Source organism: Pectinatus brassicae (genome assembly GCF_014201835.1).
Lineage (GTDB): Bacteria > Bacillota > Negativicutes > Selenomonadales > Selenomonadaceae > Pectinatus > Pectinatus brassicae.
Genome location: NZ_JACHFH010000016.1, coordinates 1 through 57,671 on the forward strand (window position 1 = coordinate 1; position 57,671 = coordinate 57,671).

The window sequence follows — 57,671 nt, forward strand, 5'->3', positions numbered from 1 at the left end:
GACCGTACTTCCCTCAAGAGGAATAGTCGTTGGGGATTCTCCTGTTCGGAGCTTTCCTGCTGATTGTCCATTTTCTTAGTGTTTAGGGTTTAACCATGCACCATACAGTATATTTTTTCTACTTTCGTCGCCGTCACGTTTGAGCTTATTTCATCTTAGCGTTGTGGCTATACTGTCTTTAGGAGTTTCCAGCATTTCAAGCAGTATTGGATTGGTTTTTTGCCAATCTCTATATGCATATTTCTATACATACTGACTAGTTTGGTCGCCTAACTCACGACTAAAGTCACGAGTGTGCGGCTCCCATTTAATCAATTGCCTTCATTACTTTTTTCTTTGTTTCCTCTTTTACAGGATAATTTCCATTGACAACACGCGATACTGTTGCCACAGAAACACCGGCTTTTTTTGCTACATCTATTATTGTCGTAGTTTTCATCAGCTTCTCATCCTTAAATAAAATTATAGTGTAGATATAAATTTATCGAAGGCTGCCATACCGGTTTCATTACGTTTAAAAACACCTGCATGCGTTAATACCTGCATAAAAATATTACCTACCTCATCATTTAGGATAGCAGTAATATTATTTTTGTCAATATGTCCCTTGTATTTTTTATGCAATTTTTCATACCAATGAGCATGTTTAGCTATTGTTTCATTAGTACTTATATCACTTACGTTTGTTAATAAAGCCTGCTCAATCTGGGCCAATTCCGTCTTTAAACGAGCTGGCAATACGGCCAGTCCCATAACTTCAATCAAACCAATATTTTCTTTTTTAATATGATGAACCTCAGCATGCGGATGAAAAATTCCCAACGGATACTGCTCAGTAGTACGGTTATTGCGCAGTACCAGATCCAGCTCATAATTGCTGTCGCGTTTTCTGGCAATAGGCGTTATGGTATTATGTCGCACGTCACCGCTATAGGCGAAAATATCGACACTTTCATCTGAATAATCACGCCATTTATTTAAAATATATTCCGCTAAATCAATAAGTTTTTCTTTATCACTGCCGCTTAGTCGTAATGCTGACATTGGCCATTTCACCCGTCCTATTTTAACACTAGGATAAGCTTTTAGACTATATTCTTTTTCAATAGGCGCCTTGGCCATAGCAAAATCATAATGACCGCCTTGATAATGATCATGCGATAAAATAGAACCACCAACAATTGGTAAATCAGCATTAGATCCAATAAAATAATGCGGTAATTTTTCTACAAAAGACAATAAATTAATAAAAGTTGTTCGTGCTATTTTCATTGGAATATGGTCTGCATTGAGTACAATGCAGTGTTCATTATAATAAGTATACGGCGAATACTGCATATACCATTGATGCTTATTAAACGTTAATGGTATAAGGCGATGTGTCTGACGGGCCGGATGACTTATTGTGCCGGCAAAACCTTCATTTTCCCGGCATAATAAACATTTGGGATACGATGCTGATTTTACATTTCTCGCCTTGATTATATCGCGCGGATCCTTTTCCGGCTTGGATAGATTTATGGTAATATCCAAATCACCATATTCAGTAGCAGTCTGCCAAATTATATTTTTATCAACACGTGATTTTCTTATATAATTAGATACTGTACTCAATTTATAAAAAAATTCCGTTGCTTTTTGTGGTGATTCCGTATATAAAGCATCAAATTTAGCAATGACTTCCGATGGGCGCATCATGACACAATTCATTATACGCGTATCATATAAATCTCTTTGAGCGGCAGTATCGTCTATAATATTCTTTTCTACAGCATAGTCCAGCATATTAGCAAGAATTTGCGATGCCTCTGGCAGTACTTCTGTTATTGTTTCAGGTTCAAACGCCTCGGACTGCAGTACATCCAGCAATAAATTTGCTGAATATACTATATCACTTTCTTCAATCATGCCATTTTGCCAAGCAAAATTAAGCAGCCTATTTATTTCATAATTTATTTTCATCTGCTCAGCCTCGATTTTTTAATCTTTAAATCCTTCTGGGTGATTTTTATGCCATTTCCACGCTGTACTGATAATACTTTCCATATCAGTATAATGTGGCTGCCAGCCAAGTACGCGCTCTGCTTTTTCACTAGATGCCACTAATTGAGCTGGATCGCCGGGACGTCTTTTCCCTGTAATTACCTTTATGTCAAGACCTGTTGCTTTTTTAGCCGCATCAATCATTTCTTTTACAGAAAAGCCATTGCCACTGCCTAAATTAAATATATCGCTTTTATTACCAGCACGTAAATACTCTAAAGCTTTCATATGAGCATCTGCCAAATCCACAACATGAACATAGTCCCTGATGCAGGTCCCGTCTTTTGTCGGATAATCTTCCCCATATACAGTTATAGCATCACGTTGCTTTAATGGTACCTGTAAAATAATTGGAACAAGATGACTTTCCGGGCTATGAGCTTCACCAATATGACCATCTTCAGCCGCACCTGCCACGTTAAAATAACGCAGCGATGTATAACGTACATTATGTATCTGGCTTACCCATTTCATCATTTTTTCCATAGTAAGTTTCGATTCGCCATAAGGATTGGTTGGCTTAGTTTCATCATCTTCCATAATTGGCACTTTTTTCGGTTCACCGTAAGTAGCCGCTGACGATGAAAATACTATTTTATCAATATTATGCTTAACCATAGCTTCCAGTAAAACCTGCATACCATAAACATTATTATTTAAATAAAGCAGGGGTTTTTCCATGCTTTCCCCAACTAATGAGCACGCCGCAAAATGGATTACCGCTTCAATATCATTTTCTGTAAAAATTTTGTCGAGTGCTTTTTCATCACGGATATCGTCTTGATAAAATTTTACATTTTCCGGTACGGCCTGACGATGTCCGGTGCGTAAATTATCCACTACCACCGGAGCTTCCCCACGTTTTAAAAGTTCATCCACCATATGTGAACCAATGTAGCCGGCTCCTCCACATACTAATATTGCCATATAAATAACCTCACTTTATTAATTATCAGTGCCTATAATTTTTAAGCAAAAATTGCGCCCGGAAATATCATACCATATTACCGAGCGCAAATACATATTCCCTATAGGCAAAAGACTTTTATTTTATAATATGGGTTCCGCTGCCAATATCAGCAACATAAAAATCTGGTGCAAAACCTATTTTCTGTGTATACGCTTTACCAATATTATTTTTGAAACTATCAATATAATCGTTTTTAACAATACTTACAGTGCAGCCGCCAAAACCACCGCCGGTCATCCGCGAACCAATAACGCCGTCCTGCTGCCAGGCTAATTCAGCTAAAGTATCGAGTTCTTTACCGGTAACTTCGTAATCATCCCGCAAAGATACATGCGATTCATTCATTAATTTACCAAATAAATCTATATCCTTATTTTCAAGTGCAGCTACAGCCTTTATTGTACGCTGATTTTCCAAAACAGCATGACGAGCCCTTCTCTGACAGACAGTATCTTTTATACTGTTTTTTACCTCATTAAATTGCTCTTCATCAAGTTCGCCCCAGCTGTTTACTTTTTTTACGTTCTGAATATCGGATAAAGCTTGTTCGCACTGACTTCGGCGCATATTATATTCAGAATCGACCAAACTGTGTTTACTGTTGGTATTAGATATCACAATACTGTAACCATCCAGTACCAATGGTACGTAACGATATTTCAATGTATTGCAGTCAAGAAACATTGCATTATTTTCCTTGCCCATGCCTACGGCAAATTGATCCAATATACCACAATTCATGCCAACAAATTCATTTTCGGCTTTTTGTGATAATTTGACCATATCCAATCTTGCAATATCAAGCCCATAAAATTCTTTTAATATTTCAGCTGTCAACATTTCCAATGATGCTGATGAAGATAAACCAGCGCCATTAGGCAGATTACCATAAATTACCATATTAAAGCCATAAGGAAATTTATAACCCTGCTGCTGAAAAATTTTTATAACACCAAGCGGATAATTGGCCCAATCATGTTCCTTAGTATTAGTTATATCAGATAAATCTGCTGTAATTACTCCAGTCTCAGGTATATTTAATGAATAACAGCAAATTTTATTATCATCACGTTTAGCAGCGGCAGCATACGTCCCTAATGAAATAGCACAGGGGAATACATGTCCTCCATTATAATCAGTATGTTCGCCAATTAAATTGACACGTCCCGGTGAGAAAAACATATTAGTTGGTTCTGCATTAAACTGCTGAGAAAAAACGGTTTTAAGCTCATCTAATATTTGCATTATAGGACTCCTTTCTATTTTTATAATTTTCGTAAACGTTTTCTCTGTCTTATTATATATTATTTAATAAAAAAATCAAATTTTTTATTAAATTAATGGTTCTGCAGTTTATTCTTCAGGGAAAAATCTATTTCACTATCATCAGTATGCGATTGTTCAACAAATTTTTTCTTGGTAATAATCGCACCGATTATACAAATTACGGCAGCCACTGCGATATACATCAAGGTATGCATACCTGCTCCCTGTGCGCTGGCCAGACCTAATGGTGAGAAAATAATATACCAGAATATTACCAGGAAGGTTATAAACCAAGCAGCTTCATAGCGATGGCTCCATTCCTTTAATTCCACCATATTATATGTTTCCAATACAAATTCTTCCGAGCGTGGTTTTATTTTGCCAATTGCAAGCATCAATAAACAAGTTACGGCAAATAAAATGAGTAATTGATATAAGAATGACATCTGCGGCTGAATTACAAGCTGCAAAACACCGTAAACTACAATGAAGAATAGCAATCCAAGTTTTGCGGCAATTGCCGGCACTTTTTTCGTAACATAGCCCATAAAAATAATTGTAAAAATAGGCACATTGAAAAAGCCTGATAAAGTCTGGGTGAATTGGAATAACCCTGCTGGCGCATACATGATCATCGGTGAAATTATCATTGATATTATAGCTATTACAATACCAAATTTTTTCCCGGCAGAAATTATCTGTTTATCACTTTTACCTTTACCCCAGCGTGGTTTATAAACATTGATGGCAAATAATGTTGAAGCACTGTTTAATACACCGTTATATACACTTAAAATCGAACCAAACATCGCTGCACTGAATAATCCTAAGAGCCATTTAGGTAATACTGCCAAAACCAATTTAGCGTACATTGTATCAGCTGGTGAACCATCATTACCAATCATCTGAAAAGCCATGATGCCAGGCAAGATAACCAGAATTGGCGTAAACGTTTTCAATAAACCGCATAACATAACACCTTTTTGGCTGTGTTCAAGATTCTTTGCGGCTAAAGCCCTTTGGATAATTGACTGGTCTGTACCCCAATAATAAAAGTTAACCAGTAATAAACCAACTATGGCACCATTAAACGGCACGGCATCACCTAATGATCCAATTGCATTAAATTTTTCTGGAGTCGATGATACAAATTGCGCAAAACCAGCTGCAAAATTGCCATGTCCCATATGCACTAATGCAAAAATAGGAACAAGCAATCCACCGATAGCCAAAGCAACACCATTAAATGTATCAGAGATAGCAACAGCTCTTAGACCACCTAAAATTGCATAAAAGAAACCTATTATACCAACAATCCAAACAGTAAGCCAAATCCCTTGCGCAAATGTAAGACCGAAAAGTTCCTGAACATCAAAAATCTGACTTAATGCAACAGCACCGGCGTATAAAGTCGTTGGGATTATATTAATAATAAATAATATCATAAATAGTATTGAAACAATTGACTTAGTCTGTTTATCAAAGCGATATTCCAAAAATTGCGGGATTGTCGTAAGCCCTTGTTTTAAATAACGCGGCACTAATAACAACGCTACAATTGCCAAAACAAAACCTGAAGTTACTTCGTAAGCCATATTACTCATATTTTGGCTGAAAACCTGCCCACTCATACCAACAAATTGTGTTGGATTCATGTTTGTAAGCAATAAGGACATGCCGATTACGCCCCAGGTTAAACTGCGTCCACCTAAAAAGTAGCTGTCCTCTGAACCGGAAGCAGTTTCACCTTTTTTCATTTTTTTATACGTATATATCCCAGCTACTGCCAACGCCAGAATAAAGGTTACTATTGTCAAAAATTGCATAATATATCCTCCTAATATTACACTTAAATTAATTATTAGATTTTAGCAATAAATCCTGGTTCCTAAAATTATGTATATTATACTATCAACTCCAGTTAACAAAAACAATTATATTTTTGTGTTATTATAATTTTTCTAAAAATTTGTGTGAAGCTGTTTTTCGTAAACGTTTACTCATTTATTTATTATAAACGATAAAAATATAAATGTAAATAACTTTATATAAATAATCTTATAAATTGTTTGAATTATGTATACAAACGAGTAATTGCCGCATATTATCACTACACGGCAATTACCTGCATTATTTATTTTGCCCTAGATACCAATTAACAAACTGTTTAGCTACACGGCCATTTCGTCCCGAATGGGTAAGTTCCCAGCGCAGTCCTTCAACCCGCAATTGCTCCGCACTCAGGCTTATACCTTCCTTTTGCAGATATGAATCAATAATTGCCAAATATTCGTCCTGATTGGGCGCATCATAGTTAATAATGATGCCAAATCTATCTGATAAAGATATCGATTCATTAACACTATCATTACGATATAATTCTTCCTGCGTATCCTCTCTGTCATTCCACGTTTCTTTAATCAGATGACGACGATTGGATGTCGCATATAATACAACATTTTCCGGCCGGGAAGCTACACCACCTTCAATAACTGACTTTAAATATTTATAATCACGTTCCTCCTGATCAAATGACAGATCATCGAGAAAAATTATAAATTTGTAGCCAGCCAAACTACGTAAATGTTCCATGATATCTGGTAGTAATTTTATTTGATCCTTTGTTATCTGCAATAAACGCAGTCCTTTTTTATAATATTCATTAGCTAAAGCTTTTACTCCAGATGACTTGCCTGTGCCGCGGCTGCCCACCAATAAGATATTATTATATGGTTTTCCCTCAATAAAAGTTAAGGTGTTATCAACAAGTTGTTTTTTTTGTTTAGCATAACCGATTAAATCTGTCATGCGGATTTTTTCAAAATGATTAATTCCTTTAAGTTTATTATCATTACTCCAGCAAAAAGCACGATAGTGAACCATCTGACCCGAGCCATATTTTTTATAATGAGCAATTAACGTCTGTGCAGCCTCCTGCGCCGAATTGACTGCTGCTAATTTGGCTGTCAGTTCATTATACCCTTCCATAGAACATTTTTGTCCCGGTATGTAGTCATTAAGCACCGTGTTTATTTTCTTATCTGCTGGCAGCATGCTTTCTATATAAGGCATAATCCGCTGCATCTCATCTTCCAATAATATACTTAAGCTGTTTCCTACTACTGCATTATGCTGAATGTTATCGGCTACTATATTATTGCCCTTTGCTAATAAATATACTATATAAGAAGAAAACGCATTGCCTGATAAGCCAATTTTTTCTGCCTTTTTTATCATTTCATAATGAAATTCCTGCCAGCATTCCTCTGATTTTTTAATAATTGCTTCATTGTATTTTCTTATTACATTATCTTCCATGATGTCGTGGAAAATTAGCAAATTACTCATTTTGTCCATTACTCTACATACTCCCTATCCCTTAAAAAAATTACCATTAATACAATATCTATTAATAATAACAAAAATATTTTCTTTTTCCAATAGATTTATATACTATTTTTTCTTTTTTTATTATAATCATTGACTTCTTGACTTTTATGAGTATAATATGAATTATAAAGATAAATCAATATTTTAAGGGGGTTTTTACATGTTTGGTTTAGTTCCTTTTAGTAAAAATAATATCACTAAAAAGGGAGAAGGTTTTGATCGCTTATTTGATATTTTTAACGAACCTTTTTTCAGTTCAGCATTGGCACCAATGCATTCGGCAATATCAGGATTTGCATCGTTTAAAGTAGATGTAAAAGATCTTGGCACTGCTTATGAACTGGCTGCTGAATTACCTGGCATGAAAAAAGAAGATATTTCCTTAAGCTATGATAATGGTTATCTTACCATCCAAACATCAGCAACTTCATCGAATGAAGAAGAAAATGACGATGGTAAATATCTGCGGCGTGAACGCCGTTATGGCAGTATGAGCCGTTCATTTTATATTGATAACATTGATGAAAGTAAAGTAACGGCACAATTTGAAAATGGCATTTTAATAATTAATCTGCCAAAAACCGAGCCACAAAGCACCGCTAAACAAATAGATATCGATTAATTATAAAACCGCACTGTCCAGTCTTAAAACTTCACTGATGGTGCGGTTTTTAAATGCAATACTCAATAATAATTATTAGTTGATACATGTTTTTCTTTACTTAATTATAAAAAAGTTATATAATAGACAAAAATATTATATACAAGGAGAGTACATATGTATGAAAGGGACAATCGTTGGTACTTGGGTCCGCACCTGTAAAAAATTATGGGGAGAGGATTTGGTAAGGGAAGTTATGCAGGAAATTGGTCTTGCTCCCAACCATGTTTTTCTACCCAGTGAAGATATAGATGATAATATAGCGCAGGCACTCGGTGATAATATTGGCAAACGAATTGGCCAAACCCCCGCACAAATTTGGCATGCTATCGGTAAAGACAATGCCAATACATTTTTTGAATTTTATCCCGGCTTTTTTCAAAAAGAAAATTTATATTCCTTTTTAAATTCACTTTTTGATATTCATGTTGAAATAACAAAATTAATTCCTGGTGCCAAACCGCCTTCCATCGAAATGAAAAATATTACTACTACTGAGGCATTATTTACATATCGTTCCAAACGCAAAAAGTTTAATTACTTTCGCGGCTTACTTGATGGAGCAGCATTGCACTACAAGGAAAAAATTAACATTGAAACAGTAGAACAAGGCACTGATTTTTTGACTCTAAAATTAGAATTTTCCTATCCGATAACTAATACTAAAACTTATTTGCTTAATTCACTATTGCGCTTTATTCCTTCGTTGTCTGCTAAAATTGGTCTGATAAATATAATTGCACTATTTATTATTTCACTCATCGGCAATTTTGCCGGACTAAATATTCCCCTATGGCTGCCAATATTATCAGGTATTATCAGTACGTTAGCGGCTAAAATTATTCTTAAACCCGCCGATGCCATACAAGATATTTTACAGCAATTACAAGAACATAAATACTCTACAACTATTACTGTAAAGTCCGGTGACATTTTTGAAGACATTGCTGCTCAGTTTGAAAATTATAAAGTAAGTATGCGCAAACGCTTTACTGGTATTAAGGGCCATAATGATGAATTATCCCGTTATGGTAATACTTTTAACGATTTAGCAGAAGATATGAGCAAGACGTCTGATACTATTGCTGAAGTAGTAAATATCAGGGCTGAATCATCGGTCAAAGCCTCCGAAGAAGTTTCACAAGCTGTAAATATCCTCAATGATAATGTCAGTACCCTACAAACAGTAGTAAAATCACAAGTTGATAATAATGGTCATTTAAAAACCGCTGTTAGTGAAATTGAAAATTGTTTTGATAACGTGCGCCTGTCCACAGATAAAATCAACGCCAGCATGACCAATTTTGCCAAAGTCAACCAATCGGTAGAGGGCTTACGCAACCAAGCCAAGCGTATTACTGAAATCACCAATACAGTTGCTGCTATTGCTGGTCAAACAAATCTTTTAGCCTTGAATGCAGCTATTGAGGCAGCCCGTGCTGGTGAAAATGGTAAGGGTTTTGCCGTTGTTGCTGAAGAAGTACGCAAATTAGCTGAACAATCGCAGGAGCAATCTAAAATCATCTCTGATGATGTGCTTACTATTACCAATACAATCGAAGAAGTTGTCGGTCATGTCGACAACGAATATGACTTATTATCAAAAGAAAACAGCAGCTTGGTATCTGCTGTCAAAGAGAATGCTGTTTATTTAGAAAAAGTCCATAATGTATCGGCTAACACTATGGATATTATTCGCCAGCTCGAAAAAGAAATGGATGATATGAACGCTGTTTATAGTAAAATAGAATCTATTGTCGACATAGCCCAGGAAAACTCGGCTGCTACGGAAGAAATAAATGCTTCTATTCATACTTATAATGAACGTATTCAAAGTCTGCTTGATAAAATTGGGGAATTCAAAAAACTGGCCCAATATTTTACCGATGATATTAATATTTTTAAAGTTTAATTCAGCCATTCACTATAAGAGGCGGCTGCACGTATTTATCAACGTGCAGCCGCCTCTTATATATATTTTTTTTTAACTTATCGGCATCAGACATTATATTATTAATTTTAACAGCTGTTAATTATGGCTTCTGCATAAATTGAGGCAAATCTATCTTACTGCCTTCATTTTTATGTACTTCGGCTTCAACTGTTGGTATTGCTGTTTCCTTATCATCAATGAAATCAGTAGCAATAATTGTAGCCCGTACTTTTTTATCTAATTTTTGATCAATCACTGTGCCTAAGATTATATTTACTTCTTCATCAGTTTGTTCATAAATAAATTTAGTGGCTTCATTTACTTCATATAGACTTAAAGATGCGCTGCCGCTGATATTTAAAATTATACCTCGCGCTCCGGCAATTTTTCTATCGATTAGTGGACTTTCAATAGCTGCTTTAACAGCTTTTACCGCTCCATCGGCTTCGCCAATTCCTAAAAAGGCATCCGCATTGCTGTTTTGTTTAAAAATAGATTTAACATCTGCAAAATCCACATTTATTATGCCTACGGTTAAAATCAATTCTGATATGCAGTAAATTGCCTGCCGTAATACACTATCGGCCATATGAAAGGCATTTATAAGCGACATTTTCTTATCCGCCTGTAGCTCCAACAGTTTATCATTTTGGATTACAATAATTGCATCCATAAATGGACGCATATGCTCCACTCCAGCCAAAGCTGTTTTTTTCTTACGCGATCCCTCAAACGAAAAGGGAATTGTCACAATACCTACAGTTAAAATCCCCATAGAACGTGCAATCTCTGCTATTACAGGCATTGCACCTGTACCGGTGCCCCCACCCATGCCAGCTGTCATAAAAATCATATCAGCTCCGACAATGGCGTCTTTTATTTTATCTTCATCATCTCTTACAGCTGCTTCCCCAGCATTTACTTTGCCGCCGCAGCCTAAGCAATGAGTAACATTTCCACCAATCTGCAATAAAGTTATATCATCTTGTGCCAATGTTTCCAATTGTTTTTTATCAGTATTTACAGCAATAAGCTCCATACCTGAGTTTTTTTCTTTGGCAATACGCTGCAAAACGCTGTTGCCACCGCCGCCAACACCGATAACCTTTATATTTACAATGGCATTTTTTATATTATTTTCCTGCAAAACGTCCCCCCCTTTCAGCATATTAATTCACTCTTGTCTTTTTTATAATATAACTATTCGTTATTAATATATTCAATCCTGCCAGCTTAGTTTAACATTGTTCATACTTTATCGTTTTAAATATAATTATACCGATTAATCCCGATAGGCATGATGCCAAAATTATACCAATTTTAGCGGCAACAAGATATTCCGGGATTGCGGTAAAAGCCAACGATGCGATAAATAATGACATGGTAAAACCAATACCACCTAATGTTCCCGCACCCCAAAATTGCTTATACGAAGTATATTCAGGAATTTTTAATATTTTCATTTTAAATAAAAACCAAGCTGTGCCAAAAATCCCTAAGGGCTTACCTAGTACTAGTCCCAATACAATGCCAATAGATACTGGCGTAAATACCTGCGTCAAACCAGAAAATTCTATAGGTACTCCGGCATTAGCCAATGCAAATATCGGCATGATAAACCATGAAGAATACGGCGCTAAAACATGCTCAATTTTATGCAATAAAGATTTATCACTGCATTGGCTATTGTCCGCTGGAATTGTCATTCCCAAAATAACTCCGGCTATTGTCGGATGAATACCTGCCTCATAAAATGCTCTCCAGGCAATTATCCCCATAATAATATAAAGAATTACATTTTTATTACCGTAGTGATTAAGAACAATCGCTGCTAATAAAGCCAGTAAACCATATATTAAATAAATAAGCGAAACATCATTACTATAAAATAGAGCAATTACGATTATCGCCCCTAAATCATCAACAATTGCCAGCGCTGTTAAAAATACTGCAATACTGCGTGGTGCCTGACTAGCCGCAATTGATAAAATGCCTAGGGAAAAAGCAATATCAGTAGCCATTGGTATGCCCCAACCTTTTATTGTTGGTTCGCCCCAGTTAATAACCATATAAATTACTGCTGGTACAAGCATACCACCAATTGCTGCTGTTACTGGCAAAATTGTTGCTGACAATGATTTTAATTCACCAAATAAAAATTCCCGTTTTATTTCCAGGCCTACAACAAAGAAAAAAATTGCCATCAGGCCATCATTTATCCAATGTAATATCGATAGTTTAAATGTTCCTATTGCCAAATATGTATGCAGAAACTTATTATAGCTGTCTGCCACCGCTGTATTAGCTAAAATCATCGCTATTATCGCAAATATCAATAAAATAATACCACTGCCTGATTCATTTTTAAAGAACCAATTAAATGGTGCTAACAATATCTCTGTTCTCGTTTTTATATCACGTATTATTTTTTTCATTTTAACCTCCCATTATATATTATCGATTTTATTATATACATTAAACACCATTGATGACAAGTGGTATAATTTTTTTTTGTAATTTTTATTGCTTTGTTGTACAATATTAGAAAGTCTAATTATATAAAAAAATAATATATTATAATTATATTGCTATATATGGAGTAAAACGACAGGAGGGATTTTTTTGCCCAAATTATACCATTTTTTTATTACAATACTAATGCTGACAGTCTTCGTTAAAATTTTCACACCTACTGCCTATGCCAGTGATTTCCAGCAAAAAGCTGCCTCTTTAGCTAGAATAGATGATTTGCGGGTCAGTTCTGCTAATGGCAAATTACGCTTAGTGGCTGACGCCACTAAAGAAGTAGATTATGAATCTTTCGGCTTAACGGCTCCTAATAGAATTGTCATCGATTTAAAAGGTTCATGGCTTAACCCCAAGCTAAAAACAAAATACACAATAGATGATATTAATGTTCATATCGCCCAATTTACGCCTAATACCGTACGCATTGTTGTAAATACAGCCGCTCAAAGAAATGCTTATGATGTTTTTGCCTTAAGCGGCGGAAAAATTCCTTATCGTGTGGTTATGGATTTTAATAAAGCTGCTTCAACCTCTACTACCCCACAAGCTAATGAAAAATCAGCTGTTTCTTCCAATGTTTCTGCAGTAAATTCAAATACCTCGCCAACTACTGCTACACCAACAGTAGAGTTAAATAATTTTGATATGAGTATTTTTAAAACACCGGGAATAAAGGGTAAAACTATTGCCATTGATCCTGGTCATGGCGGCAATGATTCTGGTGCCATTGGCCCATCTAAGGGCATGGAAAAAAATACCACACTTCAAATTGGTCTGGATTTAAAAAAATTATTGGAAAAAGCTGGTGCCAAAGTTATTATGACACGAACAACCGATACTTCTGTTGCCGCGCCTACAGCCACCGATATTGAAGAATTACAGGCCCGCTGTGATATTGCCAATAAAAATAAAGCCGATATATTTTTAAGTATTCATAATGATTCATTTACTGACAGCTATGCGACTGGTACTTCCAGTTATTATTATGAAAAGGGCAGCGGTGTCAGCAAACGTCTAGCTAACTGTTTGCGCCAAGGTGTCATTGAAGAAATACATACACCGGATCGCGGCACGCGCAGCTGTAATTTCTATGTTGTAAAACATACCGTAATGCCGGCTACCTTAATAGAAGTGGCTTTTATTTCCAATCCTAATGAAGAAAAATTATTGATGTCTGATGATGGTGACGAAAAAATTGCCGAAGGTATCTTTATGGGAATACAGAAATTTTTCGCTGCTGCCGCCTCAGATGAAGATGATAAATAAAAAAAACTGTTACAGCCCACAATGCTGTAACAGTTTTTTAGTTGTCAATTATATTTTACCTACGGCTGCACCATAAATCATAAACTGTTTTTCCTCTACAAAATTCATCAGGCTGTTAATTTTTTTATCAGCAAAAGCCCCTAACGGACAAACACCTGCTTCAATAGTCTGCGCTGCCAAATAAAGATTTTCACAGACATGTCCTGCATCAAGAAAAGCATAACGATAAGCTCTTGAACCAAATTTATAACTTAATCGCTCTATAACAGTGCTCCATAAAAAAGAAACAGCACTATTCTCCACAACTCTAAAAGTTGAAAAACATCCAATAATATCGTCCTTATTTATTTCTAGTGGAATAAGCGCATGCTCAATAGCTAAGAAACGATACATCCCTGCTTCTAAACCCTCAACATTATTCATGATAATATAGGTTTCCAGTGAATGACAGGCACCTGCTGAAGGAACCGTCCGCAAAGTCATATTTTCATTAGCGGCCTTAACGCCCTGACTGCACCATAATAAATAAGATAATTCCTTCAATGATAATGGTATATCACTGTATTGCCGCAAAGTTGAACGAAGCTCTATCAGTTCCAGAAAATTAACTTCATGATCCTGCAATAATTCTGGTTCCGGCAATATTATCATTTTTTTACTGCGGTCGAATGATAATTGTACATTAGGTTTATTTATTTTTTCTACAGTTTGCCCGGATTCCCAAGATGATTCCTGTAAAAATTCCTGTGCTGCTCTATTCATATAATTTTTCTCCCTTAAAACATAAAATACGAGGCTGTTGTACACTTTTTAACGTGCGACAGCCTCGTTTCATTATTCTTCTGGATCTAAATCATCAGGATCGATAAATTTATGGTATTCGCCGCCGCTTCTTCTGCCAACAAGTTCATTTAAAAGTTCATCCGGCGCTATATTGTGATAAGCCAATGCGACTAAACAATGATACCACAAATCTCCCATTTCATACAAAATTTCTTTTTTATCATTATTTTTAGATGCAATAATGGTTTCGACTGCTTCTTCGCCCAGTTTTTTCAAAATTTTATCCTGACCATGCCGCAATAAAAAGTTCGTGTAGGAACCCTCAACTGGATGAAGTTTTCTATCTTGGATAACATTATATAAATCATTGAGCACACGTGTTAAACTCTTCTCTGATTTCTCCTGTTCATTAACCAAGGCAATCGCTTTAGCTGACTTGCCAAGCCGTCGTCCGCTAAAGCAGGTATAAGTACCCGTATGACAAGCTACACCGCTTTGATGTACCCGCACCAGCAGTGTATCTCCATCGCAGTCATAAAATATTTCTTCTACCTTTTGCTTATTGCCGGAAGTCTCTCCCTTATTCCAGAGTTTTTGCCGGCTGCGGCTGAAAAACCATGTAAAGCCCGTCTGCAATGTCTGCTGGAGAGATTCTTCATTCATATAAGCCATCATTAAAACTTGATTATTATCCACCTCTTGAACAATGGCGGGAACAAGTCCATTAGCATCAAATTTCACTTTACTTATATCAATACTCATAATCTTACCTCCACTCCACGTGCCAATAGATATTCTTTGACCTGACGAATCTTAAAACGTCCATAATGAAATACGGATGCCGCCAATACTGCATCGGCTTTGCCTGCTGTCAGCACATCATAAAAATGTGACAATTCACCAGCACCGCCCGAAGCTATGACAGGCACGCCAACTGCTTCTGATACACTTCGTGTCAAGGCAATATCATAGCCGGTTTTGGTTCCATCACAATCCATACTAGTTAATAGAATTTCACCGGCGCCTAAATCAACTGCCTTTTTTACCCATTCGATACAATCCAGCCCCGTAGGCGTCCTGCCACCGTTTATATATATTTCCCACGAATTCTCACCGTTTTGTTTGGCATCTACTGCCAAAACTACACATTGGCGGCCAAATTTTTCAGCTCCTTCAGAAATCAAGCTGGGATTATTTACGGCAGCACTATTAAGCGATATTTTATCTGCTCCGGCTTTTAACATATTACGCATATCCTGTGTTGTCCTGATACCGCCGCCTACAGTAAATGGTATAAAAACCTGGGACGCACAATTTGATGCTACATCAATCATTGTATTACGTTTTTCATTCGATGCGGTTATATCAAGAAAAACCAATTCATCAGCTGCTTCCTTGTCATACAAACAGGCTAATTCTACTGGATCACCTGCATCACGCAAAGAAACAAAATTAGTCCCTTTTACTACCCGGCCTTCCTTGACATCAAGACATGGTATTATTCTTTTTGTGTACATTTACTTTTTCTCGGCAATTTTCAGTGCTGCCCGCAAATCAATTGCTCCGGTATAAATAGCTTTCCCGGCAATAACACCTGTAATGCCATCACTTTCATGTTTTTTCAGCTGCTCAATTTCCTCTAAATTGGAAAAACCACCTGATGCTATAATATTTACTCTACTGCTTTTGGCCAAGTCGGCCGTAGCCTTTATATTTAGGCCCAGTAGTGTTCCATCACGAGATATATCAGTATATATAATATTTTTCACGCCGACAGCTGCCATGCGTTTAGCTAGTTCCTGCGCCGCCATATTACCTGATACTTCCCATCCTTCTACAGCTACTATCCCCTCTTTAGCATCAATACCTACGACTATTTTCTCGCCAAATTTTTCACAAGCCGCTTTTACCAATTGCGGATCGTGCACAGCTACCGAGCCTAAGATAACCCTGTCCACTCCAATTGACAATATATTTTCAATATCTTCCAGTGTGCGTATTCCGCCCCCCAGTTCTACAGGAATGTCCACAGCAGCAATAATATCTTTTACTGTAGCAATATTTTGCGGTTTTCCGGCCAGTGCTCCATCTAAATCAACAAGATGCAAATATCTAGCTCCCATATCCATCCATTTTTTTGCCATTTGTGCCGGGCTATCCGAAAAAACCGTTTCTTTGGAAAAATCACCTCTAAATAAACGTACACATTTACCACCGCGAATATCTATAGCTGGTATAACTAACATAAATTAAACTTCACACTCCTTAACCGTAATAATATTTCTATTATAAGTCTTTCACCATAAATTCTGCTAATTCCTGCCGTGTTACCATAATACCGTTGTCAGAACCAATTGTATGACAGCCTCGAGCATAACTTGGCACTGCTGAAAAGGCTTTTTCCTGCCAGGCATATTTATTTCCGGCAATAACCAACTCTTTATATTTACCCGCTTGCAGTGCTTTCTTAAAAGCATTTTTATCTACATCACATTGCTCTGCTATTGCACTTAAAACATTTATATCGGCAATATTTTTTTGCTCAGCAAAATTAGCTGCAAAAACCAGCTGATGATATTTTACTAAATTACCATCATTTTCTTCAATAAAGTACATTCCGGCAATTGCCAAATCACTATGAGTTCCATGCTCTTCCGGCCATGGATGTGCCTCACAGGGCCGCCAAATAATCTCCATGCTATTATCTGCTAATAATTCTATTAAATTTTTATGTCCGCGATAACAATAAGGACAGGTATAATCGAAAAATACTTCCAATTTATTAATATCTGACTGTGTTTCTAATCCGTAAAGTTCTGCCATACAATTACTCCTCCTTTATTCATTTTCTTTATTATAACATAATGGCTGTTGATTATTTTATTCAGCTATCAATGAAATTTCTTAAAATCTGTAACCCAATATCCCCTGATTTCTCTGGATGAAACTGTGTAGCCTGAACATTGCCCTTACCAACTGCCGCTGTTACTTTTTCACCATATTCCGTCCATGCGGTTATTATATTTTTATCAACAGGCACGGCATGATAACTGTGCACAAAATAAACATAGGGACGCTGTGGTAATTTTTTAAATAAGGTCGCTGATTCTTCAGCAAATATATTATTCCAGCCCATATGGGGAATTTTTAGATCCTTGGCCTGTATTTTTTTTATCATACCGGAAAATATTCCCAAGCCTGCAACTCCCGGACTTTCCTCACTGCCTTCAAACATCAGCTGTAATCCCAGACAAATACCTAAAAACGGTTTTTCTGCAGCGGCCTTTTTTAATACTGGTACCAAACCGCTTTTAGTGAGTGTCTCCATGCAGTCACCGAAAGCTCCAACCCCTGGCAGTACCACTTTATCGGCATTATTTATTTCAGTAATATCATTAGTGATTTTCGCTTCTGCACCCAAAAATTCAAAAGCTTTTTCAACGCTGAATAAATTACCGCGGCCATAATCAATAATAGCAATCATTATAATACCCCCTTACTGCTGGGAACGCCCTGCACTTTAGGATCATTTTCTACTGCTTCACGCAGTGCATGCCCTAAAGCTTTAAATACAGCTTCAATTTTATGATGGGAATTTTTCCCATATAAAACTTTAATATGCAGCGTAAGTCCGGCATGAACAGCAAACGCACGGAAAAATTCTTCAGCCAGCTCGCTATCAAAGCTGCCAATCATCGGTGCTAAATCGCCCACTTCATATACAAGATAAGGCCTGTTGCTAATATCCAGTGAAACCATAGCCAAGCTCTCATCCATCGGTATATAAAAAGTCCCATAGCGTTTTATGCCTTGTCGATTACCAATAGCCTGCATAAAAGCATCTCCCAAAACAATACCGGTATCTTCTACACTATGATGGCCGTCTACTTCTATATCTCCAATACATTTTACATCAAGATCAATCAGGCTGTGCACTGATAATAAGGTCAGCATATGGTCAAAAAAACCTATATTTGTATCTATATTATGCTTGCCGCTGCCATCAAGATTCAACTTAATCGACAGCGTTGTTTCTGCTGTTTTACGCTTTATTGCCGACTGCCGCATATTTGCCACCTCGTATTATTTAATTATTAACTATAAAGTCCCTGACTGCTTTTATCCAGGCATCATTTTCTTCACGCAGACCAATCGTTATCCGAATGCAGTTATCAAGACGTGGTGCATTACCAAAGCTTCTGACACCAATACCGATATTATATAAATATTCATTAAGCTGCTGTGCTCTATCGTATTTTATCAGAATAAAATTGGTCTTAGATGGATATACTTTTACACCAGCTATTTTAACCAGTTCATCATTTACCCTTTGCCGCTCTGCTTTTATCATCGAAATACGTGATTCATATTCATGACGCATCTGATATACAATATCAGCAACGGCTGCTGATAAACTATTTACATGATAAGGCATAAATACTTTGCCAAGCATTGTAGTTACTTTACTATCTGCTATAGCATACCCAACACGGGCAGCAGCCAAACCATAAGCTTTAGAAAAAGTACGAGCCACTATCATATGGGGATATTTAGACAAAATCTGCATAGCTGATTCATCAGCAAATTCAACATAGGCTTCATCCACAATAAAGGCACAATTGATATTTTGGGCTATGTATTCAATATCACGCAATGGTACCGCTGTCCCTGTGGGATTATTAGGTGCGCAAATAACAGCTAAATGTGCTTTATTAATATTCACTGTATCAACAAATTTTTCAGCATCAAGTGTATAATCATCATTTAAATCGAATGGTACGCTTATTGAGCCACTTAAATCAGCATATATTTTATACATTGAAAAAGACGGCTGCGGATAAACAATTTTACGATTACGTCCGCCAAGACAAAAAAATACTTTTTCTAATATTTCACTGGAACCATTGGCAATAAGAATATTATCCATTTGTACATTATAGGCGGCTGCTAATTGTTCTTTTAACGATTCTACTTCTATCCCTGGATAACGATTAAATGCCAGACGAGAAAGACGTCCCATAACCCTGTCTTCCACTACTGCCGGTAGATTCATATTAAATTCATTGGCATTTAATTTTATCTTCCAGTCAGCCTCGCCTACATCATATGTCGGTAAATTTTTAAGTCCTGCACGATATTTAAGCATATATATCCTCCTGCTTTAAGTTAAAATTTTAGCTCCCCTAAAGGCTCCCCTTTAGGGGAGCTGGCAGCAGAGCTGCCTGAGGGGTTAACCCTTCCGACTTGACTTCGTCAAACCACCGTCCCTATGCTATAGCTCTTAATGCTGTAGCATTCTATGCTACAGTTCTTTGCACTTTAGTGCTTAGAAATGTAGTAGGCAAAGCAGAGCTATAGTACACACTGTGCAGGAACGGCTTTAAATGCTACACTATTTATTAATTAACACAAATATCAATTATTTTTTATATTATCTTGCGCAAATCCGCCAATAATTTATTTATGCGCTCAAATTTCATTTTAAAACTTACCCGGTTGGCAATAAGTCTGGCTGTAGCATCAACAATAAAAGCATACTCTTCTAAATTATTTTCCCGTAAGGTTGTTCCTGTTTCTACAATATCGACTATACTTTCCGATAAACCAACAATCGGCCCCAGCTCAATTGATCCATGCAGTTTTATATATTCCATCTGCATACCCTTACTGTTAAAAAAGGCTGCGGCAATGTGAGGAAATTTCGTTGCTACACGCGTATTGGCATAATCGAGTAAATTGGCTCGTTTTTTGTCTTTTGGCACAGCCATCATTAAATGACATTTGGCAATATTAAGATCCAGCAGTTCATAGACGTCTTTATCTGTTTCCATTAAAACATCTTTGCCAATAACACCAATATCTGCTGCTCCGTATTCTACATATACAGGTACATCAGCTGTTTTGGTAATTATAAATCGTATTTTCTGTTCTTCATTGGTGATAATCAATTTACGTGATTTATCACTAAGGCCTTCTGCTGTATAGCCTATTTTCTCAAATAATTGCACCGCTTTACCAAAAACCTTGCCTTTAGGCAGTGCAATTGTAAGATATTCCATATTTTCTGCTGACATGTAGCCACGCCTTTCCATTATGTTTTAATTAAGCTCATCAGCCTGACGCAGCAGCTTAAGTTCCAATGAATCATTTTTCTGTGCTGGCCAATGATGTCTGCGAACAATATCCGCTATTTCCTGTTCCTGCAGTTCTTCCAGCTTATTTGCTGCTATTTCGGCATGATGCTCACAAATATAAAGAGCTCTGCGCCTATTTGATAAAAAACCTCTGGCATTGTCTGCTGCAATATAATTTAATAAATTTTTAGATATTGCTCTAATCAGCACAAAAATTATTTTATCACTTAAGATAATTTCATCTGCTGTACGTGCAATATCATGCAAGAGTGCTGCTTTCAGCAATTTTTTTTGATTAATGTCAGCTTTTCCCGTCATTAATTTTTCTGCACTATAGGCAGTATTTAAGGCATGCTTTTTATCATGGGTATTCATCTGCATAAATAATTTCTTCTGTTCAGCTGTTAAATATTTATCAATAAACAGCTTATCTGCCGTTGTTATCTGTGCTCGTAATGCACGGCATACCTGCATTATCCGTCTTATCATTGCAGATAAACCAAATTTACATACCCCTTGTCATTGCAATATTCTTCCGCCTGCAATAAAGTCTGAGGTCTATCGGCGAGCTCAGTTATTTCGCCAGCACTTCGTAAAAGCATTGCTTTATCTATTGCTTCGGCTAATTTGCCATCAGCATAGGCCACATAATTATCTTTTGTATTGATCAATTCTTCTAAATCACCTTGTTTTTCCAACGCCAGCATCAATCGTTCCAAGCCCAAGGCAAATCCGGTAGCCGGGCAAGCCTTGCCAAAATTTGCCAAAAGATTATCATAACGACCACCGCCACACAAAGGACACCCCAGCCCTGGCGCATAAATTTCAAAAACCATTCCGGTATAATAACTAAAATCACGAATTACACCCAAATCAAATACTATATACTCTGCTAATCCGTATTCTGTAAGCATTTGATAAATATTTGTAAGATTTTCGATAGCCTTGCGGCTTTTATCATTATCGGCAATTTGTGCTGCCTGTTGTAAAATTTCCTCTTTACCATGCAGTAATGGTAATTTTTTCAATATTTTTTTGGCTTCAGCTGCTAAATCTATTACATCAGCTATCTGCTCTAATTTTACCAAATCATGTTTTTCCAAAGCCATGCGAATGTCTGTTTGAACTGTATTTGGCAATTGCCATTGCTGCATAAGTCCATTAATAAATTCTACCTGTCCTATACATACCTGAAAATTTTTCAAACCACTTTTCTGCATACTCTTAATGGCTAAAGCAATTATTTCAGCATCAGCTGATGGCTGTTCATTGCCCATAAATTCAACACCAGCTTGATAAAATTCACACTGACGCCCTGTTTGTGCCTGTTCATAGCGATATACTTTGCAGATATATGATAGTTTAAGCGGCAGATTCTCAGCCTGCATGCGGCTGGCAACTAATCTGGCTATGGAAGTAGTCATTTCATTACGCAAAGTCAACGTTCTATTATTCTTATCAAAAAACTTGAACATATGCTTATTAAGTTCATCTTTATTGCCCATAGTAAGCGTATCAAGATATTCCACTGCCGGTGTTATTACTTCATTGTAGCCCCACAATTGAAATAAATCCGCCAACACATTTTCCACATTGCGTTTTATAGCGGCATCATGCGGTAAAAAGTCCCGCATTCCATAAGGTATTTCCAATAAAAAATCGTTATTTTGCAGCAATTACTTTCTTCCTCCATTCTTTGCTTCACTGTCTTTTTGCACACCTAATCTATCAAGTACAATATTATAACCATCTGCACCATAATTTAAGCAGCGCTTAACCCGACTTATAGTTGCTGTACTAGCTCCGGTACGCTCCACTATTTCTTCATAAATATGTCCCTTACGCAGCATAGCCGCTACTTCCAAGCGCTGAGCCATCGATTTTATTTCACTTACTGTACATATATCTTCAAAAAACTGATAACACTCTTCTATATTTTCCAAGCTCAATACCGCTTCACACAAATGGTCATTTAAGTCATCTTTCAATTTTGGATTACTCATAATACTCTCCTATTACAATTATCTTTTTTTCGTTAAGTCTTTATCATGTAAAAGTATATATATAGTTATACACTAAAAAAGCGAAATAAGCAATGCCCGCCAATAAAAAAAACCATATTGAAATCATCCAATATGGTTACTGCTCAAAATTTTATTTTTTCCAAATCATCCGGAATATAAATACCGCCCCTAAAATACTGTTTAGCCTCAGCACTGTATTTTACCTTACGCTCAGGATATGTTTTATCCTCAGTATGATATAAAACTACAGCTTTGGCCTTAAGTCCTTGTACTGTTTCACAAGCCTCTTTAACTGTACTATGATGTTTTTCATACGGATTGAATTTATCCCTGTCAGCATATAAACAAAAAGCCTCTGACATTAAAAGATCACTGCCCACAACTATATCTTTACAATGTTCATTATAGGGTTCATCGCCTAAACAGCTAAGTTTATAACCATCGGCAAAAACAGCTGAAAAACCAAACTGCTGTTTTTTGGTGGAAAGTATATCAAAAAACGTAATATGCATATCCATACAGTCTTTTTCTTCTCCGTCAGAAACAACAGTAAGAACAATATTTTTATCGAGCTGCTGCAAATCCTTTTTCTTTAGGGTAAGCTCAGCAATACTCTTAATTATACTTATAACTTCTGCATGTCCATATATATATAATTTGCCAGTATATTTACTGGCTGCAAGTAAAGCTGCTATCTTTCTGATAATCCATACTACACCAAGCACATGATCAGTATGTCCATGAGTTACAAACATATGGTGGATATCGACATAATCAATACCGGCTTTTTCAATCTGCCCTAATATGCCATTGCCGCCGCCCGCATCAACTAAAAATGTTTCTTTAGGTAGTTTTATGGCAAAGCAGGTATTATAATATTTTGTTACCATGGCATTGCCCGTTCCCAGCATAACTATTTCCCGCATAATCTCCACTCCATTAAATCTAATATTATTTATAATTCAACTGTAGTAAAAGCAAATTTTTCAACGTCAAATAAGCCCATATCAGTAATCTTTAATTGTGGTATTACCGGCAGTGACATAAAACACAAGGTCATTATCGGGTCAAGCTCACGATTTACTTTGAGCTGTCCATACGCTGCTTTATGAATTTTCTCAAGCTGTTCACTTACCCAATATCCATCTTTATCACTCATTATTCCCGCTATTGGCATCGGCATATGTGCTATAACCTTACCATCTAAAGCTAGTACAATCCCGCCCTGTTGCTCAATTAAAGTCTGTGCAGCAAAATACATATCTTTATCATTTGTACCAACAACAATAATATTATGCGAATCATGGGCAATAGAAACAGCCACTGCACCCTGTTTTATGCCATAATTTTGCAATAATGCCACTGCTACATTACCTGTATATTTATGACGCTCAATAACTGCTATTTTAACAATATCGTCTTTAGGTGAATATATAAATTCCCCATCAGGAAACAATTTAACCTGAGCCTTACCATTACCTGTTACTACACCATCAGCTAAAATTTCTATTGTTTTTACTTTATCCGATTTTAATTTTAATGCCAGTTTATCAACAGTAAAATCTTTAACATGGCAGCTGCCCGTTACTGTATCGATAGGATATTTCTCAACCTGTGGCAGATATTTGCCATTACTGGCTGTTAATATCCCGCCAATATAAACATCGCTTACATTAAAATCCTCTAAATTATCCACTAAGACAAAATCAGCCCTTTTACCGGGAGCAATAGCACCTCTGTCCGTCAAATTATAACATTCAGCAGCATTAAGTGTTGCCATTTGTATCGCTGTAAAGGCATTAATACCAGCCTTAACGCAAATACGCAGATGATCTTCCAAATGTCCCTTATCAAAAATCGTTTTCGGCTGACGATCATCGGAGCATAATAGGCATCGTCTGGCATTAGCTGCTGTTACTCCAGGCAATAGATGCGGTAGATCACGACAAGCAGAACCATTACGCAATAATATATACATGCCGCAGGCAATTTTAGCTGTCATTTCCTCAACTGTTGAGCATTCATGATCATTACTGATGCCAGCAGCAACATAAGCGTTTAAATCCGTACCTGTTAAAGCCGGCCCATGTCCATCAATTATTTTTTTATTTTTCTTGGCCGTCAGCAGTTTTGCCATAACCTCATCATCAGCATTTATAACGCCGGGGAAATTCATAAATTCGCCTAATCCTAATATTTCATCCGATGCCATTGAATCTTTTATTGCCGCAGCACTAAGATTCGCTCCAGCGTTTTCAAACGGCGTTGCCGGCACACATGAGGGCATAACATATTGTATATCCAGCTTAGTGTTTTTCGCAGCATTTACCATATAATCTATGCCTGACAATCCACAAACATTAGCTATTTCATGCGGGTCAGCTATTATTGTTGATGTTCCATGCGGTACGAGCAGGGACCCAATTTCTTCGGGGCTTACGCAGGAAGATTCTATGTGGATATGACTGTCAATAAGTCCCGGCAGTATAAAAGCACGCTTGGCATCCACTTCTTGAATTCCTTCATATTGCCCGATACCAGCAATTAAATTATCACTGACAGCTATATCGCCTTCTATTATTTGGGAACTGTATACGTCAACTACCCGACAGTTTTTCAAGACAAAATCGGCCTTTTGGCGGCCTTTTGCTATATCAATCAGCTTCTTTAATTGTCTTTTTTCCATCATTTTCTCCCTTTATTCCTAGATTTTTCAAATATTTTTCGCCTATAATAACCGCTGCCCAGTCATCGACAGGCACCGGCGGAATGAGCATTCCTCTTGGTATAAGTCTTTTTATGCCCTTGGGCGGATTTTCCTGCCAGTAACGTTTTTTAGCCGCATCGGTTGTCCTGTATTCATCGATTACAGCTATACTTATTTGCTGGTATTTTTTCTGCAATAGCTGTAAAACATTTTTACTGGTAGTTCCACTGCCAATTACAACAGCAGCAATAGTATATTTTTTTTGCAGTTCATCCATGCAGGGAAACAAATCATTTTTAAGCACGGTCTTATGAAAAATAACTGTATTATCAATTGATAATACAGCTATTCCACATTTTTCCCGCCCTGGATCTATGGCTATTATATATTTTTTATTCATTGTTGTCTTGCCTTACCTTCAATATTAAGCGCAATGGTCCTAAAATATTGGTATTTCCCTGTGAATAGGCCGTCAATAATATTTTACCTTTATATTTAGTCAATTCATCAGTTACACTATACAGCTGATCCATACTTATAACGCCTATGGAACCACGCAGCGGATCGGGCAGCATACCATTGGCGGAAGCAATTTTATTTATATCATGCAAAAATTTAAATAATGTTTTTTGTGCTGTTGCCTGTGTACCATCGACTTCAAAATCGCCAGTTGCTACCAATTCTCTATTTTGATAAACAATTTTATTAGGATAAAGCTCAATATTAGTTCTTACCGGTTCATCTTTAACTAAATTAGCAGCGGCAATTAAGCGAACTACCATATCCTTATCAGAAGAACATATTTTATCTATAGCACTTTCATACTCACTGGGATAAAGCCACAAACCTTCTTTTACAGTTGTTTCGCCTGATTTAGCAGCAACCTTGGCGTTGGCAATAGTTATTAATTTAGCAAAATTTGACCGTACAGCATTCCGGTCTGTAGTGGCCGGCACTACACCGCCAAAAATAAGCTCACCAGCCTGATAAATAATTCTTTTACTGCTTAAATCACCATTGCGCTGAGCTAAATCATCATTTTGCTGCTGCAAATTGTCATTATTCTGCTGTAAATTACTATTTTCACCCTTGAGATTTTCATTGTAAATTTTAAGCTTATTATTATTTTCATCAAGGTAGACATTTTGTTGTTCTAAATTAGTATTAGCCGTCAGTAAAATTTCCTGCTGCGCTTTCATTTGCCGCGTTTTATCTTTCGCATCATCAAGTTCTATACGTGTTTTTTTTAGACTTGCTTCCATTTTTGTCTGCTGAGACTGTGCTAGCTGCAAATTTTTATTAGCCTTATTTAAATTAGTCTGTGACAAACTAATCTGCTGCTGTAATTTTTCCATACCAAAAAGTGCTGTCCGCACATCTTTAGAGGTAATTGCCAAAATGCCAAATGTTATTGTAGTAATAGCAAAACCTGTTACTATTGTCACTATTATTGACGTATGGCGCGGCCTTAAACCAAACAAAGTAAGCTTTTTTTTACCAACCTTACTGCCAAGTCTGTCACCAATAAAAGCTATTATTCCACCAACAATAATAAGTACTGCCATCAATAAAATTCCATGCATTATATACCCCTCCTTTTTACTAACAACACTTTTCTTTTATTATTATCGTGCCGCTTTACGAATGAGATACATACCAATAACAGCCCCTATAATATTAGGTATCCATACCGCCAATGCCGGCGGTATACCAATTCTGTCAATAACACTGGCAATGGTCATCAGGGTATAATAGATAAATATTATAATTATGCTAAGACCAAAACCAATTGACGAGCTGCTGCGATTAGGCTGTAAACCTAATGGTGCTCCTATCAATGTAAAAATAAGACTAGCCATCGGAATGGTAATGCGCTGATATAATTCTATCTGTAAATCGGTAGTATCAACATACTGGCTACGCATTATAGCAATTTGCTCAGTTAATTCTTTCATGGTCATTTCTTCTGGTTTTTTCTGGGCCCGAACGATATTATCAGGACTGTCCTGTATCGGCAGTTTTTGTGTGGCAAAATGCATTGTATGTGACATTTCGCCGTTAGCTATCGTATAAATTATGCCATTATGCATGAGCCAGCTATTACCGAGCCATTCACCATAATCGGCATTTTCTACCCGCACTAATTTACCATTTTCAAAATCCTGCATGGTAATCCATTCCATGCGGTTTTTCTTGGCATCAAAACGACGTGCATAAATAAGCCGCTGAATGCTGCCGTCTTTTATGTCCTTTAGGATAATATGCTCACGTGACTGTGGTGCCGAACTGTGTTTCACTTCATAATTTACCACATCAGAATAAGCCTGATTGGACCATGGCACAACATATTCATTAAAGGCAATCGCAAATAAACTTACACAAAAACCCATAATAACTACTGGGCGCATCAAACGATAGAAACTTATGCCGCAGGACTTCATTGCTGTTATTTCACTGCCGCCTGATAAACGTCCAAAAACCAGCAGGGCCGACAACAGCATGGACATAGGAAATGTCCATAACATAATTCCTGGCAGGCTGTAAACAAATAATCGGACTACTGCCGAAAACGACGCACCATATTTTGTCACATATTCAGCAATTCGGAACAATGTACCCGAGCCGATAAAAACAGCAGAAAAAGCAAATATGCCAAATAAAAATGCCAGTAATACTTCTTTTAATATATATCGGTCTAAAATTCGCATGTACAGTTGCTCCTATAAGGTAAAATTGTCGCCAAGATAAAATTTTCTTGCGACTTCACTATTGGCTATTGTTTCACTATCACCGGAAACAAGTATTTTGCCTGAATTCATTATATATGCTCTATCGACTATTTGCAGTGTTTCACGCACATTATGATCTGTTATCAATATTCCCATACCGCGTTTGCATAAATACGCAATTATATTTTGGATATCGGCAACAGCCAATGGATCGATACCGGCAAATGGTTCATCAAGCAATATGAATTGCGGTTCTAAAGCCAAACAGCGAGCGATTTCTGCACGACGTCGTTCACCACCAGACAACTGCATTCCCTGTCTTGTCTTTACATGCTCCAAACCAAATTCTTTTAATAAATCATCTTTTTTCTTTTCTTGCTCTGACTTAGAAATTCCTGTCGTTTCTAAAATTGCCATTAAATTTTCTTCCACAGTCAATTTACGAAAAATAGATGATTCCTGTGCCAAATAACTGATGCCCAGCTCTGCCCTTTTATGCATAGGCAGTTTGGTTACATCCATATCCGACAAATGTATATTTCCCTCTGTCGGTCGTTCCAGCCCGATTATCATATAAAATGTAGTCGTTTTACCAGCACCGTTTGGCCCTAGCAGTCCTACTATTTCCCCTTTATTTACTGTAAGCGAAATATCATTGACGACATTTCGTCCCTTATATGTTTTTATAAGATTTTTGGCTTCTATCTTCAAATTAGTACCCCCAAAACAGATTCGTACATAATAACCAACTAAAAAGTGCATATAAATATGCACTTTTTAGTATACAATAAAAGCCCGGCAACAACCAGTTTTTTATTTTTATTATATTTTATTAATTGTGTCATACCATGCCCGCATCTGCTGGAGGGTAAGACTCATTAGCAAGTATTAAATTTTATAAATTATTTTACTGCAGCTTGACCGGCGTCATTTAGATATAATGTCAATCTATCGCCGCGGATCGTATTATTGTCCTGCATGGCAACTGCATGTCCCTGCAAAATAGCTTTACCACTGCCATCGCTGTAATAATCAGCATTATCACTATAGGCATCAATATTACGCGTCTGACTAACTATATGAACATTGCCTGTTGCTATAAAATGATTTTCTTTCATATATGCTTCCAAATGGTTTCCCGTTATACTGCCATCGGCTGTAACTATTGTTCCACCATTAGGCATAACGGCATAATCCGTTTGCGAATTATACTCCAATCGGCTGCCTGTTATTGTTTTATCTTGTTTATGTGCTACTACATTGCCGCTGGCAACAAGATTATTTGCTCCCTGAGTAAATATTTCATTAGCAGTCATATGCAGATCATCTTTATCGGCTACAACATTGCCCGTAACACTGCCCTGCTGCGTTTTTGTATTATATACTGCCTTTTGTCCGGTAATTTTAGAACCTTCCTGCACCATGACAACATTTCCCGTAGCTGTAATGACTCCACTTTGTGTATTATATTCTATAGTATCAGCATTTACCTCTGTCGGTTTATTATTGCTGGCAGCAAAAACGTTACCCATACAAAGTGCCAGCGTTAAAAATGACATTATAAACACTATTTTAAATTTGGAATTTATCGCCATCATTGTACTCCTTTTATTATATGAGCATTACCTGATAATTTAAAAGCAGTAAAACCATTGTTGCTTTCAATTTTATCACCAGTAGCCTGCATATTGTCGCGCACGATCTTAACCTTGCCTTCACCTGTAAATAAAGCCTTAGCATTATCCCAAGTCACTTTTTCCGCATCAAATTTGAGTCCGGCATTATCTTCGGCATGCACTTTTTTATCGAGAATAATATTCTTCTTAGCATCATCATAAAAACCATGCGGTGAAGTTATTGTAAGTACTTTTCCATCATCACCATAGTACTTGCCATGAATATTTTTCAATTCAGCCATTTTAGTTGTAACATTCATATCGATATTATCGGCCTTTATTTCCCATATTTTCTTGCCATTTTTTTCTTCGACGATAGTATTAGCACCATATTTCATGGTGTTCTCTTTTTTTATCTGCTGCTGTGATTTATTTTCCGGTGTTGGCTTAGTTACTACTGCCCATACACAAATACCGATAGCAAATATAATAAAAACATATATAGCCAGCTTCTTTTTATCTTGTTTAAATTTTTTCATATTTACCGTCTTCCTGCTACATGATGTTTTATTTTCATTTCATCTTCTGATGTATTCCAGCGTTTTTGAAACCACAACCACTGCGTAGGGTTTTCTATTATTACCTTTTCCACAAAACGTGTCATCTCAGTAGTGAAATTAAATAAATCTTTATCCTCATCACCTGAATCATGATACCGCATAATATCACCTACAATAAGGCGATGCTTGCCATCAGGCCGTCGCACGATAAATAACGGCACTACCGGTGAAGAAAATTTACGGGCAAAAACAGCTGGTCCTAAAGGCGTGGAAGCCTTTTTCCCTAAAAAATCAATAAATGCACCACCAGGACCTGCATCCTGATCGGCTAAAAATCCTAGGATTTTACCTTTTTTTAATGCTCTTGCTGCTGCCAAAAGTTCGCTTGTACCTCGGGCAAAAACCTCTACCCCAACCATTTCACGATATTCATTTAAAATACGCGTATGCTGTAAATTGGGCTGCGGCTTCACAATTGTAGTTGTTGGCATACCATTAAAAGCCAGTGCTGCCGCCATCCATTCCCAATTTCCCACATGGCCTGTAAGAACTACTACGCCATGCTGTTCGTCTAATGCCGTCCGCAGTTTTTCCAGCCCTGCGGGATCAACATAATCATTTATATTATCTTTATTAAGACGCGGCATATAAAGTATTTCCATAAAGGTTCTTCCCATATTTATAAAGGATTCCTTTATTATTTTTGCCGCTTCCTCTTCCGTATTGCCAAGAGACGCTCGCATTTGTGCAATGGCCCTTTTACGCTCCTTTGCTATCAGATGAAAATATGCTATTCCCAATCCTTTTCCCATATACATTAAACATTTATGCGGCAGCAAACAAACGCAAAAGCTCAAAAACTTCAATATTTTGTATTGCAAAACGACTCTTCTCCTCTCCAGCTTATGTCATTTAGTACTTTATTGTGCCTTATTATCAAATAATTTAGCAGAATTAGCTTCATGCATATAATCATCAATTATCTGCTGCCATTTTCCTTGTGCCTTTAATATAAATTCTACTATCTGCCTCACGGCACCTGCTCCGCCAGCAAAATCACTGACAAGATGTGCTGTTTGCTGTACCTCAAGCACAGCATCTCCTACAGCTGCTGCAAAGCCAACTTTAGTCATTATTGGTAAATCAACTATATCATCACCAATATAAGCTATCTGTTCATCTGTTACCGAAAACTCCTGTTTTAATTTAGCGAAAGCATCCAGCTTATATAATTGCCCTTGATAAACAGCATCAAATTTTAATTCCTGACCGCGTGTAGCCACTATTTGTGATTTACGACCAGTTATTATGGCTATTTTTATGCCATTTTGTCGGGCGAGACTTATTCCCAGTCCATCACGCACAAAAAATGTTTTTAAACTTTCACCATTATCACCATAATAGAGTTTTCCATCACTTAAAACACCGTCAACATCAAAAATTATCAGCCGAATTTTATTGGCTTTTTGTTCAGCTTGCTGTTTTAACTGCATTATACCACACCCTGACGCAATAAATCTGTAAGATGTACTATACCTACAGGATTATTTGCTTCATCTATTACCGGTAATACAGTAATTGGACGAGGTTTATGCTTTTCCATAATGCTTAATGCTTGCGCTGCCATTTTATTTTTAGCGATTGTAAGCGGTGCTTTGGACATCATATGCTCAACCGGTTCATTTAAAAATTCGATTCCTTTAGCCAAACCACGTCTTATATCACCATCAGTGACAAGTCCAATAAATTTACCATTATCATCGACTACCGAGGTTGCACCTAATCCTTTATCAGTCATTAAAAATAAAGCTTCTTTAGCAGTTTTACCTTTAGCAATAATAGGATTATCCTCGCCGCTGTGCATAACATTTTCCACCGTTAATAACAACCGGCGACCCAATGCTCCGCCGGGATGAAATACGGCAAAATCATTAGCTGTGAAATTGCGTGCCGATAATAATGCAATAGCTATCGCGTCCCCCATAGCCAATGTTGCTGTTGTACTGGCAGTAGGTGCCAATCCTAATGGGCAAGCTTCTCTTTCAATACTGACATCAACATAGTACTCAGCATATTTGCCTAAAGAAGAATCTCTTTTACCGCACATAGCAACTATTGATGCACCAATTCTTTTAATTATTGGCAGTATGTTTACAACTTCAGTTGACTCACCGCTATGTGACAGAGCCATAACTATATCATCAGCTGTAACCATTCCTAAGTCACCATGAAAAGCTTCACCTGGATGCATAAAAAATGACGGCGTACCAGTACTTGCTAAGGTTGCTGCAATTTTTCTGCCAATATGTCCCGATTTTCCCATGCCAGTTAAAATAACCCGGCCTTTACAATCCAATATTGCTTTTACTACAGTTTCAAATTCATCATTTATATGTGGTATTAGAGCTTTTACCGCATCCGATTCAATCGTTAGTGTTTCTATTGCTTTTTCATTTATTGACCCCTGCATATCAAATCCCCCAACCATTTTATTTTAAAAATGTTTTTTTGTTATTTCATGAATAGCTATAGCATCTTTTAATATTGCTTCTAAATTATCAAGCTTAACCATATTAGGACCGTCGGACAAGCCTTCTTCTGGATTATCGTGTACTTCCATAAACAAGCCGTCTACACCAGCCCCCACTGCTGCCCGTGTCAGATATTCAACATATTCACGATTTCCTGCTGAACAAGTACCGCCACCGCCTGGCAATTGTACACTATGCGTAGCATCAAATATTACCGGATAACCAAATGAACGCATTATAGGAAAAGTACGCATATCGACAACTAAATTATTATAGCCAAATGAAGCTCCACGTTCAGTAAGCATAATATTATTATTGCCTGCACTTTCGAGTTTATCAACAACATTTTGCATATCTTTAGGTGCAAGGAACTGACCTTTTTTTACATTAACTGGTAAGCCGCTTTTAGCTGCTGTATATAATAAATCGGTCTGACGACATAAAAATGCTGGTATTTGCAAAGCATCAAGCACTTTAGCTGCTGGTGCTACCTGTTCTTCCGTATGTATATCACTTATAATCGGCACATTGAGTTCATCTTTGATTTTATGTAAAATTTCAAGACCTTCCTCAATTCCCGGTCCGCGAAACCCCTTATAAGATGAGCGGTTAGCTTTATCAAAAGATGCTTTAAATACATAAGAAAGGCCTAATTTATCAGCAATTTCCTTAGCCTGTTTACCAATTTTAAGACTTCTTTCATAACCTTCCAGTACACATGGTCCTGCTATCAATAATAAAGGATTGCCCGGTCCTACCTGTAAATTACCTATTTTTACATTTTTCATGTTAACAGCCTTCTTTCTGCTTATAATATTCATTGACTTTTATAAGATCCGCGGGTGTGTCCACCCCGATAAATCTCTTATCTGAAGTTATTACTTTTATTTTATAACCGTTTTCAATAGCTCGTAATTGCTCTAATGATTCCGTCTGTTCTAATGGTGTTGGTTCCATCTGGGCATATTTAAGGAGAAACTCTCTGCGGTAAGCATATATACCGATATGTTTATAAACCGGCACATTATTATCATTACGTGGATAGGGTATTAATGAGCGCGAAAAATATATGGCATAATCATTTTTATCAGTAATTACTTTTACATTGCCCGGCTCATTTTTTTCTTCTTCGAGCATTGGTGTTTTCACCGTTGCCATCATTAATGTATCATCTTCAATAAACAATTGGCCTAATCTATCAATGAGTTTAGGCTCAATAAGAGGTTCATCACCTTGGATATTTATAATAACATCGGCATCAGGATATTTCTGGGCAGCCTCAGCCAACCTATCCGTTCCTGTAAAGTGATCACTGCGGGTCATAATAGCTTTTCCGCCCGCTTTTTCTACCGCTTCATAAATACGTTTATCATCAACAGCAACAATAAAATCATCAGGCACAGCCGCTTTTATCGCCTGTTCATATACTCTTACTACCAACGGCTTACCTGCAACATCAGCTAACGGTTTTCCCGGCAGTCGTGTCGAAGAATAACGTGCTGGTATAATACAAATTATTTTCATTACGTATTGCTCTCCTTCACCAAATATTGCATTGACTAATTGTTATTTATTCTTTGGCGGCAGATGTTCCTGTAAATATGTTTGGAATTCATCAGCACCTTTTTGGAACTTAATTGCAATACTTATTATATATATAGGAATTCTATTTTCCTTATTAATGATTTCTTTAGGAAATTTAACAGCATCCTTATCAGTTATCACCAAAGCCTCTGCCCCACGTTTTTGCGCCTGCTCCATCACTGCTGCAATCTCACTTGTTGTATAATCATGATGATCAGGAAAACGAATACTTTCTACGATAACTGTACCAATACTTTGTAAGGTCTGCTCTAACGACGCAGGATTACCAATTGCCGAAACAGCCACTATTTTACAGCCCGCCATTTCGTTTATTTTTTTGCCGCTGCAGCCAATATTTGTTGACCAATCACCTATCTCAACAAATCCCTTAGGATTATGGATACTCTCAACTACTAAGGCATGATCATTGTTTTTCGCCAATGTTTCCCTAATATATTCACAAGAATGTGGTGCAGCTTGATCTACTTTTGTCAACAGACAGATATCAGCTCTGTCAAGATGTGCTAGTGATTCCCGCAATGTACCGCGCGGCAATACATGACCATTACCGAAAACATTTATCGAATCAACCAATAATATATCAAGATCGCGTTTTAGCTGCCAATGCTGGTAACCATCATCCAGTATCGCAATTTCCACGCCAAAATGTTCAATAGCATACTGTCCTGTAAGAGAACGGTCTGGACCAATTAATACCGGAACGTCCGGTAAATTCTTAGCCAATAAATAAGCTTCATCACCGGCCTGTGCAGCTGTCATTAACAGTTCCTTACCATCAGAAACCACTCCGACATCGCCCTTCCATTTAGCGCGATATCCACGATTCAGTATTGCCACCTTGTAGCCCATACTACTTATTTCTCTAGCTAAACGCTGTGATGTTGGTGTCTTTCCCGTTCCGCCAACTGTTATATTGCCAATACTTATAACATAACAGTCTATTTTTTCTTGTTGCAGTAAATTACGTTTATACAACCATAATTTTAAATTTACGAGTTTTTCATATATAAAAGAAAAAACATCTAATATACTTATTATTACATGGCCTGTAAGATTCTTTTTTCGCCGACCATGAACTAATTCAAATAAATACGTCTGGAAATTTTCCACGGCTTCAGTTGACGGTACCGATAATGTCTTAGGATTTTCTCCTAAACTCTCCAAGACTTCACGCAGTATTAATGCTGAACGGCGCGACGCACCTTTATTTTCATTTATTATTTTTAAGCTGGCCGCTTCCATATCATGACGAATCTGCGGATGCCTAAATAAATTTACAATTTCATTACCAAGTCCTGCACTGTTTTCCACTGTTATGCAGGCATTATTTTTTGTGAACAGCATATAGGTATCTTTAAAATTAAACATATTCTTGCCAACAATTATTGCTTTGCCATGTGCCGCTGGCTCCAGTATATTATGTCCGCCATGTGGGATAAGACTGCCACCAACATATATGACATCACCTGTACTGTATATTTTACCAAGTTCCCCAATAGTATCCAAAATAACAATATCATGATCATATGAGCATTTTTCCTTCAAATCAGTACGAAAAGCCACAGAAAATCCGGACTGCGTACATATCATTTTTACATCCTCTTTACGTGATATTTTACGCGGTGCTATTATCATTTTTATTTTTGGAAAAATCTGTCTGACCTGTTTAAAAGCATCAAGGATATATTTTTCTTCTCCCTTATGGGTGCTGCCGGCAATTATAATTCCCTCAGCCGTATCTAAACCCATTTCAGAAATCAGTTGCATTTTTTCTTTATCAGATACATCTGTATATGTTTGGTCAAATTTTGTATTGCCAGTTACTGCCACCATCTTGGGATCTGCCCCTAAACGCATTATATAGGAAGCATCAATTTCCGACTGCATGGCAAATTTATTAACAGTTCCTATCATATCTGTTAATAAACTGAACATATATTGATATCGCTTGACGCTTTTATCGCTTATTCGGCCATTGACCATCATTACTGCAACATTATAGCGACGTGCTGCTTTAAGCAAATTTGGCCATAATTCGGTCTCCACTGGCAAAAAAATGCGCGGCCGTATTTTCTTTACGGTGTTAGCTGCCAAGAATGGCAGATCCAACGGAAAATAAATTATGCTGTCAGCATCTTTTATTATTCGATTAGCCATCGTATAACCTGAACAAGTAACTACTGATATCAATATGGGAATATGGGGAAATTCTCTGCGAAATTCTTTTATAAGCGGGCTGGTAGCCACAATTTCGCCTACTGATGCTGCATGTACCCATATACAGTCTTTTTTAGCCACCTTATCTAACGCATGCTTGGGCAAAAAACCAAAACTCTGCTTCATACGCTCGCCAAACCCTTTTTCCTTTATCAGACGCACAAGAAAATACGGCAGCAGCATAATTATCAGCAATACAACTACAATATTATATAGTATTTGCATTAATCACACCTGCCTAGATTTTTTATCATTAAACTGGATATTATACAAATGGCTATATAACCCATTATTGGCCAATAGTTCCGCATGTGTTCCAGCTTCTTTCATTTCACCATTTTCCATAACAATAATTTTATCTGCCTGCAAAACAGTTGACAAACGGTGCGCAATTACAAAAGAGGTGCGCCCCACCATTAATTTATCAAGCGCGTCTTGAACTAGTTCTTCGCTTTCTGTATCAAGTGCCGAAGTTGCCTCATCCAATATTAAAATACGTGGGTTTTTTAATATTGCCCGGGCAATAGCCACTCTTTGGCGTTGTCCGCCCGATAACGAAATACCACGCTCACCAATTTTAGTATCATAGCCATCTTTTAAATCTAAAATAAAATTATGGGCATTAGCCGCCTTAGCAGCCGCAATGACCTCTTCATCTGTAGCTTCTAATCGACCATAACGAATATTATGCATTACAGTATCACTAAACAGCATTGTTTCCTGCGGTACTATGCCAATTTGTTCACGCAGGGAATCTATTGTTACATCACGAACATCATACCCATCAATCAGAACCTGACCTGATGTTATATCATAAAAACGCGGAATCAAATTTACAATGGTTGTCTTGCCGGCACCGCTTGGTCCAACAATAGCAATAACTTGTCCCTGTTTTGCCGTAAGATTAAGATTATTGATTACTGGGCGACCTTTATCATAAGCAAAAACAACATCCTTAAACTCAACGCGCCCTTCAACTTCTGGCAAAATAATGGCATTATCTCTATTATGAATAGATTCTTCGGTATCGAGTACTGAAAAAACCCTATCTGCTGCTGCCATTGCCTTTTGTATTGTTCCAAATACACGGCTGATTCTTTTTACCGGATTAGCTAAATTAACCGCATAAGTCAAAAAAGCAACTAATGAACCAGCTGTAAGATGTCCATGTACAACCTGATAGCCGCCAAACCATAAGATAAGCGTTACAATAATAGCTGCTAAAAATTCCACTGTCGGTGTAAGCATCGACATAAGCTGTACGCTTTTCATATTGGCGCGGAAATTTAAGTAATTTTGTTTTTGAAACCGTTCTATTTCATAATCTTCCCGCACAAAAGATTTTATAACCCTCACTGCCGAAATACTCTCCTGCAGTAAAGACGTAATATCAGCAGTACGTTCCTGCACTACTTTCCCGCTAACTTTAAGTTTTTTGCCAAATATCTTCATGGCCTGACCTATTAATGGAACAACTACAATTGTTAATAATGCCAACTTCCAGTCAAGATAAAACATCATACAAACCGAACCAATGAAGATAGACACTTCTGTTACTAAGTCAATAAGACTATTGACTAAAGCATTCTGTAAAGCTGCCACATCATTTGTTATATAACTCATAATTGTTCCAGTCTGTTTTTTTTCATAATAAGACAGCTGAAACTCCTGAAATTTCTTATATAACACTTCCCGTATATCAATTATGACTTTTTCCGCCACATAAGAAACGAGATATGTTTGTCCATAATAAAATAGACCACGAAAGAAAAATACAACAATAATACCAATCCCCAGCATATTAAGCGTTGTCATATCCTTCTGTGCCAAAACCTTATCAATAAGGTCTTTTATTATCCATGGCACGTAAAGATTGGCTGCCGCAGCAAATATAATACAAATAACAGCCATGCCCAAGCGTGGTATATACGGTTTTATAAACAATAAAAGTCTCTTATAATTCTCCATACTTCATCCCTATTCATAAGATTGATTCTGATTCAATCATTTTCATACTACTTATCGGCCAGTTGCAATATCAGCTTTGCTGTCCGCTCCGATACGCCTGACGTCCCCAGCATACTACGTATATTTTTCAATTGCGAAATTACTTTATCATTATCAGCACCAAGTAAATTTTCTAATGCTTGTACAATCTTATCTGGTACTACATCATTTTGCAGTAATTCTGGAATAATTTTTTTCTGTGCTAAAATGTTAGGCAGACTAAAAAATTTCACATCTACAAACATTTTAGCGATATAATACGTAATTTTTGACATTCGATATAAAACCACTACCGGCAGGCCTAACAGCCCCGCCTCTAAAACAACCGTGCCCGATGTTGCTATAGCCGCATCACAGATACTCATCACATCATATGTATTATCAGCATGATATTGTATATCTAAAGCAAAACCTCTGACTATATTTTGCAATTTCACTTTATCTATTCCCGGCGCTATTGCCAAATGCAGCTGCGTCTGCGGATATTTTCCAATGAATTCTTTTGCAGCCGCCAACATTATAGGAAATACTGCCTCAATTTCTTGCTTGCGGCTGCCTGGCAGCAACAATATGTTTTTTTTATTTTTATCAACAGCATATTTTTCACAGCATTGCTCCCTCGATAAGCTTGGCGTTACTGTTTCGATCAGCGGATTACCAACAAATTCAATATCAGCACCAGCATCCTTATATACCTGTGTTTCAAATGGAAAAATTGCCGCAATCTTATCAGCCTGCTTTGTTACACTTTTAGCTCTTCCTTTACGCCAAGCCCATGCTGATGGCGGTATATAGGAAAAAACTGGTATACCTAATTTCTTTGCCAATGGCGCTAATCGCCAGTTGAAATCCGGGTAATCAATCAGTACTAGTACATCCGGGCGTTCAATTTCCATGGCATGTACTAATGTACTGCGCAGCCTAAATAAGTGGCGTAAATTCAACAGTACTTCATAAAAACCCATGACATTATAATCGCTCATATCAGCAATTAACTCTACACCGGCTCTTTGCATTTGACTGCCACCAAAACCAATCAGCTGTATCTCCGGCTCTATTTTTTTTAACGCCATTGCTAAATTAGCACCATGCATATCGCCTGATACTTCTCCAGCAGAAAACATTATCTTGTGCATTATACTCTCCGACTATCATATATATTAAATCTTATCAGGCAGAAAAAGACGCGAGGATAATCAATTTCGAAAATCCGCCGCGCCTATTATTATATTGCTATTATTGTGATTTGATTTTCATTGGCTAATGAAAGAACCTGTTCTTTGTCAACAATAAAAGTACTGCCTGCTTCAAAAGCTAATACATTGGCTTTTGCCTCAATCATTGACTTAATGGTTTTTACGCCAATTGCTGGTACATCAAAGCGATTATCCTGCCCTGGCTTAGCGGTTTTTATTACCACGGCATCTTTACCCGCTAGCTTACCGCCACGTAATATACAGGCATCGGTTCCTTCAATTGCCTCTAATGCCATAACAGCATGATTTTTTACTACTACAGTTTGCCCAACATCGATACCACCAAGTTTTTTGGCAATCTTGAAACCAAATTCAGCATCAGCCTTTTCTTCGTCACTAGGCTGTCTATATGTAAAAACACCGGCGCCAGGCATAAATGTTTTCAGTAAGGCTGTCTGATCCAATGTTTCAATGCCTTCACTGGCTAATTCTTTAACAAAGGCTAACATCAAAGTATCGTCGCTTTTGTCTTTAACTGTCATCAATAACTTTATAAGCCGTGCATCCATTTGTTCGTGCTGTCCAGTAAATAAAAGTTCTTTTGTAACTTTTCCCAGCATTGTCACTTTATTGATATTATTATTTTTAAAAAATAATATAATTTCATCTAATTTAGCAATATTTATTCTTGCAAATTTTTCCACTGTATTTTCAAGTTCTGTATCTGTCTCATTTAATAAGGCCACAGCAAATATTTTTATCCCAATGCTTTTTGCTGCCTTAGCTAATTCTAGCGGCAGACGGCCAGCTCCGGCTAATAAGCCTATAGCTTCCATTTTTTATCCCCTTTTAATCCATATTTTCTTTACGGCTGCGACATATGCCTCGTTCAGCATTTCGTAAAAAACGCAGGAAATGTTCTACTTCTTCACACAAATCAACATCTTGCTCAATCACTTCAATCGCCTGTGATAAGCTAAGGTTAGAACGATATAATATTTTATATGCCTTTTTTATATTTCTTCGTGAATCAATAGAAATACCCGCCCGTGATATCCCTACACTATTTAGTCCGCTTACTTTAGCCGGATGCCCATCAACTATCGTATATGGCACAACATCCTGAACTAATTTTGATGCCCCACCAATCATGGCATTGCGACCAATGCGTACAAATTGGTGTACACCTGTAATCCCCCCAATAACCACGCGGTCTTCAACTACAACGTGACCTGCTATCATCGCTGAATTAGCCATTATAACGTTGTTACCAACAATACAGTTATGTGCTACATGTGTATAGGCCATCAATAAACAATCGTCACCGATACGTGTTTCAGTCTCTGCACCACAGCCACGATGCACCGTTGCACATTCTCGCACGGTTGTTCTATTACCAATAAAAACATATGATTTTTCGCCTTTAAATTTTAAATCCTGTGGGTCGGAACCAATAACCGCACCCGGATAAATTATACAATCTTCACCAATCCCTGTCCAACCTGTTATATATGCATGGGACATTACTTTTGTGCCCCGACCGATTTCTACATTCTCATCTATTACGGCATATGCTCCTATCTGTACATCCTTACCTATTTTGGCATGGGGATGTATAACAGCTGTTGGATGTATATATGCCACTACTTTATTTTCTGCATTCATAATCCTACTCCTCACCGACGCCCATTCATCTAAAACGCCCTTATATGAATATAATCCTAATGAGGATTTTTTTTCCACCTTTCATTTACCAGCAAAAATACCCGCATTAAAGCTTATTTATGATTTATTCCTGTTTTTTATAGCATATACAGCTATTTATCGGCATCTTTCACTCTTTTTAAAGCAAATGTAAAATCACCTTGCGCTGCTAATTTGTCATCGACAAAAGCTTCGGCATGTAATTTACCAAAATCGCCACGAACACGCATAAGCTCTGCTTTCATTACTAGTTGATCACCTGGCACTACAGGAATTTTAAATTTCACGTTTTCCATGCCGCCAAAAAAAGCCAGCTTTCCCCGATTTTCTTCTGGATAAAGCATAGCAAATCCACCTACTTGTGCCATAGCTTCTAAAATAAGTACCCCTGGCATAATAGGATGCCCTGGGAAATGACCACGAAATTGTGCTTCACCCATTGTGATATTTTTTATGCCTACAGCACTTTTAAACGGCACTACTTCTAATATTCTATCTATTAATAAAAACGGGGGACGATGCGGTAATACCTTTTGAATTTCATTTATATCTATCATAGCTTGTTCCTCCAATATTAAATATCGGCAATATTCTGCCTGATTTTTATAGCTAGCTGCGTATTTAATTTATGTCCTGCTTTTACTGCTATAATATGTCCTTTAATTACCCCGCCAGCTAGACGTAAATCACCAATAATATCAAGTATTTTATGCCGAACGAGCTCATTTTCATAACGTAATTTATTAAGCCAGCCTTTATCATTATATACAATTACATTTTCTAAATTACCGCCGAGCCCGAGTCCCATTTTCTGCAGCTGCTCTACTTCCTTTTCATAGGCAATCGTCCGTGCTGACGCAATTTCTTTTTCATATGTATGCTCATCAATTTCAAAATCAGCATATTGAACACCAATTAACGGATGCTCATTAAGGGAAGTAAAACTTACTCGAAATCCATCATAAGGCATGGCAATAACAAATTTTTCCCCATCATCTACCCGATATATTTTATCAATAACAATTTCCTTACGTTTTTTGGTGAGTGTTTTTCGTCCGGCCTTCTGCAACGCAGCAAAAAAAACGGCTGCACTACCATCTTCTACCGGCGGTTCTTCGCCATTTATTTCTATGTAACAATTATCAATTTCGCAAATATGCAGCGCTGACATCAAGTGCTCTATAGTATAAACCTGCGCATTATTATCACCTATAGTCGTTGCTCGCAATGTCGTTGTAACATTTTCCGCCACTGCTTTTATCTGTGGCGTTCCGGATAAATCTGTCCGTATAAAAACAATACCTGTATCTTCTGGCGCTGGTAAAAGCCTTATTTCAGCTGGTTTCCCTGAATGGAGACCAATACCTTTACATAAAACCATCTGCGCCACTGTTGTCTGATAACACATAATAGACCCCCTGCCATATATTATTATATTTTACAGGACATTTTCTTTGACTGCAAGTACTTTTATGGTACGGTATATGTAATACCCCAAAAAGGCTCCTTGTCGCGCCAGCCAGCCGTAACTTGTAAACCACGTGCTGTCGCCAATCTTATTCCATATGATGTTTTTTTATCAATATGCTCTACCATAAAGGACATATCAGGAAATTGCCCGCCTTTTGATAATGGAATTAATTTTGTTTCCAAACCAATAAAACCATCTTTATAACGTCTTGTTCCAATACCACTATGCATTCTGAGCCCAAATGGCAAAGCCTTGCTTACAACCACATATGCCGCTGTTCCTTGGTTTTCCTCTAAGTCATCGATGCCTACTGCAAATCCTGGCTTTACTATGCCTTCATTTTTTATTTTGTATTTTATATTCAGCGTTTTTAAACTATGTTTATTATTCTCATCACGCAGCGCTCCGCTTATTTCCATATTATCAAAAAATGGCAGTGCAAATACTTCATAGCTTGCACTATCCAAATGATAATAGCCCAATTCCAATTGATTATTGCGCGGAACATCTATCGTTGGTATGTCAATAAGTCCCGTAGGTCCATAAGTTGTTGGTGCTGCCTGTGCAATATTAATATTTATAAAAAAAATTATACCTAAATATATTAGTAAAGTATTATTTTTCCACATCGCATCTCCCATAAAAAAATAAGTTATAATGAAAAGTGACCGCTTTCCATTATAACTTATTTTTTTATTTAAATCTAATTTTTATTTTTTTCGAGCCGGCGTGTAATTTCTTTTATCTGTTTGCGCATTTGCGGAGCATGAGCTGACGCCGCAGTCATGCGCAGCCATTCGCTATGCGGTCTGGCAGGAAATCCCGCATAAAAAACATTTTCCGGCGTATTATTTATAATACCCGAACGAGCTGCAAAAACTGAATTGGCGCCAATTTCAATATGTCCAACAGTACCAACCTGACCGCCAAAGGTCACATTATGTCCGACCTTAGTTGAGCCAGATATTCCTGTTTGGGCAACAATTAATGTATTTTCACCAATATCACAATTATGCCCAATATGCACAAGATTATCAATCTTAGTACCTGTCCTAATATAGGTAGTGCCCATAGCAGCTCGATCAACTGCCGCATTAGCTCCTATTTCAACATCATTCTCAACTACAACATTGCCAATCTGCGGTACTTTTATATGTTTGCCCTTTTTGGTAACAAACCCAAAACCATCCGAACCGATAACTGTTGAACTATGTATTATGACATTACTGCCTACCTCACAAAATTCCCGCACCGTAACATTAGAATAAAGACAGGTTTCATTACCAATCCGAGCATATTGTCCAACATAAGTATGCGGATACAAAATTACATCATCACCAATCACAGCATTATCATCAACTACCGCAAATGGCATTATAGCGACATTTTTGCCAATAATAACATTATTACCAATACTGGCTTTATCACTAATTTCTCTTTTAATCGTCAACGGCGGCGTAAACAATTCAACTAATTTTATAAAAGATTCACGCGGATTTTCAACAATTATAACCGGCTTAGCAAATGCTTCTATCCCTTCAGGCAGAATAACTGCCGCCGCTTGGCAAGTTCTTGCTTCCTCTATATGCGGTTCCACAGCAAAAGTAATATCACTTACCTTTGCTGCCGCAATATTAGCTACACCAGCTATTTTAATATTGGCATCCCCCTGCAGTCGACCACCGATTAGTTGTGCTAACTCCCCCAAGGTTTTTTCCATAAGAAAAACACTTCCTCTTACTGTAATTTTTTTATAACCTCGTCAGTTATATCGATTCCACCATTGACTACAGCGCCATCTACCCTGGCAGCATCCTCTTTACTTCCCTGCGGATCAAGTCCTACACTGCTTTTTATTGTAACGGCTGATAACCCTTTTTCTTTGCTTATCTGTGCTAGTACATTATCAATTAACGTACGTCTTTTAGCATTATATTTTTGCTGAATCCCATAAGCCTTACGTTGCAGTTGCTGTACTTCTTTCGTATAATCCTCTGGTTTCATGCTGCCTTGTTTTTTTATTAACTCTTCCATTTGTGCATTTACTGTTTTGTATTCATTTTCAAAATCAGTATTTATTTTTTTGATTTGCGGACTCTGTGTTGATACCAATGCGATATCAATATATCCTATCTTAGCCTTATTGGAACACCCTGCTAATAAAAAACATGCTGCTATTGTTATACATACTGCCAATAAAATTTTTCTTACTTTCTGACTCAAAACTATCCCTCCATATTATTTCTTTAATTCAGTTATAAGCTCTGATGTAATATCTTTAGTTGTACGACTGACAACTAACTGCTCTTTTAAATACTCATTCCAATCCCAATCTAGTAAATCTTCTGTAGCCCTATCAGCAAAAATTATACTCAAATGTTCTTTTTGGGCAATAATTGCCGCTTTACTGCGAATATCGCTGTATATAGCCTCTTTCAAGGCTTTTATTTCGTCATTTTTATCGGTTAATTCTTTCTGTAATGATAAAAAATCCTGTTTTTGCTGTTTTAATTTATCATCCTGCTGTTTTAACATTGCCGTTTGCTGCTCAGAAAATCCTGCTTCTGTCTTTTCCATTGCCATTGCATCTTTTTTATTGGCATCTGTTATTTTTGCCTGCATTTCCTTGAGCTGTGCCTGATAGTAATCTTCCAACGCCTGTTTTATCATATTTTCATACGCATTGCCAACTTTATGGATTTCTGCTGCCCGTTCCTTTTTTAACTGCATCATTTTACTGTTGAGTTCATCTATCTGTGTTGGTGATAAGCGCAGATTTTTGGCATTGTCAAGCTGCAGGGTATAATTAAAGATTGGCGTTTGATATTTACTGCTGATTTTTTCAAAATCCGCTGCTTTTTGCGGAGCCAATTGCTCACGTAATTGTTTTTCTTTATCAATCATCTTATTTTGCAATATCTTATTGCTTATATCCACACGCATTTGGGCCTTTTGCTGAGTAAAATTAGCAAACGAGTCATTTCTAATTTTCCCCTCGAGCATCGCTGCATGTGATATTGAAGACATCTGAGCTGCTATCTGGCTGCGTTCGCCTTCTAATTTACGTATATCATTATAACGCGGATGATTTTTTATAACATCTGCCAATTTTACAATCCCTACGGTATTTGTCTTAGTGGTAGTTTTAACAGCAGCATCCGATTTATAAAAATGCCTTATTACAAAAAATAATGCTATTACCGCGATTCCAACTGTTAACGTTCCTAATATAACATTTTTTCTTTTTATCTGCTGTTTTGCCGTAAGACTCACCTCTTCAGAAAATTACCGAGCCCAAGGCTCGGTATTTATTTTTAGCCAATTAAAATCTGTTTTTATTGACTAACTTATTTTTTTTGCATTTTGCTTAATACATCCTGCGTAATATCCTGTCCACCATAGATAACACTGTTTTTATCTAATACTACAGTCAAGCCTTTAGCATCAGCTACAGTTTGAATATTAGCCTTAACTGTTTCAATAATCGGCGCTAATAATTCTTTTTGTTTTTTTACCATTTCGTCTCTGATTTTTAAGGCATAATCACTTTTTTCTTTATCACTCATATTAGCTGTCTTAGTTTTAAAATCTTCTTCTACTTTTTTCTGTTCGGCCTGCATTTGTGTACGAGCTTGTGCTAATTGCGGCGAACTTGATACAAGCTGTTGATAATCAACAACACCAACATTAGAAGAAGATGCTGCTGAAGCTATGCCCGAATCATACTGCGATATTCCAATGGCAGCAATACTTAGAACAAATACAGCTGCAATAACAAAACTTATAATTTTTATTTGCTTTTTTTGAAAATTAATCATTTATATACTCCCTTAATGAAACTTTTATTTTTAGAATTAAAAACATTATAACAAACTGTTTTTTTTTATTCAAGTAACATACTAGAAATTACCAATAAGACGTATCCAGCGATTTCTTCTGCCATCATCCTGATCGAGAACATATTCCAGGCTTATAAAATCATGTACCTTATAACGAATAGCCGCTTCCCAATTATTATTTTCCGGCATATAGCTGAATCTGCCCAGCCACCTGTCATCAAAAACATCTTTAGCATCAACAGACCATATATCATCATCAAAAAAATACCGACCACCTAAACGCCATTTATCATTAAAATGATAATAATAGCCCGCTGCCCAATCAGCCTCAGTTTCCTGAGGCAGAAAAAACAATTGCGTGAATAATTCATGCTTTGTCTTAAATATTTTCCCCAGATGCAGCCGATAAACATTATTGGCCTTATCATCATCGCGACCAAAGTCGCTCCAGCCCTGAATATTTATATTATAATCCTTAGTGTCTGAATAAGTTGTGATTTGTGTTTTTTCACCAACGGCAAAATTCACTTTAGTATGCATGTTAAATAGTGAAAATGCTTTATTGGCATCAAGATCTGCAGCTAACTTCCTGGCAAAATAATCCTGATGACGTTCCACAAATTCCACAGGAACCCCTAATAAAATATCCGTCTGACTCTGTAAATACAGCCGTTCCTGTAATAAATAGACATTAGGCATAGAATTTGAGCGCATCCTTAAGTCCACTGTCCTGACAACCGGCATACGTGGGTAAATAGTCACTGCTACTTTTGTTGTTTCACCCGGCTGCATATCAAAATCAGCACGAAATTCCGGCAATTTTTTTTGCATAAAATCATTTAAATTATGCTTTAAGATGCCATTACTCCAATCAACTGCGTCAATAGGCAATCCCCTTAAATTATCCTTAAACAATTTGTCGATACCTTGTATATCCTGCAGTGCCAAAGTTGCAATTTCAGGTGAAACACCATCGGTTTTTACTGTAACGTCTACTTTATTTATAGTATCAGACCACGGCAGTAGTCTAACAATTATATTTACATTTTGACCTGCTTCTACAGATACATTAGTTACAGTATAGCCAACCAATATTTTATTAAATACTTCTTCTATTGTATCTTCATATTGAATTTTTTGCGCAGCCACCTGCTCATATTGCTTACCGCTCAATAACTGCTGTGCTATAACGGCTATACTTGTCTGCATTCGCTGCCTTATCAATAGAGGGATCTGCCCATTAGTTTCCGTGATGACAATATTTATATCATCATCGGCAATTATTGCCGCCGATGCTACATGACAATATCCCAAAAAAAACAAGCACAGCGGCAAAAATAAGATTTTTCTATTAAAATTCATAGCAATACCTTTTACTATTCGTTTAGAAGGTTCCGCCTACTGAAAAATGCGTACGTCCACCATCCTCACCAATACCATAGTCAAGGCGCAGCGGTCCTACCGGTGTTTCTATTTGAAAACCAATACCATAACTGTGGTGAAGTGTGAAGCTGTCTTCAACGGATTGCCAAGCCCAGCTCTTACCTTCCCAAGCATCTCCCATATCAAAGAACAAGGCACCCTGTACTTTTTTTACAATTGGGAAACGATATTCTACTGAACCTGTTATCATATTATTGCCCTTGAACTGATCATCCTTATAGCCGCGCAGTGTAGTTTGCCCACCAATCTCAAAACGGCCTGATTCCGGCAAATCACTATCAGAATAACCGCCGTTAAAACGTAATGCCAATACATGTGAATGACCTAAATTAAAGTAACGCTGTGCACTAAGCATATACTTATCATAAGAAAAGTCACCGCCTAATCCGGCAGCTTCTACCGAAGCACTGTATTTACTACCCTCTGAAGGATTATAAATATTATCGCGTGTATCAACTACATGAGCCAACGTTATGCTGCGCGTAGTACCAAAATTACTGTTAATCCAATCTTGTTCATTGCTTCTGTCCAAACCACTTTCATGTCCATCATATTGATCATCACGAATTTTTAAGGTCACAAAATTAGTTGTATATTCATTAGCCGGACGCCCTAATGATATTTCGCCGCCTTTATAACTGCGGTCATATTCTTCGATTTCATGCCCCTGGGTATTATAGTCATCATATTGATATGTACGGTCATAAAGACGAAGACCTAATGATGTTTCTTTGGAATCAAGCCAAGGATGACGGTAGCTGAATGTATAGCCATGGTCATCACTGCTATCGCCGCCAAATTCATAGGTAAGTTTCGCAGAATCACCAGTTCCACGCAGATTACTGTCACTAAGGCTAACCATCCCAATAAATCCGTCACTGCTGCTATAACCAGCGCCAATACCAAATGAACCCGTACGTTTTTCGACTACAGTTGTTTCAATGATAATATTATTAGGATTTTGCTGACCTGGCAGTAACTTCATATTTACATCCTGGAAAAAACCCAAATTATAAATACGCTGCATACTGCGTTTAGCCAGCTTAGCATTAAAGGCATCACCCGGTTTCATACGCATTTCTCTGGTTATAACTTTTGCCTTAGTTTTATCATTACCTTTAACCGTATAGCCTTCAACAATACCTTCATTAAAGTCAATATTCAATACGCCATCATCATTCATTGACATATTATTTACTTTTGCTAAAATATAACCTTCTTTACGATATTCAGCTTCTACATTGGCAATATCAGTATTGACCGTTTTGGTGTTTATTACCTTTCCCTCTTCTAATGCCAATAATGATTTTATTTTTGCCTCAGTAAATTCCTTATTACCTGTTATATTAACTTTATTCAATATCGGATTTTCTAAAACATGGTATGTTACTTTTATGCCTTCGGGTACAACTTCATACGCGGGAAAATTATCATAAAAAAAGCCGGTATCGTAAATAGCCTGACGATCAGCTGCTACATTATCAGCGGAAAACTCGCCGCCTGCTTTGGTTTTAAGAGCCTCCAGCACCGTTGCTTCAGGTATGTTTTTCAGACCGGTGACAGCAACCTTTACTACTGTCAAACCATTGTACTGTGCTGTTGTCCCAGCTAAATCTTTTTCCACTGGGCGCTGTTTTTGCCAATCATCAATACGTTTTGTACCCGCATTATCTTTCTTGGCTTTATCCACATCAGACATTTCCTGCTTTACACCTGGTGCATCTTTAATTATTTTATTATTGTCTGCTGTCTGGGGAGCTTTGCTGTCAGCAACTGTATTATATGCCGCTCCATCAGTTTGTGCATGCACAACTGGCATTTCCAATAAAGTAAAATTAGTTACCGCCATTGCTACTGCACAGGCTAATAAACGACCTCTTTTTTTGTTCAAACAAATTACCTCCAGAATATATGTCTTATTATAATTATTAATCTTTAACGTCTTATCCAACTTAACTAATCTCATACAAGAATAAAATTTATTCCTGCAACGTTTTTTTGGCAGTACGCATTAACTGCTGCATCTCTTTTGATGGAACATTAGATTGTATACTAGGATTTGTTTTTAATTCATTCTCTGAGACAGCTGGCTTATTTATTTTACTAATAATCTTATTATTGTCTTTTGCAGACACAACCCTAGCTTCTTGCCTAATTGGCAGCGTATTTTTTATTTTTGCTACTGCCTGCTGACTCGCTGCTGGATCTGCTGCTTCAATACGTGCTTTATTTACCGACACTACTGAAGCTGGTTTAGTAGCAATACTCTTATCTTGGTTATTTTTTTCTGGCATAAAAAAAGCTATTGCTGCAAACACACAAATACTAAGTGACAGTATTATCCCCCATTGCTTCACTGATAATATAAAAGATTGTTTGTTTTTTTCTTTGGCCCGCTTTAACTCTGCTTCGGCCAGCATAAGATGGATATCACCACGAATATTATTTTGATTATTCAACGATGTTTCGGCTTTACCTAGCCATTTTTTCGCAGCAGTGATATGCTCCTTCATCATATTATCAACTTTTGCCATAAACTGCCCCCCCTAATATGCCTAATTATAATATCCATAAAAAATTTTATATTATACATGTCATTTTAGCGGATATATTATTTTATTTCAGGGTTTTTCAGCTTTTAAATGAATTTTCTTGTTCATTATAGCATATTATCTATGAATTAATACAGTTATTCTTATTCAATGCCAATTATGCATGAATTTAGACATCATGCCACGTAGACGCTGTACTGCTTTTTTTTGCAACCGATAAACATGTGCCAAACTAATATCCAAAGACTGTGCTAATTCCTGTGGTGGCCTGTCTTTTAGATAAACACTATCTAATACTATCCGCTCCTTATCCGGCAAGCGCAGCATTTCCTTTTGAATATAATTATTTAAAAAGTTTTTTTCGGCCTGTTCCGACACATTAATGTCAGATGCAATAAATTCCTGCTCCTCCGTCAGAATATCGCTATAAACAAATTGTTCACCTTTATATTCTTTTTTTAAACAATTTATAATTCGCCCCTTTATACGGTGTACAGCATATAAGGAAAAAGCGATGTTTTTTTCTGGTTCATAGCGTTCAACTGCTTCAATCAAGCCAATAATACCCTCTTGAACTAAGTCCATAACAAATTCCACTGTAATAAACGGACGAATACATTTAAAAACTAAGGGCTGATATGATTCTATTATTTGGCAACGAGCATCATCATCATTATGCTTCTTATAATTGTACCATAATGTCGCTTCTTCTTCTGGCTCTAATAAATTTATTTTTTGTATCTCAGCCATATAATCTCTAATATCCATATCACCCCTCCTTTAGAATTTAAAATTCGCCTCTAATGTTACCTGATAGCCATTACGTTTATCCCATTCATTTAATAAGCTGATATTATTATTAAAATCATACTGTATCCCAAATTTATAATCATCATAATTTATGCTGTTAGTATATTTCAACATTGTTTTATCAGAAATATTTTTTCCTATCTCAATATTATATACTTCATCATAATTATTTTGCTGCTGGTCATTTTTATTGCTGGATATACTATCCCTGACAATGTTGAATTCATCGAGTTTCAATGTATCACGCATAAAATTTTCCATTTCATTGAAAAAATTCATCTGAAAACCAATAGCGGCTAACGAAGCCAAATCATTACTGCCTACTGTATCACCTTGGCGATAGGCTGTTCTAAACGTCAGCAATTTTATTATTTCTTCCTGACTCATCGCCGGCTCTGACTGTAAATTAAAATCCATTGCATCTACCGGGCCCTCTACTGATAGATAAACCTTAGTCTGAGCTAAAGTGGTATCGGCCTTAAAAACAATACTTGGCAAAAATTTCCCTACCTGGTTAAATGCAGCTGTTCCCTCGCGTATTTTAAAAATTGTCTTTAAATAACTGATTGTTCCCCGCTCAGCTGTAATTTGTCCCGATGGTAAAACAAACCTGGTTGTCCCGCCAAAATGGACATCTCCCGCAATATCCATATTGTAAAGACCTGAGCTGGCAAAAAGAACTTTTTTCCCCACATTTATTCCCACATCAAGTATCATATCTGGCAGCATTGACATATTATTATCGGGTATTGTCGGCAATGAAATCTCTGCATTTTGTATTGGCAAATTACCGGTCAATTTAGGCAACACTTTACCAAATAACTTATCTTCTGTCAACTTAAAGTCAGCAGTCAGCGGACCTTTATAAAATGGGCTGTAAATATCTAATTTATCCATTGATAAAATAAAATTATATTTTCTTAGGCCACCACCAGTTATCAGTGTGTCACCATTTAAATTATAAGTCCCCCTGCCAATATTACCAGAGAACTGATTAATCTGCATTTTTTCCTGATTAAAAACAATATCTGCCTGCATATTTTCAATGGGCGCTTTTAATTCTTTTAGCTTTACTACACCATTATTCAATTTTATAAAACCATTAAACAATGGATGCGCCAAAGTTCCCGTTATCTGAACATTCCCCTGCAACGGGCCATTAGCCCAAGCTATCTGCTTACTCAAAAACGGTAGAATACTTAAGTCAGCATTATCCAACGACATTTTTAAATCTATTTGATCATAGCGCGTTAACATTTCCCAAGGTTTAGCTTTTAAGGCAATTAAAGGAATTTTTCCTGTAGCAGAAGCTTTATATTCACCTTTATTTACCAATATTTGCTCAACATTTATACTATCATCTTTTAAATTTAACAGACCTGTCATTCTATCAAAAGTTGCTGTTCCTATACCACCACCATCTATTTCAAAAGAAATATTAGCCTGCGGATTTTTGGCTGTTCCCGTTATTTGGGAATATATGTCCAGTGTTCCTTTTGTGGCAATATCATAATTGAGTACATCGGCTACAACATCGGCATCAACACCTTGGGCCGAAATTACTAAATCAACTTTTCCTTTTGTATCCCATGACCCCTGTGCAGCTATTTTAGCATTATCCTGCTGCCCATAAAAATTATTAACCTTTAAAATATTATTAATATACGAAATATCAATAGTCATTTGCTGCAGCGGGTGATTTTTTACATAACCATCTTGTACACTACCATTAAAATGGATTGCCGGATTAGATAAACTCCCGGTTAAATCAACCTTTCCATTAAATTTCCCCGTTATATAATTATTATTTAAATTTGCTATTGCTGTCAAAGCCTTAACATCTAAATCTACAGCATTTAAATTTCCTTGCAGACTTTGCTGCAATAAATTTAATTTACCATTTAATAAAATTTTACCCGTTCCCTGCTCACATTGTATTTGAGAAAGATTTGCCACTCCATTTTGATAGTCAAAATTTCCTGCAATATTATTAAGCTGTACATTATTAAAAACAACTTGTTTGCTGGCAATAGTGCTTGTAAATATCGGGTTACTAACCGTTCCAGTGAGCCTGCCATCAAAATCAGCACTGCCACTTACCGGATAAGGAAAATCAATTGGCAGCTTAGCAATATCAATATTTTTAATTTTTACCAAAAAATCAAGCCTGTCATTATTATTTACCGCACCACTTATCAAGGCTGTAGCAAAAGGAGTTTTTATGGAAAAATCATGCAGGATTATTTTCCTGTCTTTATAAGCATAATCCCCTTGAGCATTAGTCAGTAATATTCCCTGAAAATTACCTTCGTGAAAAAATATGTGACCATTTGCCTGAATATTATCAAGTGTTCCTGTCAATATTAATTTATTATCAACAGCACCTGTGATTAAGTGTCCGGGCATAAATGCGGCAGCAATATTTTCCATACGGGCATTTTTGGTATCAACTACTAAATTGATGCTCCTTCTGCCAGTAAGACCTACAGAGCCTGATGCGGTATGTACCGTTTCATTACGACTGTTTTTTATTTCAAATTTATTAATTTTTATATTGTCAATCGTTCCATCGGCTGCTAACAATAGCAAATGATATGGCTGCGCCATTATCGTACCATCATTTGCCCCCAACTGCAGCTGTAAATGCGGATTATTGATATCACCTGTAACAAAACCATGAAAACCTGCTTCACCAGTCATAGGTACTTGGGCATATTTTTCAAAAGTTTGTAAATTTATTTTAGTACCTGATACTTCAATATTTAAATTATTGTTATTAATATTTCCAGCAGCATCAATCTTGCCACCCTGTCCCATATCAGCCGTTAAAGCCGCAATTTTTATATTCTGCCCATCCTTAGCTATTGCCGCATCAGCATTATTTATTAGAATATTTTTATATAAGGCATTTTTTAATTTTACTGCCGCATAAAATTTAACGTCATCAACATGTTCTATATCTCCCGTTGCCGTTATATTTCCCGACAATAAACCTGAAATTCCTGGCAGAAACTGCTTAAATTCACTGCACTGTAAATTTTTAAAATCAGCTGTTGCTTCATAGCTTTGGTTTTTTACATGAAAGATCCCTTTAGCTTCGATCTGTCCTGCAGCTATATTAGCTGATGCCCTATCTATATAGATAGTGTCGTCAGCAAAGCTTCCCTCTACTTTGGCATCTGCAATAGAAAAACCATAAGCGTCTGCTTGTTTTGCTGATAAATATGCTTTAACTTTTGGTGCAGACAACTTTCCAGTAATATCAGCAGTAAATGCGACATCGCCAGTAAATGGTATGTTTTTTAAAATAGTTTTGGGATTAAATTTATCAGATTCTGCCACTACAGATAATTCGGGATTATCTGTAAGCGTTATTTTGCCATGCATTTTCAGCAGCTGTCCCTGCACTCTCGCATTAGCAAATGCCGTTAAATAATCATCCTTAAATATAAATAAACCATTTATATTTTTTACTTGTATTGCCTGATAACTACATGCCCCATTTTCCAAGGTCATTTGTCCACTTATTATTGGGGTTTTATTTAGGGGCAGCGCTATTTTTAAGTTCATATCTTTTATGCTGCCTTTTATCAGCTGCAACTCAGCTGGCAATATATTTGGGGGAATAAACGGCAAATATTTATCTATATTCACCTGTGGTGACTTAATCGTCACCGTATTAAATTTATCACCAATTATACCACTTATATCGAACACATCTTTATCCTGATATAAAGTAGCTTTTATAACAGGCTGCTGTGGATTTTTCATAGCTATTTTACCATTTATTTTGGCAAATTTCATTTGCTTGTTTTGGACGCTAACATTGGCCGTGCCATTATGTAAATCTATATTTCCCGTAAAATTATTACTTTCACTTGTATTACTTAATATATCGTTGTAATTCCATGTACCATCAGGTCTTTTTTCAATGTTAGCAATTGGATTATCAACAGCGATTGTTGTTATGCCGCTAATGATATCAGTATTTTTGATTATTGCTAATGGACTAAAATCTACAATAACGTCCTGTGCTTGAGCCAGTATTTTTTCATTTTTGTCATATACCGTTATTCCTGATGCCTTTACACTTGTAAGTGAATTTATTTGCACCGCATCTATTTTCACCTTAGTCTGTATCTTTTTATCAATTATCTTTTCAATATTTTGAGCGGCTGTCTTCATAAAATCAGCTGAATAGCTGACATAAAAAAAAGAAGCCGCAAATAATATTCCGATAAGTGTTGCTGCAATTATCACAATTTTTTTCCACGGCTTCATACTCTTTATTCCCTCCAACAATTAATTATCTTGATTAATATATTAATATTTATTTTGTACCAGCATAATTTAATCAAGAATAATCTTCTCAGGTATACCTGTAAGTTTTAATTGTTATTCTTAGCTAATTATTTTATTATTTACTATCTTTAGTGTCGTCGACTGCACTATTATTCTGCATTATTGGCATACCCATTGCTTTTTCTAATGAAGCACGGCTTGTCGTATATGTATAAAGCGCTTCATTATAATTTGTCTGTGCTGTAGCATAATTGGAAATCGCATCTAATCTATCACTATTGGTGCCTACACCTGCCTGATAACGAAGCACCGCAATACGATTATCTTCTTCCGCCTGAACTACTGCTATTTTTGTTGTTTCAATATTTTTACGAGCAGCTTCCATCGATAAATAAGCCTGTCTTACATCTGATAAAACCGTATCCTTCAGCGCTAATTCCGTATGCTGTGCTTTCATATATGCTGCTTCTGCCTGTTTCACCTGAGAATGGGTAACAGCACTGTCAAAAATAGTCCAGTCGGCCAATATGCCAATTATTGATTGATCATATTGATCATTATCAAAAACATTATTCCCTGAAATGTATTTCTGCGCTACAAAATCAACCTGCGGTAAATAACCTGCTTTTGCTGCCGCTATAGCTTTTTGTTCCTGTTCTACAGTTCTTTGCGCCGCCAATAAATCTGGTCTGTTTTGTACGGCAGTATCCATACATTCCTGCAGCGTCTTGGAATAATTAGTATCGGTCAAGTAATTATCAGCTGGTTCTACATCTGTTAATATATCCTGTCCGATTAAAGTATTAAAAGTGGTAATGGCCACCTGCACATTATTTTCCGCTGTAACAAGTGCCTGTTTGGCATTGGCTAAATTAACCTGTGCCGTCAATAAGTCTGTCTTAGCTACTACACCAGCATTATACTTAGCCTCTGCCACTTTTTCATGTTCACTATATTGTTTTACTGCAGTTTCATCCACTTTTTTGATATTTATATAATTTAGTATTGCATAATAATCTTCAATTGTCTGGTATTGTATAGTTTGTTTTTCATTGTCTAAATTATATTGGGCAATTTCTACACCTAAGCTGGCACTTTTTTTATTATTTTCCAGTTTGCCGCCTGTATATATGGGAACAGTTGCTTTTATGGTATTGCCATAAAGACGATTTATACCACTATCGTGATATGAATGACCATCAGCCTTATAGGCAGTTCCTTCCCATGTTAAAGTTAATCCCTCATTGCCGCGCGCTTCCCCCAACACTGCTCTAGCGCTAATTAAACTTGCTTCCTGTTCTTTTATTGTATGGTTATTAGCTAATGCTTCATTAATACTTTCTGATAAAGACATTTGTCGTGCAAATACAGTGGTATTCAGTG

The 57,671-nt window shown here is 36.8% G+C and carries 53 protein-coding genes and 1 pseudogene (1 of these 54 running past the window's edge); 3 read left to right on the forward strand and 51 right to left on the reverse strand.

Annotation, left to right across the window (positions count from 1 at the left end):
• Positions 1-313: 313 nt before the first annotated feature.
• The 6 genes and pseudogenes from HNR32_RS07145 to HNR32_RS07170 form a co-directional block, all read right to left on the reverse strand.
• Positions 314-439 (reverse strand): annotated as a pseudogene (locus tag HNR32_RS07145) (LacI family DNA-binding transcriptional regulator); the annotation flags it as partial.
• 23 nt (positions 440-462) lie between these two features.
• Entirely contained in the window at positions 463-1,962 is a 1,500-nt protein-coding gene (gene galT, locus HNR32_RS07150) for a UDP-glucose--hexose-1-phosphate uridylyltransferase (protein WP_183861138.1), read from the reverse strand.
• Between the two features lie 18 nt (positions 1,963-1,980).
• A complete protein-coding gene (gene galE / locus HNR32_RS07155) occupies positions 1,981-2,970 on the reverse strand; it encodes a UDP-glucose 4-epimerase GalE (protein WP_183861139.1) in 990 nt (329 codons plus the stop codon).
• A gap of 118 nt (positions 2,971-3,088) precedes the next feature.
• Positions 3,089-4,258: a galactokinase gene (locus HNR32_RS07160; RefSeq protein WP_183861142.1), complete on the reverse strand. Its 1,170-nt coding sequence runs from the start codon at positions 4,256-4,258 to the stop codon at positions 3,089-3,091.
• 92 nt (positions 4,259-4,350) lie between these two features.
• On the reverse strand, positions 4,351-6,105 hold the full coding sequence (locus HNR32_RS07165; RefSeq protein ID WP_183861144.1) for a solute:sodium symporter family transporter: 1,755 nt from the start codon (positions 6,103-6,105) through the stop codon (positions 4,351-4,353).
• A gap of 304 nt (positions 6,106-6,409) precedes the next feature.
• A complete protein-coding gene (locus HNR32_RS07170) occupies positions 6,410-7,627 on the reverse strand; it encodes an ATP-binding protein (protein WP_260162562.1) in 1,218 nt (405 codons plus the stop codon).
• Positions 7,628-7,829: 202 nt separating this feature from the next.
• Between HNR32_RS07170 and HNR32_RS07175 the strand changes: the two genes are divergently transcribed.
• Positions 7,830-8,291: an Hsp20/alpha crystallin family protein gene (locus HNR32_RS07175; protein ID WP_183861148.1), complete on the forward strand. Its 462-nt coding sequence runs from the start codon at positions 7,830-7,832 to the stop codon at positions 8,289-8,291.
• 160 nt (positions 8,292-8,451) lie between these two features.
• Complete coding sequence (locus HNR32_RS07180; RefSeq protein WP_183861150.1) at positions 8,452-10,242, forward strand: heme NO-binding domain-containing protein; 1,791 nt, start codon at positions 8,452-8,454, stop codon at positions 10,240-10,242.
• A gap of 121 nt (positions 10,243-10,363) precedes the next feature.
• Here the strand turns inward: HNR32_RS07180 and ftsZ are convergent, their stop codons facing one another.
• Together ftsZ and nhaA are read right to left on the reverse strand one after the other, a co-directional pair.
• Positions 10,364-11,410, reverse strand: coding sequence for a cell division protein FtsZ (gene ftsZ, locus HNR32_RS07185; protein ID WP_231038100.1), 1,047 nt, complete (start codon positions 11,408-11,410; stop codon positions 10,364-10,366).
• A gap of 91 nt (positions 11,411-11,501) precedes the next feature.
• On the reverse strand, positions 11,502-12,698 hold the full coding sequence (nhaA, locus tag HNR32_RS07190) for a Na+/H+ antiporter NhaA (protein ID WP_196611078.1): 1,197 nt from the start codon (positions 12,696-12,698) through the stop codon (positions 11,502-11,504).
• Between the two features lie 187 nt (positions 12,699-12,885).
• On the opposite strand from nhaA, the gene HNR32_RS07195 reads away from it, so the two are divergent.
• Positions 12,886-14,058 carry an N-acetylmuramoyl-L-alanine amidase gene (locus tag HNR32_RS07195; protein ID WP_183861154.1) on the forward strand — a complete coding sequence of 391 codons (1,173 nt, stop codon included), beginning with the start codon at positions 12,886-12,888 and terminating at the stop codon, positions 14,056-14,058.
• A gap of 48 nt (positions 14,059-14,106) precedes the next feature.
• Here the strand turns inward: HNR32_RS07195 and HNR32_RS07200 are convergent, their stop codons facing one another.
• The 43 genes from HNR32_RS07200 to HNR32_RS07410 form a co-directional block, all read right to left on the reverse strand.
• Entirely contained in the window at positions 14,107-14,820 is a 714-nt protein-coding gene (locus HNR32_RS07200) for a SagB/ThcOx family dehydrogenase (RefSeq protein ID WP_183861156.1), read from the reverse strand.
• Positions 14,821-14,892: 72 nt separating this feature from the next.
• Positions 14,893-15,603 carry a bifunctional phosphoribosyl-AMP cyclohydrolase/phosphoribosyl-ATP diphosphatase HisIE gene (hisIE, locus tag HNR32_RS07205; RefSeq protein ID WP_183861158.1) on the reverse strand — a complete coding sequence of 237 codons (711 nt, stop codon included), beginning with the start codon at positions 15,601-15,603 and terminating at the stop codon, positions 14,893-14,895.
• Positions 15,600-16,358 (reverse strand): imidazole glycerol phosphate synthase subunit HisF, encoded by a 759-nt coding sequence (gene hisF, locus HNR32_RS07210; RefSeq protein WP_183861160.1) that lies wholly within the window; start codon positions 16,356-16,358, stop codon positions 15,600-15,602. The genes hisIE and hisF overlap by 4 nt, the downstream gene beginning before the upstream one ends.
• Positions 16,359-17,087 carry a 1-(5-phosphoribosyl)-5-[(5-phosphoribosylamino)methylideneamino]imidazole-4-carboxamide isomerase gene (hisA, locus tag HNR32_RS07215; protein ID WP_183861162.1) on the reverse strand — a complete coding sequence of 243 codons (729 nt, stop codon included), beginning with the start codon at positions 17,085-17,087 and terminating at the stop codon, positions 16,359-16,361.
• A 40-nt stretch (positions 17,088-17,127) separates the two neighbouring features.
• Positions 17,128-17,664, reverse strand: a complete 537-nt coding sequence (locus HNR32_RS07220; protein ID WP_196611079.1) for a DsbA family oxidoreductase — start codon at positions 17,662-17,664, stop codon at positions 17,128-17,130.
• Positions 17,665-17,725: 61 nt separating this feature from the next.
• Positions 17,726-18,325: an imidazole glycerol phosphate synthase subunit HisH gene (gene hisH / locus HNR32_RS07225; protein WP_183861164.1), complete on the reverse strand. Its 600-nt coding sequence runs from the start codon at positions 18,323-18,325 to the stop codon at positions 17,726-17,728.
• Complete coding sequence (hisB, locus tag HNR32_RS07230) at positions 18,325-18,909, reverse strand: imidazoleglycerol-phosphate dehydratase HisB (protein WP_183861166.1); 585 nt, start codon at positions 18,907-18,909, stop codon at positions 18,325-18,327. The genes hisH and hisB overlap by 1 nt, the downstream gene beginning before the upstream one ends.
• Before the next feature lie 19 nt (positions 18,910-18,928).
• The gene (hisC, locus tag HNR32_RS07235) at positions 18,929-19,987 is read right to left on the reverse strand and encodes a histidinol-phosphate transaminase (protein ID WP_183861168.1); all 1,059 of its coding nucleotides are present in this window, start codon (positions 19,985-19,987) and stop codon (positions 18,929-18,931) included.
• 280 nt (positions 19,988-20,267) lie between these two features.
• Positions 20,268-20,915: an ATP phosphoribosyltransferase gene (gene hisG / locus HNR32_RS07240; RefSeq protein WP_183861170.1), complete on the reverse strand. Its 648-nt coding sequence runs from the start codon at positions 20,913-20,915 to the stop codon at positions 20,268-20,270.
• Positions 20,916-20,939: 24 nt separating this feature from the next.
• Positions 20,940-21,464 (reverse strand): HDIG domain-containing metalloprotein, encoded by a 525-nt coding sequence (locus HNR32_RS07245; protein WP_183861173.1) that lies wholly within the window; start codon positions 21,462-21,464, stop codon positions 20,940-20,942.
• Positions 21,461-22,648: an ATP phosphoribosyltransferase regulatory subunit gene (hisZ, locus tag HNR32_RS07250; RefSeq protein WP_231038165.1), complete on the reverse strand. Its 1,188-nt coding sequence runs from the start codon at positions 22,646-22,648 to the stop codon at positions 21,461-21,463. The genes HNR32_RS07245 and hisZ overlap by 4 nt, the downstream gene beginning before the upstream one ends.
• Before the next feature lie 3 nt (positions 22,649-22,651).
• Positions 22,652-22,978: a YerC/YecD family TrpR-related protein gene (locus tag HNR32_RS07255; RefSeq protein ID WP_183861175.1), complete on the reverse strand. Its 327-nt coding sequence runs from the start codon at positions 22,976-22,978 to the stop codon at positions 22,652-22,654.
• A gap of 143 nt (positions 22,979-23,121) precedes the next feature.
• Complete coding sequence (locus HNR32_RS07260; protein WP_183861177.1) at positions 23,122-23,925, reverse strand: MBL fold metallo-hydrolase; 804 nt, start codon at positions 23,923-23,925, stop codon at positions 23,122-23,124.
• A gap of 29 nt (positions 23,926-23,954) precedes the next feature.
• On the reverse strand, positions 23,955-25,685 hold the full coding sequence (gene ade, locus HNR32_RS07265; RefSeq protein WP_183861179.1) for an adenine deaminase: 1,731 nt from the start codon (positions 25,683-25,685) through the stop codon (positions 23,955-23,957).
• Positions 25,654-26,106: a Holliday junction resolvase RuvX gene (gene ruvX, locus HNR32_RS07270; protein WP_183861181.1), complete on the reverse strand. Its 453-nt coding sequence runs from the start codon at positions 26,104-26,106 to the stop codon at positions 25,654-25,656. Before ruvX ends, ade begins: the two co-directional genes overlap by 32 nt.
• The gene (locus HNR32_RS07275) at positions 26,099-27,289 is read right to left on the reverse strand and encodes a DUF3084 domain-containing protein (protein ID WP_183861183.1); all 1,191 of its coding nucleotides are present in this window, start codon (positions 27,287-27,289) and stop codon (positions 26,099-26,101) included. The genes ruvX and HNR32_RS07275 overlap by 8 nt, the downstream gene beginning before the upstream one ends.
• 42 nt (positions 27,290-27,331) lie before the next feature.
• Entirely contained in the window at positions 27,332-28,414 is a 1,083-nt protein-coding gene (locus HNR32_RS07280; RefSeq protein ID WP_183861185.1) for an LptF/LptG family permease, read from the reverse strand.
• A 12-nt stretch (positions 28,415-28,426) separates the two neighbouring features.
• Complete coding sequence (gene lptB, locus HNR32_RS07285) at positions 28,427-29,146, reverse strand: LPS export ABC transporter ATP-binding protein (RefSeq protein WP_183861187.1); 720 nt, start codon at positions 29,144-29,146, stop codon at positions 28,427-28,429.
• Positions 29,147-29,337: 191 nt separating this feature from the next.
• On the reverse strand, positions 29,338-29,994 hold the full coding sequence (locus tag HNR32_RS07290) for an LptA/OstA family protein (protein WP_260162575.1): 657 nt from the start codon (positions 29,992-29,994) through the stop codon (positions 29,338-29,340).
• A 35-nt stretch (positions 29,995-30,029) separates the two neighbouring features.
• Positions 30,030-30,590 (reverse strand): LPS export ABC transporter periplasmic protein LptC, encoded by a 561-nt coding sequence (gene lptC / locus HNR32_RS07295; protein ID WP_183861191.1) that lies wholly within the window; start codon positions 30,588-30,590, stop codon positions 30,030-30,032.
• 2 nt (positions 30,591-30,592) lie between these two features.
• The gene (locus HNR32_RS07300; protein WP_183861193.1) at positions 30,593-31,492 is read right to left on the reverse strand and encodes a lysophospholipid acyltransferase family protein; all 900 of its coding nucleotides are present in this window, start codon (positions 31,490-31,492) and stop codon (positions 30,593-30,595) included.
• A 39-nt stretch (positions 31,493-31,531) separates the two neighbouring features.
• On the reverse strand, positions 31,532-32,104 hold the full coding sequence (locus HNR32_RS07305) for a KdsC family phosphatase (RefSeq protein ID WP_183861195.1): 573 nt from the start codon (positions 32,102-32,104) through the stop codon (positions 31,532-31,534).
• Positions 32,104-33,081, reverse strand: coding sequence for a KpsF/GutQ family sugar-phosphate isomerase (locus tag HNR32_RS07310; RefSeq protein ID WP_183861197.1), 978 nt, complete (start codon positions 33,079-33,081; stop codon positions 32,104-32,106). Before HNR32_RS07310 ends, HNR32_RS07305 begins: the two co-directional genes overlap by 1 nt.
• A 24-nt stretch (positions 33,082-33,105) precedes the next feature.
• Positions 33,106-33,930: a 3-deoxy-8-phosphooctulonate synthase gene (gene kdsA / locus HNR32_RS07315; RefSeq protein WP_183861199.1), complete on the reverse strand. Its 825-nt coding sequence runs from the start codon at positions 33,928-33,930 to the stop codon at positions 33,106-33,108.
• 1 nt (position 33,931) lies between these two features.
• A complete protein-coding gene (gene kdsB, locus HNR32_RS07320) occupies positions 33,932-34,666 on the reverse strand; it encodes a 3-deoxy-manno-octulosonate cytidylyltransferase (RefSeq protein ID WP_183861201.1) in 735 nt (244 codons plus the stop codon).
• A gap of 42 nt (positions 34,667-34,708) precedes the next feature.
• A complete protein-coding gene (gene lpxK, locus HNR32_RS07325) occupies positions 34,709-37,189 on the reverse strand; it encodes a tetraacyldisaccharide 4'-kinase (protein WP_183861203.1) in 2,481 nt (826 codons plus the stop codon).
• Between the two features lie 3 nt (positions 37,190-37,192).
• Positions 37,193-38,932 carry an ABC transporter ATP-binding protein gene (locus HNR32_RS07330; protein WP_183861205.1) on the reverse strand — a complete coding sequence of 580 codons (1,740 nt, stop codon included), beginning with the start codon at positions 38,930-38,932 and terminating at the stop codon, positions 37,193-37,195.
• A gap of 47 nt (positions 38,933-38,979) precedes the next feature.
• Positions 38,980-40,107, reverse strand: coding sequence for a lipid-A-disaccharide synthase (lpxB, locus tag HNR32_RS07335; protein WP_183861207.1), 1,128 nt, complete (start codon positions 40,105-40,107; stop codon positions 38,980-38,982).
• An 89-nt stretch (positions 40,108-40,196) separates the two neighbouring features.
• Positions 40,197-41,003: an LpxI family protein gene (locus tag HNR32_RS07340; RefSeq protein WP_183861209.1), complete on the reverse strand. Its 807-nt coding sequence runs from the start codon at positions 41,001-41,003 to the stop codon at positions 40,197-40,199.
• 13 nt (positions 41,004-41,016) lie between these two features.
• Complete coding sequence (gene lpxA, locus HNR32_RS07345; RefSeq protein WP_183861210.1) at positions 41,017-41,832, reverse strand: acyl-ACP--UDP-N-acetylglucosamine O-acyltransferase; 816 nt, start codon at positions 41,830-41,832, stop codon at positions 41,017-41,019.
• A 152-nt stretch (positions 41,833-41,984) separates the two neighbouring features.
• Positions 41,985-42,428 carry a 3-hydroxyacyl-ACP dehydratase FabZ gene (gene fabZ / locus HNR32_RS07350; protein WP_183861212.1) on the reverse strand — a complete coding sequence of 148 codons (444 nt, stop codon included), beginning with the start codon at positions 42,426-42,428 and terminating at the stop codon, positions 41,985-41,987.
• Positions 42,429-42,445: 17 nt separating this feature from the next.
• The gene (gene lpxC / locus HNR32_RS07355; RefSeq protein ID WP_183861214.1) at positions 42,446-43,279 is read right to left on the reverse strand and encodes a UDP-3-O-acyl-N-acetylglucosamine deacetylase; all 834 of its coding nucleotides are present in this window, start codon (positions 43,277-43,279) and stop codon (positions 42,446-42,448) included.
• A 62-nt stretch (positions 43,280-43,341) separates the two neighbouring features.
• Positions 43,342-43,971 carry a YjbH domain-containing protein gene (locus HNR32_RS07360; RefSeq protein ID WP_183861216.1) on the reverse strand — a complete coding sequence of 210 codons (630 nt, stop codon included), beginning with the start codon at positions 43,969-43,971 and terminating at the stop codon, positions 43,342-43,344.
• Positions 43,972-44,045: 74 nt separating this feature from the next.
• Complete coding sequence (lpxD, locus tag HNR32_RS07365) at positions 44,046-45,062, reverse strand: UDP-3-O-(3-hydroxymyristoyl)glucosamine N-acyltransferase (protein ID WP_183861218.1); 1,017 nt, start codon at positions 45,060-45,062, stop codon at positions 44,046-44,048.
• A gap of 17 nt (positions 45,063-45,079) precedes the next feature.
• Positions 45,080-45,565, reverse strand: a complete 486-nt coding sequence (locus tag HNR32_RS07370) for an OmpH/Skp family outer membrane protein (RefSeq protein ID WP_183861220.1) — start codon at positions 45,563-45,565, stop codon at positions 45,080-45,082.
• 15 nt (positions 45,566-45,580) lie between these two features.
• Positions 45,581-46,615, reverse strand: coding sequence for a hypothetical protein (locus HNR32_RS07375; protein ID WP_183861223.1), 1,035 nt, complete (start codon positions 46,613-46,615; stop codon positions 45,581-45,583).
• A gap of 74 nt (positions 46,616-46,689) precedes the next feature.
• A complete protein-coding gene (locus tag HNR32_RS07380; protein ID WP_183861225.1) occupies positions 46,690-47,160 on the reverse strand; it encodes an OmpH/Skp family outer membrane protein in 471 nt (156 codons plus the stop codon).
• A gap of 81 nt (positions 47,161-47,241) precedes the next feature.
• Positions 47,242-48,543 (reverse strand): acylphosphatase, encoded by a 1,302-nt coding sequence (locus HNR32_RS07385; protein WP_183861227.1) that lies wholly within the window; start codon positions 48,541-48,543, stop codon positions 47,242-47,244.
• Positions 48,544-48,565: 22 nt separating this feature from the next.
• Positions 48,566-50,515: a BamA/OMP85 family outer membrane protein gene (locus HNR32_RS07390; protein WP_183861229.1), complete on the reverse strand. Its 1,950-nt coding sequence runs from the start codon at positions 50,513-50,515 to the stop codon at positions 48,566-48,568.
• Positions 50,516-50,603: 88 nt separating this feature from the next.
• Positions 50,604-51,158 carry a hypothetical protein gene (locus HNR32_RS07395; protein WP_183861231.1) on the reverse strand — a complete coding sequence of 185 codons (555 nt, stop codon included), beginning with the start codon at positions 51,156-51,158 and terminating at the stop codon, positions 50,604-50,606.
• 165 nt (positions 51,159-51,323) lie between these two features.
• Entirely contained in the window at positions 51,324-51,944 is a 621-nt protein-coding gene (locus HNR32_RS07400) for a sigma-70 family RNA polymerase sigma factor (protein ID WP_183861232.1), read from the reverse strand.
• Between the two features lie 12 nt (positions 51,945-51,956).
• Entirely contained in the window at positions 51,957-56,267 is a 4,311-nt protein-coding gene (locus tag HNR32_RS07405) for a translocation/assembly module TamB domain-containing protein (protein WP_183861234.1), read from the reverse strand.
• A 136-nt stretch (positions 56,268-56,403) separates the two neighbouring features.
• Positions 56,404-57,671 carry the 3' portion of a TolC family protein gene (locus HNR32_RS07410; protein ID WP_183861236.1) on the reverse strand. 70 nt of this gene lie beyond the right edge of the window, so the window shows 1,268 of its 1,338 coding nt (coding positions 71-1,338); its start codon lies beyond the right edge, outside the window; its stop codon occupies positions 56,404-56,406.

Bases quoted from the DNA above. Each gene is read 5' to 3' on its own strand.
- galT (WP_183861138.1), bottom strand. From the start codon at position 1,962: ATGAAAATAAATTATGAAATAAATAGGCTGCTTAATTTTGCTTGGCAA.
- galE (WP_183861139.1), bottom strand. From the start codon at position 2,970: ATGGCAATATTAGTATGTGGAGGAGCCGGCTACATTGGTTCACATATG.
- HNR32_RS07160 (WP_183861142.1), bottom strand. From the start codon at position 4,258: ATGCAAATATTAGATGAGCTTAAAACCGTTTTTTCTCAGCAGTTTAAT.
- HNR32_RS07165 (WP_183861144.1), bottom strand. From the start codon at position 6,105: ATGCAATTTTTGACAATAGTAACCTTTATTCTGGCGTTGGCAGTAGCT.
- HNR32_RS07170 (WP_260162562.1), bottom strand. From the start codon at position 7,627: ATGAGTAATTTGCTAATTTTCCACGACATCATGGAAGATAATGTAATA.
- HNR32_RS07175 (WP_183861148.1), top strand. From the start codon at position 7,830: ATGTTTGGTTTAGTTCCTTTTAGTAAAAATAATATCACTAAAAAGGGA.
- HNR32_RS07180 (WP_183861150.1), top strand. From the start codon at position 8,452: ATGAAAGGGACAATCGTTGGTACTTGGGTCCGCACCTGTAAAAAATTA.
- nhaA (WP_196611078.1), bottom strand. From the start codon at position 12,698: ATGAAAAAAATAATACGTGATATAAAAACGAGAACAGAGATATTGTTA.
- HNR32_RS07200 (WP_183861156.1), bottom strand. From the start codon at position 14,820: ATGAATAGAGCAGCACAGGAATTTTTACAGGAATCATCTTGGGAATCC.
- hisIE (WP_183861158.1), bottom strand. From the start codon at position 15,603: ATGAGTATTGATATAAGTAAAGTGAAATTTGATGCTAATGGACTTGTT.
- hisF (WP_183861160.1), bottom strand. From the start codon at position 16,358: ATGTACACAAAAAGAATAATACCATGTCTTGATGTCAAGGAAGGCCGG.
- hisA (WP_183861162.1), bottom strand. From the start codon at position 17,087: ATGTTAGTTATACCAGCTATAGATATTCGCGGTGGTAAATGTGTACGT.
- HNR32_RS07220 (WP_196611079.1), bottom strand. From the start codon at position 17,664: ATGGCAGAACTTTACGGATTAGAAACACAGTCAGATATTAATAAATTG.
- hisH (WP_183861164.1), bottom strand. From the start codon at position 18,325: ATGATTGCTATTATTGATTATGGCCGCGGTAATTTATTCAGCGTTGAA.
- hisB (WP_183861166.1), bottom strand. From the start codon at position 18,909: ATGCGGCAGTCGGCAATAAAGCGTAAAACAGCAGAAACAACGCTGTCG.
- hisC (WP_183861168.1), bottom strand. From the start codon at position 19,987: ATGCTTAAATATCGTGCAGGACTTAAAAATTTACCGACATATGATGTA.
- hisG (WP_183861170.1), bottom strand. From the start codon at position 20,915: ATGTCAGCAGAAAATATGGAATATCTTACAATTGCACTGCCTAAAGGC.
- HNR32_RS07245 (WP_183861173.1), bottom strand. From the start codon at position 21,464: ATGATAAGACGGATAATGCAGGTATGCCGTGCATTACGAGCACAGATA.
- HNR32_RS07255 (WP_183861175.1), bottom strand. From the start codon at position 22,978: ATGAGTAATCCAAAATTGAAAGATGACTTAAATGACCATTTGTGTGAA.
- HNR32_RS07260 (WP_183861177.1), bottom strand. From the start codon at position 23,925: ATGCGGGAAATAGTTATGCTGGGAACGGGCAATGCCATGGTAACAAAA.
- ade (WP_183861179.1), bottom strand. From the start codon at position 25,685: ATGGAAAAAAGACAATTAAAGAAGCTGATTGATATAGCAAAAGGCCGC.
- ruvX (WP_183861181.1), bottom strand. From the start codon at position 26,106: ATGAATAAAAAATATATAATAGCCATAGATCCAGGGCGGGAAAAATGT.
- HNR32_RS07275 (WP_183861183.1), bottom strand. From the start codon at position 27,289: ATGCATGGAATTTTATTGATGGCAGTACTTATTATTGTTGGTGGAATA.
- HNR32_RS07280 (WP_183861185.1), bottom strand. From the start codon at position 28,414: ATGCGAATTTTAGACCGATATATATTAAAAGAAGTATTACTGGCATTT.
- HNR32_RS07290 (WP_260162575.1), bottom strand. From the start codon at position 29,994: ATGTCATTTTTAACGCTGGCACTTTGTATGGGTAACGTTTTTGCTGCC.
- lptC (WP_183861191.1), bottom strand. From the start codon at position 30,590: ATGAAAAAATTTAAACAAGATAAAAAGAAGCTGGCTATATATGTTTTT.
- HNR32_RS07305 (WP_183861195.1), bottom strand. From the start codon at position 32,104: ATGCAGTTAAAACAGCAAGCTGAACAAAAAGCCAATAAAATTCGGCTG.
- HNR32_RS07310 (WP_183861197.1), bottom strand. From the start codon at position 33,081: ATGCAGGGGTCAATAAATGAAAAAGCAATAGAAACACTAACGATTGAA.
- kdsA (WP_183861199.1), bottom strand. From the start codon at position 33,930: ATGAAAAATGTAAAAATAGGTAATTTACAGGTAGGACCGGGCAATCCT.
- kdsB (WP_183861201.1), bottom strand. From the start codon at position 34,666: ATGAAAATAATTTGTATTATACCAGCACGTTATTCTTCGACACGACTG.
- lpxK (WP_183861203.1), bottom strand. From the start codon at position 37,189: ATGCAAATACTATATAATATTGTAGTTGTATTGCTGATAATTATGCTG.
- HNR32_RS07330 (WP_183861205.1), bottom strand. From the start codon at position 38,932: ATGGAGAATTATAAGAGACTTTTATTGTTTATAAAACCGTATATACCA.
- lpxB (WP_183861207.1), bottom strand. From the start codon at position 40,107: ATGCACAAGATAATGTTTTCTGCTGGAGAAGTATCAGGCGATATGCAT.
- HNR32_RS07340 (WP_183861209.1), bottom strand. From the start codon at position 41,003: ATGGAAGCTATAGGCTTATTAGCCGGAGCTGGCCGTCTGCCGCTAGAA.
- lpxA (WP_183861210.1), bottom strand. From the start codon at position 41,832: ATGAATGCAGAAAATAAAGTAGTGGCATATATACATCCAACAGCTGTT.
- fabZ (WP_183861212.1), bottom strand. From the start codon at position 42,428: ATGATAGATATAAATGAAATTCAAAAGGTATTACCGCATCGTCCCCCG.
- lpxC (WP_183861214.1), bottom strand. From the start codon at position 43,279: ATGTGTTATCAGACAACAGTGGCGCAGATGGTTTTATGTAAAGGTATT.
- HNR32_RS07360 (WP_183861216.1), bottom strand. From the start codon at position 43,971: ATGTGGAAAAATAATACTTTACTAATATATTTAGGTATAATTTTTTTT.
- lpxD (WP_183861218.1), bottom strand. From the start codon at position 45,062: ATGGAAAAAACCTTGGGGGAGTTAGCACAACTAATCGGTGGTCGACTG.
- HNR32_RS07380 (WP_183861225.1), bottom strand. From the start codon at position 47,160: ATGATTAATTTTCAAAAAAAGCAAATAAAAATTATAAGTTTTGTTATT.
- HNR32_RS07385 (WP_183861227.1), bottom strand. From the start codon at position 48,543: ATGAATTTTAATAGAAAAATCTTATTTTTGCCGCTGTGCTTGTTTTTT.
- HNR32_RS07395 (WP_183861231.1), bottom strand. From the start codon at position 51,158: ATGGCAAAAGTTGATAATATGATGAAGGAGCATATCACTGCTGCGAAA.
- HNR32_RS07400 (WP_183861232.1), bottom strand. From the start codon at position 51,944: ATGGATATTAGAGATTATATGGCTGAGATACAAAAAATAAATTTATTA.
- HNR32_RS07405 (WP_183861234.1), bottom strand. From the start codon at position 56,267: ATGAAGCCGTGGAAAAAAATTGTGATAATTGCAGCAACACTTATCGGA.